Source organism: Microcoleus sp. w1-18aA5 (genome assembly GCF_036701705.1).
In the GTDB taxonomy this organism is placed as follows: Bacteria; Cyanobacteriota; Cyanobacteriia; order Cyanobacteriales; family Microcoleaceae; genus Microcoleus.
Window position 1 is genome coordinate 1 of record NZ_JAUPTE010000020.1, and the last position, 57,671, is coordinate 57,671.

The 57,671-nt window shown below is 44.6% G+C and carries 45 protein-coding genes (1 of these 45 running past the window's edge); 25 read left to right on the top strand and 20 right to left on the bottom strand.

The annotated features are described in order from the left end of the window. Nucleotides 1-227: 227 nt before the first annotated feature. A complete protein-coding gene (locus tag Q5691_RS09995) occupies nt 228-428 on the bottom strand; it encodes a hypothetical protein (RefSeq protein ID WP_041622289.1) in 201 nt (66 codons plus the stop codon). A 718-nt stretch (nt 429-1,146) separates the two neighbouring features. Beyond that, the gene (locus Q5691_RS10000; protein WP_333056488.1) at nt 1,147-1,344 is read right to left on the bottom strand and encodes a hypothetical protein; all 198 of its coding nucleotides are present in this window, start codon (nt 1,342-1,344) and stop codon (nt 1,147-1,149) included. Between the two features lie 3,273 nt (nt 1,345-4,617). Here Q5691_RS10000 and Q5691_RS10005 point away from each other — a divergent pair. The 12 genes from Q5691_RS10005 (at nt 4,618) to Q5691_RS10060 (ending at nt 20,773) form a co-directional block, all read left to right on the top strand. Then, nucleotides 4,618-5,478 carry a calcium-binding protein gene (locus Q5691_RS10005; protein WP_333311957.1) on the top strand — a complete coding sequence of 287 codons (861 nt, stop codon included), beginning with the start codon at nt 4,618-4,620 and terminating at the stop codon, nt 5,476-5,478. A gap of 118 nt (nt 5,479-5,596) precedes the next feature. Further along, nucleotides 5,597-5,761 (top strand): hypothetical protein, encoded by a 165-nt coding sequence (locus tag Q5691_RS10010; protein ID WP_333213506.1) that lies wholly within the window; start codon nt 5,597-5,599, stop codon nt 5,759-5,761. Continuing rightward, nucleotides 5,758-8,541 carry a tetratricopeptide repeat protein gene (locus Q5691_RS10015; RefSeq protein ID WP_333213505.1) on the top strand — a complete coding sequence of 928 codons (2,784 nt, stop codon included), beginning with the start codon at nt 5,758-5,760 and terminating at the stop codon, nt 8,539-8,541. Before Q5691_RS10010 ends, Q5691_RS10015 begins: the two co-directional genes overlap by 4 nt. Before the next feature lie 24 nt (nt 8,542-8,565). Then, nucleotides 8,566-12,657 (top strand): tetratricopeptide repeat protein, encoded by a 4,092-nt coding sequence (locus Q5691_RS10020; protein ID WP_333344689.1) that lies wholly within the window; start codon nt 8,566-8,568, stop codon nt 12,655-12,657. Then, nucleotides 12,650-14,521, top strand: coding sequence for a tetratricopeptide repeat protein (locus Q5691_RS10025; protein ID WP_333344691.1), 1,872 nt, complete (start codon nt 12,650-12,652; stop codon nt 14,519-14,521). The genes Q5691_RS10020 and Q5691_RS10025 overlap by 8 nt, the downstream gene beginning before the upstream one ends. A gap of 42 nt (nt 14,522-14,563) precedes the next feature. Beyond that, entirely contained in the window at nt 14,564-15,205 is a 642-nt protein-coding gene (locus Q5691_RS10030; protein WP_333344693.1) for a Uma2 family endonuclease, read from the top strand. A 229-nt stretch (nt 15,206-15,434) separates the two neighbouring features. Continuing rightward, nucleotides 15,435-16,169: a glutathione peroxidase gene (locus Q5691_RS10035; protein ID WP_333213501.1), complete on the top strand. Its 735-nt coding sequence runs from the start codon at nt 15,435-15,437 to the stop codon at nt 16,167-16,169. Between the two features lie 201 nt (nt 16,170-16,370). Continuing rightward, nucleotides 16,371-17,342, top strand: coding sequence for a sodium-dependent bicarbonate transport family permease (locus tag Q5691_RS10040; protein WP_333213500.1), 972 nt, complete (start codon nt 16,371-16,373; stop codon nt 17,340-17,342). A 1-nt stretch (nt 17,343) separates the two neighbouring features. After that, nucleotides 17,344-17,655 carry a P-II family nitrogen regulator gene (locus Q5691_RS10045; protein WP_223300725.1) on the top strand — a complete coding sequence of 104 codons (312 nt, stop codon included), beginning with the start codon at nt 17,344-17,346 and terminating at the stop codon, nt 17,653-17,655. 582 nt (nt 17,656-18,237) lie between these two features. Continuing rightward, nucleotides 18,238-19,269: a type I glyceraldehyde-3-phosphate dehydrogenase gene (gap, locus tag Q5691_RS10050; RefSeq protein WP_333213499.1), complete on the top strand. Its 1,032-nt coding sequence runs from the start codon at nt 18,238-18,240 to the stop codon at nt 19,267-19,269. Nucleotides 19,270-19,418: 149 nt separating this feature from the next. Continuing rightward, on the top strand, nt 19,419-19,784 hold the full coding sequence (locus tag Q5691_RS10055) for a DUF1823 family protein (RefSeq protein ID WP_333213498.1): 366 nt from the start codon (nt 19,419-19,421) through the stop codon (nt 19,782-19,784). 293 nt (nt 19,785-20,077) lie between these two features. Next, entirely contained in the window at nt 20,078-20,773 is a 696-nt protein-coding gene (locus Q5691_RS10060) for an LPS assembly lipoprotein LptE (RefSeq protein ID WP_333213497.1), read from the top strand. 311 nt (nt 20,774-21,084) lie between these two features. Here the strand turns inward: Q5691_RS10060 and Q5691_RS10065 are convergent, their stop codons facing one another. Further along, nucleotides 21,085-23,394, bottom strand: coding sequence for a protein phosphatase 2C domain-containing protein (locus Q5691_RS10065; protein ID WP_333308295.1), 2,310 nt, complete (start codon nt 23,392-23,394; stop codon nt 21,085-21,087). A gap of 884 nt (nt 23,395-24,278) precedes the next feature. Between Q5691_RS10065 and Q5691_RS10070 the strand changes: the two genes are divergently transcribed. Beyond that, complete coding sequence (locus tag Q5691_RS10070; protein ID WP_333213495.1) at nt 24,279-25,550, top strand: transposase; 1,272 nt, start codon at nt 24,279-24,281, stop codon at nt 25,548-25,550. 29 nt (nt 25,551-25,579) lie between these two features. Further along, nucleotides 25,580-25,936: a hypothetical protein gene (locus tag Q5691_RS10075; protein ID WP_333213494.1), complete on the top strand. Its 357-nt coding sequence runs from the start codon at nt 25,580-25,582 to the stop codon at nt 25,934-25,936. A gap of 215 nt (nt 25,937-26,151) precedes the next feature. Here Q5691_RS10075 and Q5691_RS10080 read toward each other — a convergent pair whose 3' ends face one another. Beyond that, nucleotides 26,152-26,496 carry an NAD(P)H-quinone oxidoreductase subunit M gene (locus tag Q5691_RS10080; RefSeq protein ID WP_333213493.1) on the bottom strand — a complete coding sequence of 115 codons (345 nt, stop codon included), beginning with the start codon at nt 26,494-26,496 and terminating at the stop codon, nt 26,152-26,154. A 223-nt stretch (nt 26,497-26,719) separates the two neighbouring features. Here Q5691_RS10080 and Q5691_RS10085 point away from each other — a divergent pair, with 223 nt between their 5' ends. Continuing rightward, entirely contained in the window at nt 26,720-27,919 is a 1,200-nt protein-coding gene (locus tag Q5691_RS10085) for an AAA family ATPase (protein WP_333344695.1), read from the top strand. Between the two features lie 51 nt (nt 27,920-27,970). Next, entirely contained in the window at nt 27,971-28,537 is a 567-nt protein-coding gene (locus Q5691_RS10090) for a DUF4276 family protein (RefSeq protein WP_333344697.1), read from the top strand. Nucleotides 28,538-28,597: 60 nt separating this feature from the next. Here the strand turns inward: Q5691_RS10090 and Q5691_RS10095 are convergent, their stop codons facing one another. Beyond that, the gene (locus tag Q5691_RS10095; RefSeq protein WP_333308300.1) at nt 28,598-29,119 is read right to left on the bottom strand and encodes a hypothetical protein; all 522 of its coding nucleotides are present in this window, start codon (nt 29,117-29,119) and stop codon (nt 28,598-28,600) included. Nucleotides 29,120-29,387: 268 nt separating this feature from the next. Beyond that, nucleotides 29,388-31,004, bottom strand: coding sequence for a pentapeptide repeat-containing protein (locus Q5691_RS10100; RefSeq protein ID WP_333344699.1), 1,617 nt, complete (start codon nt 31,002-31,004; stop codon nt 29,388-29,390). A 46-nt stretch (nt 31,005-31,050) separates the two neighbouring features. Here Q5691_RS10100 and Q5691_RS10105 point away from each other — a divergent pair, with 46 nt between their 5' ends. Beyond that, entirely contained in the window at nt 31,051-31,830 is a 780-nt protein-coding gene (locus Q5691_RS10105; protein ID WP_333344701.1) for an ion transporter, read from the top strand. 124 nt (nt 31,831-31,954) lie between these two features. Here the strand turns inward: Q5691_RS10105 and Q5691_RS10110 are convergent, their stop codons facing one another. The 8 genes from Q5691_RS10110 to Q5691_RS10145 form a co-directional block, all read right to left on the bottom strand. Beyond that, complete coding sequence (locus Q5691_RS10110; protein WP_333308306.1) at nt 31,955-33,331, bottom strand: ATP-binding protein; 1,377 nt, start codon at nt 33,329-33,331, stop codon at nt 31,955-31,957. A gap of 108 nt (nt 33,332-33,439) precedes the next feature. After that, nucleotides 33,440-34,795: an ATP-binding protein gene (locus Q5691_RS10115; protein ID WP_333213486.1), complete on the bottom strand. Its 1,356-nt coding sequence runs from the start codon at nt 34,793-34,795 to the stop codon at nt 33,440-33,442. A gap of 691 nt (nt 34,796-35,486) precedes the next feature. Beyond that, nucleotides 35,487-36,053 carry a hypothetical protein gene (locus Q5691_RS10120; RefSeq protein ID WP_333308308.1) on the bottom strand — a complete coding sequence of 189 codons (567 nt, stop codon included), beginning with the start codon at nt 36,051-36,053 and terminating at the stop codon, nt 35,487-35,489. A gap of 82 nt (nt 36,054-36,135) precedes the next feature. Continuing rightward, nucleotides 36,136-37,701 carry a hypothetical protein gene (locus Q5691_RS10125; RefSeq protein ID WP_333213484.1) on the bottom strand — a complete coding sequence of 522 codons (1,566 nt, stop codon included), beginning with the start codon at nt 37,699-37,701 and terminating at the stop codon, nt 36,136-36,138. Nucleotides 37,702-38,178: 477 nt separating this feature from the next. Beyond that, nucleotides 38,179-39,180 carry a hypothetical protein gene (locus tag Q5691_RS10130; protein ID WP_333213483.1) on the bottom strand — a complete coding sequence of 334 codons (1,002 nt, stop codon included), beginning with the start codon at nt 39,178-39,180 and terminating at the stop codon, nt 38,179-38,181. 18 nt (nt 39,181-39,198) lie between these two features. Beyond that, nucleotides 39,199-40,575, bottom strand: coding sequence for an oligosaccharide flippase family protein (locus Q5691_RS10135; protein ID WP_333213482.1), 1,377 nt, complete (start codon nt 40,573-40,575; stop codon nt 39,199-39,201). Between the two features lie 182 nt (nt 40,576-40,757). Beyond that, on the bottom strand, nt 40,758-41,546 hold the full coding sequence (locus tag Q5691_RS10140) for a TIGR03943 family putative permease subunit (protein ID WP_333344704.1): 789 nt from the start codon (nt 41,544-41,546) through the stop codon (nt 40,758-40,760). Nucleotides 41,547-41,696: 150 nt separating this feature from the next. Continuing rightward, the gene (locus Q5691_RS10145; protein WP_333213480.1) at nt 41,697-42,776 is read right to left on the bottom strand and encodes a permease; all 1,080 of its coding nucleotides are present in this window, start codon (nt 42,774-42,776) and stop codon (nt 41,697-41,699) included. A 983-nt stretch (nt 42,777-43,759) separates the two neighbouring features. Between Q5691_RS10145 and Q5691_RS10150 the strand changes: the two genes are divergently transcribed. Next, nucleotides 43,760-45,199: an ATP-binding protein gene (locus tag Q5691_RS10150; RefSeq protein WP_333213479.1), complete on the top strand. Its 1,440-nt coding sequence runs from the start codon at nt 43,760-43,762 to the stop codon at nt 45,197-45,199. Between the two features lie 198 nt (nt 45,200-45,397). Here Q5691_RS10150 and dnaN read toward each other — a convergent pair whose 3' ends face one another. From dnaN to Q5691_RS10170, 4 genes are all read right to left on the bottom strand, one after another. After that, nucleotides 45,398-46,537, bottom strand: a complete 1,140-nt coding sequence (gene dnaN / locus Q5691_RS10155) for a DNA polymerase III subunit beta (protein WP_333081191.1) — start codon at nt 46,535-46,537, stop codon at nt 45,398-45,400. Nucleotides 46,538-46,818: 281 nt separating this feature from the next. Continuing rightward, nucleotides 46,819-47,166, bottom strand: coding sequence for a hypothetical protein (locus Q5691_RS10160; protein WP_333344706.1), 348 nt, complete (start codon nt 47,164-47,166; stop codon nt 46,819-46,821). A gap of 11 nt (nt 47,167-47,177) precedes the next feature. Further along, complete coding sequence (gene dnaA, locus Q5691_RS10165; protein WP_333344708.1) at nt 47,178-48,548, bottom strand: chromosomal replication initiator protein DnaA; 1,371 nt, start codon at nt 48,546-48,548, stop codon at nt 47,178-47,180. A gap of 151 nt (nt 48,549-48,699) precedes the next feature. After that, nucleotides 48,700-48,879: a hypothetical protein gene (locus Q5691_RS10170; protein ID WP_333308317.1), complete on the bottom strand. Its 180-nt coding sequence runs from the start codon at nt 48,877-48,879 to the stop codon at nt 48,700-48,702. Between the two features lie 58 nt (nt 48,880-48,937). Between Q5691_RS10170 and Q5691_RS10175 the strand changes: the two genes are divergently transcribed. The 6 genes from Q5691_RS10175 to Q5691_RS10200 all read left to right on the top strand — a co-directional run bounded on the left by Q5691_RS10175 (nt 48,938) and on the right by Q5691_RS10200 (nt 55,083). Further along, nucleotides 48,938-50,167 (top strand): transposase, encoded by a 1,230-nt coding sequence (locus Q5691_RS10175; RefSeq protein ID WP_333308319.1) that lies wholly within the window; start codon nt 48,938-48,940, stop codon nt 50,165-50,167. Nucleotides 50,168-50,312: 145 nt separating this feature from the next. Next, nucleotides 50,313-51,554, top strand: coding sequence for an HhoA/HhoB/HtrA family serine endopeptidase (locus Q5691_RS10180; RefSeq protein ID WP_333308321.1), 1,242 nt, complete (start codon nt 50,313-50,315; stop codon nt 51,552-51,554). Nucleotides 51,555-51,687: 133 nt separating this feature from the next. Continuing rightward, entirely contained in the window at nt 51,688-52,221 is a 534-nt protein-coding gene (gene def / locus Q5691_RS10185; RefSeq protein ID WP_333344710.1) for a peptide deformylase, read from the top strand. 54 nt (nt 52,222-52,275) lie between these two features. Further along, entirely contained in the window at nt 52,276-52,848 is a 573-nt protein-coding gene (locus Q5691_RS10190; RefSeq protein ID WP_333208952.1) for a TerD family protein, read from the top strand. A 99-nt stretch (nt 52,849-52,947) separates the two neighbouring features. Next, on the top strand, nt 52,948-54,402 hold the full coding sequence (locus Q5691_RS10195; RefSeq protein ID WP_333208953.1) for a TerD family protein: 1,455 nt from the start codon (nt 52,948-52,950) through the stop codon (nt 54,400-54,402). 81 nt (nt 54,403-54,483) lie between these two features. Continuing rightward, complete coding sequence (locus Q5691_RS10200) at nt 54,484-55,083, top strand: TerD family protein (RefSeq protein ID WP_333208955.1); 600 nt, start codon at nt 54,484-54,486, stop codon at nt 55,081-55,083. A 144-nt stretch (nt 55,084-55,227) separates the two neighbouring features. On the opposite strand, the gene lysS is transcribed toward Q5691_RS10200, so the two are convergent. Next, complete coding sequence (gene lysS / locus Q5691_RS10205) at nt 55,228-56,781, bottom strand: lysine--tRNA ligase (protein WP_333344712.1); 1,554 nt, start codon at nt 56,779-56,781, stop codon at nt 55,228-55,230. 170 nt (nt 56,782-56,951) lie between these two features. Continuing rightward, nucleotides 56,952-57,230 (bottom strand): hypothetical protein, encoded by a 279-nt coding sequence (locus Q5691_RS10210; protein ID WP_333344714.1) that lies wholly within the window; start codon nt 57,228-57,230, stop codon nt 56,952-56,954. Between the two features lie 34 nt (nt 57,231-57,264). Between Q5691_RS10210 and tkt the strand changes: the two genes are divergently transcribed. Next, a protein-coding gene (gene tkt, locus Q5691_RS10215) for a transketolase (protein ID WP_333208959.1) crosses the window boundary here: on the top strand, nt 57,265-57,671 show its beginning. 1,609 nt of this gene lie beyond the right edge of the window; 407 of the gene's 2,016 nt are visible here — the first part of the coding sequence; its start codon is at nt 57,265-57,267; its stop codon lies beyond the right edge, outside the window.

Consider the following 57,671-nt stretch of genomic DNA (forward strand, 5'->3'; position numbering starts at 1 on the left):
AATCTTACACATGCTCAGCGCTGTCAGGAGCCAAAGTCTTTTGATGTAAGGGTTTTAGGCTTTTTCAGCAAGCCCTAAATAAGCTGAGAAAATAGAAGTTAAAACCGCAGGGTGCCTGTGGCGGCACCCTACATTTAGGCTAATGCCTGATTTTTTTAAGGGGATTTAATTCTGCCTTCAAGTGACAGTGCATTTAAAGAGTAGTGGCAAAAAAATTAGAACCGAGTTTAATCTACAACCTTCAGCCAGCCCCGGCGAACTGCGTGGAGCAAGCGGTTGATGGCTGTTTGATCTTCTTCGGTAAGACAGTCATTTAACAGCGCTGTCTTGAGCTGTTGTCGGTGAGTAGGAGTCAGCAGACCGGAGTGATATACCTGAAAGACTAGCTCTGCAATAGTAAATTGAGGTAACAGCGTTTGGGTTTTCATCATGTGTTTTTTCTTTGAACTCACTTTTGACAGTATTAACTAATTTTTCCAAAATTTATGTGATTCAACTACGGGAGTAAATGTGATCGATTGGCTCTTGATGAGTGATTTGTGTCAGCAGAACTTGGGAACCTGATATTTCCTCGATCGCCCTGCTACTTGAAACATAAACCCTGTCCCGATTCCTTGCTTCTGGCAACCCCCACGTCTCTAATTTTGGTTAAGAAACGGTGACAAATACATTAATATTTATCTATTAAGAGATTACTAATGACTGCTAGCGAAATCGCTCTGCTTAATTCAAGGTAAAACTTTTAGCCTGTTTATAAGCCCGCTTTTACCTACATTTACCTAGTTTCTTGCTGTGGTCTTTGTTCCGTGGATATACTTAATAACCCGCCCAAAGACAGATACAATTTTCCGATAAAAGCGGGCATCCGCCCCAAATTTTAACCTTTAGTTCAAGCTCCCAGATTCATATGTGAAGTCAATCTAAAATCTAAAATCTAAAATCTAAAATCTAAAATCTAAAATCGACTAACTGCTTAAAATCAAAAATCCCGGCTTCTTCAAGAAACCGGGTCGAGCTTTTCGAGCGCAGTAAATTTTTTTTTTTGAGAGGGTTAATGGAGCGACCTACTCACTTCAATCTTATTGTTGGCAAAGCTTGACAGGAGAGAAAGTAGAAATACTCATCTCAACTTTTTGTGTGAGGAGACTAATCGGAAATCCTGACCCATCCGCGGCGGATGGCGTGCAGCAGGCGGTTGACTGCATCTCTGGCGTCTTCGCTGAGAGCGCTTTGGCAGAGTTCGCGCAATCCGTGGCTTTGAGTGCGAGTCAGATTGCCTGAATTGGTGACTTGATAGAACAGTTCAGCGATCGCCCGATCAGATTTTAAAGTCAGAGCTTGCATGAAATCTCGTTGAACTCGACTATTATAATATCGAGCATTTGACAAAAGAGTAGGGTGATTGCAGTCGGGTAAGCTGTGTGATCGTTCTTGGCTCGATTTGTGACCGAAGTCTGCCAGTATACGTGATTTAAATCACAGCAAACCCAAGACCTCGATCGCATAAGCTATGATTGGGGTGGTAGCCTCAAGGTTTGACAAAACCTCGACAAGCCCTGAACGCAAGAAGACCTTTAGCGCCTCGCGCCGCCCAGCAGGAGTAAGTCAGCTCAACATCGCAGGCTCTGGACTTGGATAGCTGTGAAACTTTGGCTTTTAGACACTTGCAGCTTGCAGCTCAGGGCATAAAGTTGCGATCGGCGAGCCACGGCCTGAGATACAATAATTATAAATACTTCTATCCCATCTATAGACAGGGAGGTAAAAAAATGATAATGATTAGCTACTTTTCGATTGCCTTAATCGTTTTTCTTGTTTGGTTCAAAAGTTTTTGGAATGATACTGCGACATCTAAAAAAGACGTGATATCTTGGATAGCCTTAATAATCGGCCCTCTGGTTTGGCCTGTTGTTCTGCCCCTATCCCTTTTGCAAATTACCAGCAAAAAGTCTGTCGTACAAACAGCTCGATGCGAGCAAGAATTATAATAAATTGTGGAAGTAACTGGATTCAACACACTCGCTTATCTCTTCCTAAATTATTCTGCCTGCATCGCTCTTGGCAGCGAGTAATTTATCTGGTTTCATGGTAAAAAAAATGCAGCGAGAAGGTAGAATCCACTAAAAATTCTGAATCCTAAAACAGTATTTTTTTACCGCTATCAAATTCTGCCTTCTGCTTTTTTACCTCGCCCAAAAACGGCTACAAGTTTCCGACAGGAGTCGGCTGCTGCCCTAAAAATGAGGCTTTTCTTCAAGCTCTCCGATTCCTCTGTGGAATAAATCTCAAATCTCAAATCGTTCAACTGAGCGAGATTGACTCACCGCTCGCCGAAGGTCTCACGCCGAAGTATCCAATTGACTGATGCCTAATTTTCTGTCACATCGTGAATTAATGGTGCGGATCAGTCAAAATTGTTCAGGCAAAATTGTCAGACTCAAATTATCGGACAGCGACCACAACTTTTTTACCCAAAAATTATTTACCACCTCAACCAAGCTCAAAATTAATATGCAATCTAACATAGCCTGTTGCTTGCAAAAATATAACTTAAGACATATTTTCGCCTGCCGCTGACCAACTTAAGAATTTTCATGACTTCCGGCAACTGCGTACCATTAATCGAAGGTGGGAAAATCCTGGCTAGGCGTGGAAAAACAGCTAGGATATTTGCCATTTAAGCTTTTTTAGCTCCATTTTTTTAAATCGTAGTAGCTTTAAACAGGAAATTGTAGAGTTCGTTTCTGCCCAAAATCCCTAACTCTTACCGCAGTTAGATAGACAATTCAAGGCAGAGACCGCAATATGAAATAGGCAACAAAAACTGTGTCACATCTCAAGTAGGACTTATTTTTGGCGATCGGGCATCCGGAGTGTATAACGCGAGCCAGCTAAATTTTTAGAGGTACGAGATGTTTGGGAACTTCTAAAAAAAAGCGCCGTCACGGTATCCAAATTAGTTATTTGCATAAAAAGTAGGAGTCAAAATGAACAAAGTATCTGAGAAACCAATTTATAGAGTTCTTAATCTATTGTCGCTGTTAGGGCTGACCTACTATGCAGCTACTTCCATCAATTATATTTTCGAGAGTGACGCTCACATCTATAGGTACGATAGCCAGAGCAATTCCAACGCTTCACCAGCGCAACTTGCAGCACACCGCTATGAATAAATAGTAGAGATTTTACCTGAATGAATGCCGAACCCAATTTCGGGGAATTGGCTAATCAATCGTTAATGTTCAGCTCGAAGTTAACAACAATTAGTAAAAAAGTCTTTCCTGAAAACTGAAGATTTTCCCTCACAGGTATTAGCCCTCAAATGGGGAGCATCTCACTTTTGCAGACAAGCTAGAAATTGGAGTTGGGAGGCAGAAGGCAGGAGGCAGGAGGAAATAGGAAGAAAGAAGGAGCCAGAAGAAGTGTTTTTACAAATATGAGATGCTCCCGATCGAATTTACCACAAAAATTAACTGTTTAATGGGTTATCAAAAAAGACCAGAGTGATGAAAGGATGGCCAAGCATTTTCATCATTAAAAGCATTAATAGCTTTAGTAATCGCTTCATCAAGAACATTTGAAGGTGGATACGCTTCAGGACGGAAAATCGCTTTGATTTTTGCCCACTCTAACTAGATGGGAGATAAATCCGGCGAGTATCGAGGTAATAATTTTACTGGGGAGCCGATAGATAGCATCAAAAATTGACGGCTTCAGCATTATGAACAGGTAAATTATCCATAACTACAATTGTGCCAACCCATAACTGCGATTCATCTGTGGACTAAATCTAAAATCTAAAATTTAAAATCTAGTGACAGTACCGTCACAAATCTACCGACCCACCGTTCGTCCCAACTTCACCAAAAGACGATCGCTGCATTGTATGATGATCCGGATGGATGTGGATCATGGTTGAAATGACGGATTGTGGTTTAAAAACAGGGTTTTTTAGCCAAAATTCTGCGTTGATCGTGACTGATTTGGCTGGAAACATCCAGGTGATGAGGCTCAAAAGCCTCTCCAGGACAGTGTTGGGATGCACTTTTGATTAAATACGACCTCCAGCGTGCGTCGGCTTGCTGTGAAAGCCAGTTAAAAAATTTTGATTTGTGGGGAACTCTTGGGGAAAATCTAAAGTCTGGTCAACTACAGTGTACTTAAAAGAAATCGCAGCTTAGTTCCAGCCCCATTGCGGGCGATCGAACTCTCCGGCGATCGACAGTGCCCGCGGGCCCGGTGCAACTTCTCAATCTTGAGAGCATACTCCCATTAAAAATGGTCTCTGTGTATCTTCCGGGTATTGTTTGAATAATGACTAGCCATATCGATGGTCATTATGGTAAACTCGCAAACGTTTAACTGGAATATTTTCGTGTTAGAGGAGGCAGTGGTGGAGTCGAGAGTCAAAAGCAGGAAACAACAGAGATTTGCTGCTCAACGAATACAGGATTCAACTCGCGCTCCGAGGCTCGCTGCTGACAATTTAAATTACATGACAGCTTATAGCAGCCGGGTAAATTAGGGTCTCAACCGATGTCCGGTTTCATTTATTGAATCCCTTTGGAGGGAAAAGTGTATTGTAGAAAAATGATTGATCTTTTAGGAGGAGTGTAAATGACACAGGTAACAAATCCAACACAACCAGCAAGTTCATTACCAGGTGGTGGTGGCGGTGGCTCAACCGTTATCGGCATCACTGGCGCCAACAGGTTGAACGGCAGCGATGGTAGCGATATTATCCTGACTTTTGGGGGCGCAGATGTCGTCGCTGGTGGCGGTGGCAACGACCTGATTATTACCGGAGGCGGAAATGACAGTATCGGTGGCGGCGACGGCAACGATAATATCTTTTCAGGCAGCGGCGCCGATGTGGTCGCTGGGGGCAGCGGCGACGACCGGATCTTTGCTGGTAAAGGGGATGACCTCGTTGATGGCGGTGACGGCAATGACTTGGTTTCTGGCGACAGAGGCAACGACACCGTACTTGGCGGAAGTGGCAGCGATACAGTATTTGGCGGCCAAGGCAATGATATTGTCGACGGCGGCGACGGCAACGACACTGTATACGGCGGTAAAGACAACGATACTGTCAATGGTGGCGGTGGCAATGACTTTATCTCTGGCGACAGAGGCAGCGATGTCCTGATCGGCGGTGCTGGTAGCGATACGTTCTACTTCTTCTCCAGCGGTGGCGATTATGGCGTAGACACGATCACTGACTTTACCCCAGGCGAAGATAAGATCCGCTTGAAGCAGGGCGGTGTGTTCGCTGGTTTGGGTAGCAGCTTCGAGGCAAGCGAGTTTGTCGTCGTTTCTAATTTCAACGCAGCTACTCCAGGAGCAACCACGACCAACAAGTTGGTCTACGACCCAACAAGCGGTGCGTTGTACTTCAACGGCGCCAGCGGAGTGCTAACTATTGCTCAGTTGCAGCCTGGCCTGACAATTACCTCGAACAACTTCGAGTTGTTCTAAAACAACTGGCTGTTGTGGGGCAGCACCGGATAAGATTCGGGGCTGTTCTCACAAAGCCGGTAGTTTTAAAGGATTTCAACCTCACTCTGCCACCAGCGGAGTGAGGTTGAAATCTTAAATGCAGGAAATGAAGCAGGGGCAGTTACAAAAAAGTCGATCGACAGTTATTGATAAAATTAATCGATCGCCCGATCGGGCAAAATATAAATACAAAGTTTTTAAATTAGAATTTCTAGGTTTTACTGAAGCGGTAAAGAAACCGCAACTGCACCGCGAGCAATGAGCACTGAAGAATATATCCGGCAAGCCCAAATTTATTTGAACCGGGGGAAGTTAACTGAGGCGATCGAGTTTTGCAAAAAGGCGATCGAACTTCAACCGTTTTCGCCCTCGGCTTACACGACATTAGGCGAAATTCTCGACGCTCAAGGCGATCCGACGGCGGCAAGAGACGCTTTTGTGCAAGCTTTGGAGATTTCGCCACAGTTTTTTCTAGCTCATGCTTATTTGGGTCAACTTTACAGCGACTATGCGTGGCTGGATGAGGCGGTTTTTCACTACCGACAAGCTCTGGATTTGAAACCAGATTGGGCGCAAGTTCATTATAACTTGGGAAATGTTTTTCACAAGCAGGGTAATTTGTTGGCGGCGATCGACTGTTACCGAAATGCGATCGCCCAAAAACCGGATTATCTCGATGCTTTATACAATCTGGCTGTAGTTTTAGATGAAAATAGTCAGCTCAAAGCGGCAATGGATACCTACCGACAGGTGATTGCCGTGGCGCCGGATTACGTGAAAGCTTACAGCAATCTGGGTGTGATTTTGCTAAAGGACGATCGCGCTGCTGAGGCGATCGAAGTTTACCAGCGGGCGATGGAGATTAAGCCCGATTGGGCGACGCTGCACAATAATTTGGGTCAAGCCTTGCTGGATAAAAATCCCGATCGGGCGATCGCATCTTACCTCACCGCTATTGAGTTGGAGCCGGACATGGTTTTGGCTCATTACAATCTGGGGAAAGCGTGGCAATTACAGGGGGAACATTCGGCTGCGGTTGCTTGTTTCGATCGCGCGATCGAGATCAATTCTGACTATATTTCGGGCTATACAGACGCCGGGTTTTCTTTGATGGTTTTGGGCAAAATTGCTGAAGCCATGCCTTATTTTGAGCGGGCAATAGCTCTGAAGCCTGATTTTGTTGAAGCTTACTGCCGCTTAGGAGACAGGCGCAGAGTTGCGGCGGTAGAAGATGATGAATTGTCAAGGGCGATCGCTGCGTGCGATCGATTTCTCACAGCATTGATGGGAAGGAAGAAGGAAGAAGGAAGAGGGAAGAAGGAAGAAAAAGAAACTATTCCCAATGCCCAATGCCCAATGCCCAATGCCCAATTACCAATTGCTGAAATTTGCGATAATTTAGCCGAAATTTACTTGCATTTGGGAAATGCTTTAACAGAGTACGGCGGGCACGAATCTGCCACCACTTATTATCAAAAAGCTTTGCAAATTCAGCCCAAAAATGCAGAGCTTTACTGGCGGGTGGGAAATTCCTTAGCCCAGCAACAGCGCTTGGGCGCAGCAATTGCAGTTTACCGCATAGCTTTGACGATTCAACCTGCTTTACCGCAGGTTTATTTTGAGTTGGCAAAACTGCTGGAAAAACAGGGGCGCTGGGAACGGGCGATTGATTATTATCAAAAAGTTTTAGAACTGCAATTGCACGGGTATGGGGAGCAGAAAGAATGGAAAACAAAGAGTTTTATCTTGCCAGATAACACCTCTCTAAAACCTCCTCACGGTATTTATTTAGCGAGTTGGGATTGGCTAGTTAATGCTAAGCTGGATGCTGATAATTATGTGGAAATATTTTGGAAATCGGCACCAGAAGCAAGTGCAGAAAATATTCCGAATTCCCAATTTGCGATCGCTAATTCCAAATTGGCTAATTCCGATTGTGCGGGGTTAACTTGCGGGCTGTGTTTGCAGCGGCTTTCTAAGTGGTTCGATCCGGTGCATTTGGGTTGGGGAGTTTGCCGTTTGTCCAACTCGCAACCGATACCTGTGGAGGCGCCCAAGACTTTTGTGGCAGCAATTCCCAACGGGCGAGTTTGGATTGTGCCGCAGGAAAATTATTGGCTGATTTGCAAGGCGATCGCTGTAATTACTCCTGACAATTATTTGTTGGCTGATGTGTCGAGAGATTACCCGGGATTTTTGCCGGGATGCGAAAAGCATGATGTGAGAAAACACAGCGTTTTTCAGTTAGAATCCTTTCCAGGTTTAAAGCAAATTGATGGCAGCGTGGCGGTGCTTTCTGGTTTGTCGGGGAATGTCTATTTTCACTGGATGGTTGACGTTTTGCCGAGGATAGAATTGCTGCGGCACAGCGGTAGGGATTTGGCGGAGATTGATTGGTTTTTGGTGAATAGTTGTCAGCACCAATTTCAGCGGGAAAGTTTGAGAATTCTGGGCATTCCCGAAGAAAAAGTCTTGGAGAGCGATCGCTTGCCTCACATTCAAGCAACCGAGTTAATTGTGCCGTCTTTTGCGGGATATTTGGGCTGGCCTTCTGGGTGGGCGATGGATTTTTTGAGGCGGGAGTTTCTCAAGGGAATTCTACCTAGTTCGATATATCCCAAACGCATTTATATCAGCCGCAGCAAAGCCAGATATCGACGAGTTTTGAACGAGGAAGATGTGGTTGAGGTTTTGGAGAAATTTGGGTTTGTTTCTATTTTGCCGGAGTCGATGTCTTTGGCAGAGCAAATTGCTCATTTTTTCCACGCTGAGGTAATAGTTACAGCCCACGGCAGCGGATTGACAAATACGATTTTTTGTGGCAAGGGAACTAAAGTAATTGAGTTGGTGTCGCCTCACTATATCAGCCATTATTACTGGGGAATCAGTCAATATTTGCAGTTGGAACATTACTTTTTAACTGGCGAGGCTTTTGAATGCTATCCTATTAGACAGTTGATGTATCAGAATTCGCTGACTGAGGATATTTTAGTGAACTTGAGTTCGCTGAAAAGGATGGTTGAGGTGGTGGGTTTGAGTTAGTTGGTGTCTGGAGCAAGTTTAATTATGCCCTCGATTGAGAAGATGGAAAAGGCAGCGGTTGATTTGAGTCGGCAAGCAGAAGTTTATTTAGCTGATGGAAGGTTAAATGAGGCAGTTTCTGCTTGCGAGTCAGCGTTGAAAATTGAACCGAATTTGGCGGCAGCTTGTCAGACGCTGGCAAAGGTGATGCAGGTTCGAGGTGAAATCGAGCAAGCTAAGCAGTGGTATGAAGCGGCAATCGATCGCAATCCAAATTTGCCGGAAGTTTATGCTAATCTCGGCATTTTGTATTCTCAAGAAAAACAGTGGGAAAAGGCGATCGCCAATTGTGAAAAAGCAATTTCGCTAGCGCCGAATTTTGCTGCTGTTTATCGGCAGTTGGCGAGAATTTGGACGCAGTTAGAGAAGGGGGAAGAGGCGGCAGACTGTTGGTATCAAGCTTTTAATATCGAGCCGAATTGGGCCACGGCTGAGGAACACGTGACTCTGGGAAATAGTTTGGTTGAATTGGGAAAGTTCGATCGCGCTATTGAATGTTATTCGCGGGCAATTAAGTTAAACCCGAAGCTAGCAACAGCTTATCACAATTTGGGGGAAATGCTGATTGGCCAGAAGCGGTGGGATGAGGCGATCGCCAATTACCGACAAGCCATTGCCATCAATCCCAATTCGTTTGAATCTTATCACAGTTTGGGTAAAACTTGGGCGGAGCGAGGAGAAGTCGATCGGGCGATCGCCTGTTACCGCAAAAGCATCGAACTCAATCCAAATTATGCTCGTGCTTATGTGGGTTTAGGTAATGTTTTGGTGCAGAAGCGCGAGTTGGATGAAGCCATTAAATGCTACCGTCAGGCTCTTGAAATCAATGATAATTCCTACTGGGCATACAATTGCTTAGGGGATGCTTTAGCTCAAAAACAACTGTGGCCCGAAGCTATTAGTTGCTACCGCAAAGCTATTGCAATAAATCCCAATATTCCATGGTTTTATGTCAATTTGGGAGTTGCCTTAACCTGCGAAAAATCCTGGGATCAAGCTGTGGCTGCTTACCTGCACGCGGTTCAGATTGAGCCGAATTTGACGGGAATCAATCAGCGGTTGGGATATGTTTTGCGGAAGCGCAGCGAATCGGGTTTAGACAGCACAATTGAAACTTATTCCCAAGGTGTAGAGGTACTTGCAAGTGGGAAAGTTTACCATAGCTTGCTGGCAATTGAGTTAGATGGAGCAGAGTTTTATATAAATTTAGGCAATAGTTTAGCGAAACAGAAGCAGTTGGAAGGTGCGATCGTATTTTATAGCATGGCACTGCAAATTGAACCCAATGCTGCGGAAGTTGTTGCAAAACTACACGAGGTTCGGGCGAAACAACAGGAGTTATACGCACAAATTGCCACTTACCGTCACCAAATAGAAATCGAGCCGACAAATTCTAAGCCTTACAACGATTTAGGAAATATTTTACCGCAATTAGGGGAATTAGAAGAAGCAATTATTTGTCACCAAAAAGCGAGCGAATTGAGGGGTTGGCCTGAGTGTGGGGCGAAAGATTATCAATTTACCCAAGATTGGTTTACCCACAATATCCCTATTTGGAAACGGCATTTGCAGGAATTTACCGGAATTGCGGATTTTCAAGTGGTGGAAATTGGCAGTTTTCAGGGAATGTCGGCTTGCTGGCTGCTGGATAATATTTTAACTCATCCGACGGCAAAGATTACTTGTATTGATTTGTATTTTCAACAACATTTTAAGGGCAATATTGTTAAAACAGGAGCAGCAGATCGGGTAATTGAATTAGAAGGTTACTCTCAAGATTTGTTAGTGAATTTGGCCTCGGAATATTACGATGTTGCTTACATTGATGGCTGTCACAAACCTACCAGCGCTCTGCAAGATGCGATTTTATCTTGGAGGTTGGTGAAAGTTGGGGGATTGATGATTTTTGACGATTACGAGTTTACGTTTCCCGACAGCCCGGAGCAAGATACTAAAATTGGGATAGATGTTTTTTTGGAGATGTTTGGAAGTCAGTTAGAAGTAGTACACAAAGGCTATCAACTGATTGTCAAAAAAATCGGCAATCAAAGTTTGGGTGAAGAGCAAACTCTGGTGTCTCTAGGTTGGGAAAAGTTGGGAGATATTGCAGCAAATGCCGGTTATTTGGATGAGGCGACCGCCCGGTATCAAACAGCTATTAAAATTAAGTCTGGCAACTACTTAACTTACCACAAGTTGGGTAAATCTCTGCAAAAAAAAGAACTATTTGACGAAGCTCGGGCCGCTTACCAACGGGCGATCGCACTCAACCCTAATTTGAGTTGGGTTCACCACTTTTTGGGGGAAACTTTACAGGCAATTGAGGAATACGACGAAGCCGCTGCTGCTTACCGCAAAGCTATTGAGTTAAATCCAGATTTTTGTTGGACTTACAACAATTTAGGTGATGTACTGATGGAGCTTTCTGAGTGGGAGGAAGCTGCTGTTGCTTACCGCAAGTTAGTTGAACTAAATCCCGATTTTTGTTGGTCTTACGATAGATTAGGTAAGGCTTTGGTTGCTCTGGAAAATTGGGAGGAGGCGGCCGCGGCTTACCGCAAAGCTATTGAATTAAATTCCGATGATTGTTGGCTGTACAATTGTTTGGGAGAAGTTCTGGAATCACAAGAAAATTGGCCCGAAGCAGCAGTGGCTTTTGGTCGTGCTATTGAGCTAGAATCTGATCATAGTTGGCTGTACAAAAAGTTGGGTGATGCACTGCGGAAGCAAGGAGAATTGGAAAGGGCGATCGCCATTTACGAAAAAGGCATCAATCTCGATCCAAAATCGTGTTGGTGTTACGAAGGATTGGGTTTGAGTTTAATGGCTAAACAGCAGTGGGAACCTGCAATCACTAATTTAGTTCAAGCCCTGCAAATTAAACCCGATTTGTTTGAAGCTTACGATAATATAGGTTATGCTCTGGGACAACAAGGAGAAGGCGATGAGAGCGATCGGGCAAATTGCAGCAATCTAATCTTACCCTTAAGTATTCTCAAAAAATACTGTGGGTTTACAGAAGATTTGACCGTTGCAGCAGAATCCAATCCTAACCTCACCTGCATTGACATTCATCCTGCGAGTCAAATCAATTTATCAGATTCCAAAACAATCGACACCAGCCGCAGATTTTGGGAACATCAAAGTCATTCGAGAAAAGCTTTTGTTGCCGTCTTGCCAAACGGACGAGCTTGGGCAGATGTTGTGACTACCGCTGTGATTACTTCAGACAATAAACTTGTTGCTGATATTTCAATGGGCTGTTCTGAATTGGTAATCACTTCCGACAAATTGCCTCCCGCTGAACACTTGGAGGGAAATGTGGCTTTTTTATCTGCTCGCTGGGGTGGAGCCGCTTATTTTCATTGGATGTTTGATGTGATTACGCGCTTTGATCTTTTGCAGCGTAGCGGATTGATAGAAACTATAGATAAGTTTGTTGTCAATGCCAGGGATTATTCCTATCAAGCAGAAACTTTAGATACTTTAGGAATTCCTCAAAATAAACTTTTAGAAAGTCGCTGCAGTTTACACATTGCCACTGATAAATTAATAGTTCCATCAATATCTTATGACGGATCGGGGGCGGTTTCAAAATGGAAGTGTGAATATCTCAGAAAGACTTTTTTAAAGGAACAACAGCCACTAAGCACCGACTATTCGGAGCGGATTTATATCAGCCGCCAACAAGCTTCCTATCGGCGAATCGTCAACGATGAAGAGGTAATTAAATACTTAGAAAAATTTGGGTTCCGCAGTGTCAAGCTGGAAACGATGTCGATAGCGGAACAAGCATCGTGTTTGGCTGCTGCTAAAGTAGTTGTCGCACCCCACGGAGGGGGGTTAACAAATCTAGTTTTTTGCAGTCCGGGAACTAAGGTAATTGAGATTTTTTCTCCCCTTTACGTTCCCTATTGTTATTGGATGATTAGCAATTTGTGCGGTTTGGAACATTACTATTTAATTGGTGATTTGGTTGATGATGGAACTCCGACCAAACCTTTACATAAGGATATGCAGTTGGATTTGAACTCGCTGGAAAAATTACTGGCTATGGCAGGAGTTTTGCATGGATAATGACTACCACAATTTGGGGAATTCCCTGCAAGAAAGCGGTAGGTTTGATGAGGCTGTTGCTGCTTACAAAAAAGCTATTGAATTAAATCCCAAGTTTTCCTGGTCTTATCACAGTTTGGGCGATGTTTGGCTGAAACTTGCAAAATGGGAGGAAGCTGTCGCTGCTTACAAAAAAGCTGTTGAGTTAAATCCCGATTTTTCTTGGTCTTATCACAATCTGGGCGATGCTTTGCTGAAACTTCGGCGATGGGAAGAGGCTGCTGCTGCTTACCGCTGCGAGATTGCACTCAACTCGGATTTTGCTTGGTCTTTTTGCAATTTAGGCGACGCTTTAACTAAACTAAAACAGTGGGATGAAGCTATCGCCACGTATTTAAAAGCTGTTAAAATTGATGGAGATTTGCCGGAAATTTACGAGAAGTTGGGATATGCTCTCGGACAAACAGATTCTGATTTAAAGTTGGTGTTAGAACAATATCAATTGCAAATTACACCGGAAAATTGGGAGTTTTATTTGAAGTTAGGAGAGAATTTAGCCAAGTACGATCGCCCAAAAAGCGCAATTATTATTTACAAATTGCTATTGACAAGGATGCCGAGTTGTGCAGAAATATCAGCGAAATTAGAGGACTTGTTGCAGCAGCAAGAAAAGTGCGGTCGCGCATTAGCCTCATCTCGCGCAACGGTAGCCCAACAACCCGATGATTGCTGGTCTTATTATAATTTAGGTGCTGTTCTGAGCCACCAAAAATATTGGGAGGAAGCGGCGGCGACATTTTTCCAAGCAATAGAAATAAATCCCGATCTTCCTTGGTGGTTTTATTACAATTTGTGGGAAGTTTTTGTTAGGCAAAACAAGCTCGATGAAGTTGAGAACTTGTGCCGAGAAGTTGTTGCAGCTAAACCGGAGGCTTTTTGGCCTTATCTGAATTTGGGGGAAGCTTTGACAAGGCAAGGTAAAATTGCTGAGGCGATTGATTTTTATCGAACTGTCAGTTACAAACAAAGTTTTGCATCTCTTATCAGTAAGAGAACAGGCAAGATGCCTGTTCCACAAGAAGATACAGGCAAGATGCCTGTTCCACAAGAAGATACAGGCATCTTGCCTGTTCCACAAAATTGGGACTTAAAACCAGTCCAAGTTCCTAACTTTATAATTATTGGTTCTCAGCGGTGCGGGACGACTTCTCTGTATACTTATTTAGCTCAACACCCGCAAATTTTGACTCCGATTAAAAAGGAGATGGATTTTTTTTCGTGGCACTTTGACAGAGGGATTGATTGGTATTTGGCTCATTTTCCGCCCATGCCTCCGGGAGAGGAATTTGTAACTGGCGAAGCAAGTCCGAGCTATTTTGACTATCGGGAAGCACCGGAACGTCTCTACAGCGCATTTCCAGAGGCGAAACTGATTGTACTGTTACGAAATCCGGTCGATCGGGCGATTTCTCAATTTTATCGCTTGACTGACTTAAACTGGGAATCGCGAGCGCTCGATCGAGTAATTAGCGATGAAATTGAACGGTTGAATCAAAATCCAGAATACATCATCGGCGAGGAACCGGGCAATTATTTAGCTCGCGGTAGGTACATAGAATTTATTAAAAACTGGCGGACTTTCTTTCCTACAGAACAGTTGCTAATTTTGAAAAGCGAAGATTTTTATGCAGATGCAGCGACAACAGTCAAGCCAGTTTTAGAATTCTTAGATTTGCCGGGATATCAATTGTCTGAGTACCAAAATGCTAATCCCGGTTCTTACCAGCGAGTAAATGAATCGGTTCGCGACAGGTTAAGCGATTATTTCCGACCTTACAATCAGGAATTAGAGGAATATTTGGGGAGGCAGTTTGATTGGGAATAAAGTTGAGCTAAGATTAGAACAACTTGTAAGGAGGTAATACCGATGCTGACGAGCGAGCTAGATACGCTACTTAAGGAACAAGCATTCCAACGCCAAGATCCTGAAGATCGCTACATTACCGATAGCGCCAACTGGGAACAATACGAGACACTGCTGAATCGGATTGGAGATGCGGCAGGATATCGAGTTACTTATTTAGATGGAGTTTTGGAAATTATGTCGCCTTCTCGCCGCCATGAAAGTAGAAAAACTCGCATTGGAGATCTGCTGCTTATTTATTTTGTAGAAGCTGACATCGAATATTTCCCTTTTGGGTCTACAACTCTGCGACAAGAGGAAAAACGTGGCGGTACGGAACCAGATGAAGCTTACTGTATTGGCACAGATAAAGAATTTCCCGATTTGGTAATTGAAGTGATTGTTACCAGTGGCAGCATCAATAAACTAGAACTGTATAGAAGGTTGAATGTGCGAGAGGTTTGGTTCTGGCGAAATGACCGATTTTCTATCTACCATTTGCGAGAAGAAATCCCGGTTGAATTCGTGTCAAACTGCGGTTATGAATTAATCACACAAAGCGAATTGCTACCGGTAATTGATATCGATATATTGACAGAATGTGTAAAAAATCCTCACCCGTTAGCAGCAGCAAAGGAATGGAGACAGAATTGCCGACCTACTTAAACAGCAAGTTTTAAATCTGCTAGCTGTCGCAAAGACAATGAACTGAGCTCGCGCGCGCCACGAGATTGATTCGGACTATGATTCAAACTATCGTCGCAAAGACAATGGACTGAGCTCGCGCGCGCCCAAGTCCGAGAAAAAACCCGCCTAGCCTTGACAAGTCATACTCGTTATGAGTACGCTATAATAAGCAAAGGAATTGAACCCAAGTACCCAAAAATTTAAAATCATGCTGACGAACCAAGAAGGTCAAAGAGTACCCAAAGTCACCTTTCGCACTCGCAAAGACAACGAGTGGGTCGATGTCACCACCGATGATATATTTGCAGGCAAAACCGTAGCAGTGTTCTCGCTGCCTGGAGCTTTTACTCCCACTTGTTCGTCAACGCACCTCCCCGGTTACAACGAATTGGCGAAAGTTTTCAAAGAAAACGGCGTAGATGAAATCGTTTGCATTTCCGTCAATGACACCTTTGTGATGAACGAGTGGGCCAAAGACCAAGAAGCAGACAATGTGACATTAATTCCCGACGGTAACGGCGAATTTACCGAAGGCATGGGAATGCTGGTAGACAAAACAGATTTAGGCTTTGGCAAGCGGTCTTGGCGTTATTCGATGCTGGTAAAAGATGGCTTGGTTGAAAAAATGTTTATTGAGCCAGAGGAACCGGGCGACCCTTTCAAAGTGTCCGATGCCGAGACGATGCTCAACTACATCAACTCCGCAGCAACCAAGCCGAAGGTAGTTTCGCTGTTTACAAAAATGGGCTGTCCCTTCTGCGCTAAGGCTAAGGCAATGCTGAGTCAGAAGGGCTTGGATTATGAAGAAATCGTCTTGGGCCGGGATATCACAACTCGATCGCTCCGGGCTGTGACTGGGGCTACAACAGTGCCGCAAGTATTTATCGACGGCAAGTTGATCGGTGGTTCCGAAGCCCTAGAGTCTTATTTGTCTGTTGCTTAATTAAACAACAATAACTTAGCCTGCGGGTGCACAGTGCACACCTTCGTTGTAGGGTGCGTACTGTGCACCTTTGCCGTATTTGGGGGTATTTAGCCCGATCGAGCTTCTGAGTCAAAAGTTTGATCGGTCTATTGATCCATTCTCGTGCAACAATTACTGGGGAAGTAATATTAAAAACGCAACGAATGGGAGTGACCGATCGTGGATTTGAGTTTAGTATCGTCAAATATCTTAAATCCCCCAATATTAGCTTTTTTCATGGGAATGCTGGCCATTTTTCTCAAATCTGATTTAGAAATTCCAGCGCCCATCCCTAAACTGTTTTCGCTGTACCTGCTGTTTGCGATCGGATTTAAAGGTGGCGTCGAACTGTCCAAAAGCGGAATTGACCAGCAAATCGCCCTGACAATTTTGGCAGCGATGCTGATGTCAATGCTAGTACCAGTTTATACTTTTTTCATACTGAGAATCAAACTTGACTCCTACAATGCTGCCGCGATCGCAGCCACCTACGGTTCCATCAGCGCCGTCACATTTATCACCGCAACCTCCTTCCTCACAGCACAGGGGATCGACTTTGACGGTTACATGGTAGCCGCGCTAGCATTAATGGAATCCCCAGCAATTATAGTCGGTCTGATTCTAGTTAGTGTATTTGGTGGGGAAGAAGGAAAACGCGAAATAGTTTGGTCCGAAGTGTTGCAAGAAGCATTCCTAAACAGTTCAGTTTTTCTGCTGATTGGCAGCCTAATTATGGGCGTACTGACCGGAGAACATGGTTGGGAAGTTATGAGTCCGTTTACTCAAGACTTGTTTTACGGAGTTCTGACTTTTTTCTTGCTAGACATGGGGCTGGTTGCTGCTAGCAGAATTAAAGATTTGCAAGAAGCAGGAATTTTTCTGATTGGCTTTGCAATCCTAATTCCCATAGTCAACGCAGTAATTGCTTTGGTAATAGCCAAATTAATCGGAATGCCGCAGGGAGATACTTTGCTGTTTGCCGTATTGTGCGCGAGTGCTTCTTATATAGCAGTACCAGCAGCCATGCGCCTAACTGTTCCCGAAGCGAATCCAAGTCTTTACATTTCAACGGCCTTAGCAGTGACATTTCCATTTAATATCATTGTAGGCATTCCCCTGTATCTATACGGAATCAATATGTTTTGGAGGTGAGATGATGGAGTCAGTCAAAAGAGTAGAAATCATAGCCCACTCAGTAGAACTCGGCAAGATTTTAGACGGTTTAGACAAAGCTGGCGTACCCGGTTATTCGGTGATCCGTGATGTCGCTGGAAAAAGCACTAGGGATCACGTTTCCCGTGATTCATCAATGACGGCGCTGGATAACATTTATGTGCTTGCTTTTTGTTCACCAGCTCAAGTTTCAGCAGTTGCAGAAAACATTAGACCCGTACTCAATAAATTTGGTGGGTCGTGTTTTATTTCAGATGCGGTGGAATTGCTAATTACTAGGTGCGTCGGGTAGTCATTAGTTATTAGTGATTGGTGATTATACCAATTCGGAAAATTTGAGCTGCACCTATAACAATCCTCGCATCATTTGTAAATTTCTTACTCTCTCCCCGCCAGTTCGGGGAGAGTTGGGGTGGGGTAAAAAAATTACGACTCCTGCAAGGATTGCTATAGATTGTATGCCCTATGTCTAGGGACACGGCATTGCTGTGTCCTTGCGCGTATCTGCGACTTTAATCCTAGGCTTTGGTTCCGACAATCGCCACTGGTGAGAATGCCAATCCGTTTCGCCTTTTGAATAAGTTTTTTATTATTACTTTAGACTGATTTTGAAAAAGCGATTTTGAAAATAATTTCTGTCTATTATAGCACTTTTACAATTTGACTTAAATCAGCCATTAGCCATTAGTCAGCGGTTATTTCAGGATGAATTGCCCTTCCCAGCCGGGGGAGAATTCAGAATTCTTAAGAGATAGAAAAGAATCAGTTGCAAAAATCAGTGAGCGTGGTAAATTCTAAGCCACAACAGGCGATCCTCTGCGAGGACTTCGCTAACGCCCGATCGACTAACGATATTTTCAATAGGAGTTTAAACATGGCTGCATTAAAAGTCGGCATCAACGGATTTGGTCGCATCGGACGGCTAGTCATGCGTGCTGGCATCAAAAACCCCAACATCGAATTTGTCGGCATTAACGACTTAGTTTCGCCAGAAAACCTGGCTTATCTTTTCAAATACGACTCCACCCACGGCATTTACGACGGCGAAGTTGAAAGCAAACCAGACGGGATTGTCGTTGACGGAAAATTTATCCCCTGTACAGCGATTAGAAATCCTGCCGAATTGCCCTGGGGTAAATCCGGCGCAGATTATGTTGTAGAATCTACCGGATTGTTTACAGATTTTGAAGGCGCATCAAAACACTTGACGGCGGGAGCAAAACGAGTAATACTTTCAGCACCGACAAAAGACCCGGAAAAAGTGCCAACTTTTCTAGTAGGCGTCAACCACCACAAATTTGACCCGGCAAAAGATACGGTTGTTTCTAATGCTAGCTGTACGACGAATTGTTTAGCACCAATCGCCAAAGTGATCAACGATAACTTCGGATTGGAAGAAGGTTTAATGACTACAGTTCACGCAATGACAGCTACTCAACCAACTGTAGACGGCCCTAGCCAAAAAGATTGGCGGGGAGGACGCGGTGCAGCTCAAAATATTATTCCATCTTCGACCGGTGCAGCGAAAGCTGTTACTTTGGTGTTGCCAGAATTGAAAGGAAAATTGACTGGAATGGCTTTGCGCGTGCCAACTCCCGACGTGTCTGTAGTTGACCTTACTTTCAAAACGGCGAAGGAAACTAGCTATAAAGAAATTTGCGAGGCAATGAAAAAAGCTTCAGAGGGCGAACTCAAAAACATTCTTGGATATACTGAGGATGCAGTTGTTTCGACAGATTTTAAGGGCGACGCGCGATCGAGCATTTTCGATGCAGGTGCGGGAATTGAACTGAATTCTAAGTTTTTCAAAGTTGTTTCCTGGTACGACAACGAGTGGGGTTATTCTAGCCGCGTGATTGACTTAATGCTGTCTATGGCCGAGAAAGACGGAATTTTGAATAATTAATTTTTTTGGGGTGGCATTTTGGGCGGGCTCGCGTATCCACCCCACAAACAAATTCCTATGATTTTTTGTGGAACGGGCTGTCCGGCCCGTTCCTGATCATGTTATCTAATGTGAGTTAAACTTTTTTTATTTCCGATTCGATCGCGCTTATGTCTGAATTACCACCGCTGAATAACGAAACTATTTGGGCTATTCTCAACGAAGAAATCGACGATGCTGCTGTCAACCGATTAGTTTGGCAATATCTGGGCTACCGCTGGGATGCCGAGACTGACAAGTGGAACAGTGCAGGTGTTGCAGCCGAGTGGCGGCAAGAGTACCCGGAACCGCCGGATTTTATCGATTCTAGGCCGGCGACGGTAAAATTGACTCGATCGACTCCTCCAGAAAACAAGCAGTTGCTGAAGGAAAAATTGGGCTTTAAAGGCTATAAAATTGGGGAATTCGGGCCCAGACAGACTCGCAGGGCGACGATGGCTAATTGGTTGATGGGTTTTATGGAAGCTGGGGCGTAAGAGGAATTTTGGATGGCTGTGCGGTTGTGGCCACCGTTAAAGTACAGAGATATTAAATTTATTGGCAGGAAAACCCCTAAATCCCTATAAAGGATTGAAAGCTTGATTAAACTCTTCCTTTCTTTCTCAGTGTCCTCTGCGTCCTCTGCGGTTAATTAACCAAAATTAAGCCTGTTGAAAGTCCCAACACACTAAAGCCCGCCAATTCCAACCTCCTCACCCCCCAACCCTGACATCGGACTGTTCCGTAAAGTATCCTAGAGTCGGCACAAAACAACTGTGAGGTAAGCTTTATGAAAACAACCACCATATCTCGCTTAACCAGCATTTCCCTCGCTACTCTAATGCTAGCAGGCGTCTCAGTAAATGCGATCGCCACACCAGCCACCACCGAACCCGCAACCCAACTCGCCCAAGCAACGGCCAAAAAACGCCTCGTCGTCATGGACTTCGACTACGGCCCCACCAACAGCTATTACACTTCCTACAGGGGAGTCGGCGCCGCCAAAGGCATCAGCGAACTGTTAATCAACGAACTCGTCAACAACGGCACTTATACAGTAGTCGATCGCAGCAAACTCGAACAAGTGCTCAAACAGCAAAATCGCAGCGGCGCGATGGATGCTGGCACAGCAGCCGAAATTGGCAAACAATTAGGAGTTGACGCCGTGCTCATCGGCACCATTACCAAGTTTAATATCGACAAACAATCCGGCGGCGGCAGTTTCATGGGAATCGGCGCGGGTTCACAAAAAACCAAAGCTACCGTTCAAATAGATGTGCGGTTAATCGGTACAGCTTCGGGAGATATTCTTGCCACAGCCAAAGCAGTAGGAGAAGCAGATCAAAGCGATTCTAATATTTCTGTCAGAGGTATCAGCAGCAATTCTGGCAGCAGCAATGAAGACTCACTTTTGAGCGCGGCAGTTGACAAAGCCGTATCCCAAATGGTGACTAAACTGGCAGAAGTATCTAATAAATTAGGTTAGCAATTTTGAAACCTTGTTAGATTTGAGATTGGTAATTTAATAATTTCCCATCTCAAATCTAAAATTATGCCAGCTACTTGACCACCGATGGTATCAGTTATATCATGTCCGATCGATTAACCATAATATCCCGGTCGGGGCGGGTTTTTGAGATTGTTAATTATTGCCAGGTACTGTTGGGTCACGGGCCCCTGCAAAAAACGCGATCGCTCGGCCGGACATGATATTAATCTTAGTTTTGTTGAGAAATCTGCATTTTTGTTTCTACTAAACTCTATCAATTTAGATAAATATACTCAAGCATTAACAGTTTAATTTGCATTGGGATTTGAGTCAGAATCAACACATTTCCCCTTTTGAATTTGGTTTAAAGATAGGTTAGAGACTACTTTAGAAATGGCATCTTGTTCTTGAATCCATCCGATTTCCCCCGGTTGCAGCTTGGCGCTTTCTACTTCAACTGTTGCCTTAACTGGCGGGGAAGGCGAGGGATTTGCCACAGCGCGAGATGGATTCAGTGTCGGTTTTGAAACTGTAGAAAAATCTTTATTTGACTCGGGTTTGGGAGAGTTCGATCGCACTATTTCAGGAATCGAACAAACTTTCAATTCCAGCCAATTGCCTTGAGGCGTAAGCTGTTTGTTTGTCACCTGCAAAACGCTGCCGGCTGGGACTGTTCCTTTGACAGTCAACTCACCGATTGCGCCTTGCAAATCCAAGCCATCGCCCTCTTTTCCTAATTCCCCAGTCGCAGAACTTTTAATCTCTATAAACGAGCCTGTTTCTAAAGATTTGACCGGAGAAGCTACAGATTCAACTGTTTTCTCCGGCGTCTTTCCAGCTTTAATTAAACCGCGTTTCCCGAAAATCGACTCCCCGGCAGTATCAATCGCGCGACCCACCGGAGGGATGAAAAAATAAGCAAATACACCCCCCAAGCCTAATAAAAATAAAATTTTCAGCAGCAGCGAAAATGGGCTTTTGCTTTTTTCCGGCTGTAACAACTGCGTTTTTCCTTCAGAATTCGCACCGCCAAGGCTTGTGGGCCCATTCAAATCCGTTGGCATATCCTCGCTATCGGAAATTAGTTCGATCGGCGTATCTAAAGGTGCGACAGACAGTTCTGTAAAAGTATTGCCGTCTTCCCTCAAATGTGCTTGACAGTGAATTAAAGCAACAGTGACGTTATCGTGACCGTTTCTAGTATTAGCAATCTCAATCAGTCGATCGCGCGCCTTACCCAAACTAATGCTACCGTCGAGAATTGGCAAAATCTCCGCTTCCCAACATTCCTCAACCCGGTCTTTATCACTCAAACCGTCGGAACACAGCAGCAAAACGCAGTCTTCATCCACCGGAAAACGCTGTATAGTCGGGTGCAGAGTGTTGGACGAAGTAATCCCCAAAGCTTGAATCAGAGCTCCGGCGGCCACTTGTTCCAAAGCATCCCGGTAGAGAGAGTAGCCCAAACGCACCTCGCGGCAAGCCACATTATCATCGAGAGTAACTTGATAGCAGCCGGTACGAGTAATCCAGTAAGCCCGACTGTCTCCGACGTGGGCGACATAGAGCTCGTGAATATGGGCTAAACCCATAACTAGCGTAGTTCCCATCCGCTGGCGGCCTTGGCGGTGTTCGCTGTCGTTGCGACTGGCTATCTTGTCGTTAGCAGCACAAGCCGCCCGTTCCAGCTTGGAAGTCAGGCTCAATGGGTCCCAATTAGCCTGATGCAGGGGCATTTGCTGCAACTTGTCGCACAGCACACCAATTGCTTCTTCCGAAGCGACTTCGCCGCCGTCTTGTCCACCGATACCGTCGCAGACGATCGCGCAAGCTTCTGCGCCCGGGTTTCCTGCGAACAGCGTACCGCTGGGCGGATAGCAAGCATCTTCATTGTGAGCGCGGGATCTGCCTACATCCGTGCCCGTGGCAATTTCAACGTGACGATCGTAAAATCGGCCGCACTTTGCCAAAGCTTTATCCAACTGGCCCATCAGTTGTTCGCCGTGGCGCACTTGACCGGCAACCATTTGCTGGCAAAGTTGCCTTAAAAAATTGGCAATAGTTGGGTGAGCATCTTCGAGCCACTGCTGCCACAATTTGCCCAACTGCGACAAATGAGGCGGTTTGCGATCGGGCTGCAATTCCAGAAACCGCACCAATTGCCCTTCCACCCGTAGCAGTTCGGGAGTCAGCAGCGTCGAAGCCACGCCCTGAGCGATACAAGGCTGCCACAACTGGGCCATTTGCCACAGCCAATTGAGCTGGCGCATCGCTGCGGCTCCTTTCCAGGAGTCCGCCAATTCCGGCATTAAAGATTCCGTCACCTTCAAAATAGGCACGTTTTCCAGTAGCCAGATATCTCCCGATAGCTTGCTCATCCTGGACGATACCAGGCCGTATACTTGAGGTACGTGCAACTGATAGGCAAACAGTCTCAGATAAGGAGTGACAACACTCGGAATCTCTTCGGGCAGTTCCGGCAAGTGTTCGGGTTGAGTATCGACAAGAAGTCGATCGCGCTTGACCAAGTAGCGACCAGCGATCAGATCGCCTGGCTTACACCCTTTGATCCCTTCACCTAAAGCCCATAAGTAGTGTTTTGCCACAGAGTTTTGCATAAGGGTTCCTGACGCCTTTGGGCAAGCGTGCTGATCTGAACTATTTTAGCGATTGAACCTCGACGGGTTGATACGTGGCGATTATTTGACACCCCCGCTTTCTCAACAGACGCAGATTCTTAAGACTTCGCAGTCCTAATATCCTGATTTTTCAGGTTCCCGGGCTCACCACGTTTCCACTGTTGTGTGCGTAGTGATATCTGACTTTCCCCCAGTCTAGGGGTAGGTTTTAATGTCTTGTACTGACACGAACAGTTTACCATTTTGTTGACTGCCGGATGAATTTTACTATGAGCTTTCAGGGTTAGACGATCGCGCGACACCCCAGTCATCGGTTGGAAATCACGCTGTTTTCAGCATATTCCTGATAGCGGCAATTTCCGAAGAAATCGCAGCACTCAAGGGAATTGAGATTTTATACTAACTCTAATGGTATGATGCTGCTAGGTAGAAATCACCTGAGCCGACAGGTATAAATAAATATCACTTCTCGGTTTTCTCGCCAAGGGTGTTCATTGCCTCTTGACCGAGTTTCGCAAGTTAAGTTAAATTTAACCTGGTCCAAAGACGGATAAAAGCCCCCAGATTCATCTCTGGAGTCCATCTAAAGTATAAAATCTACAATCTCACATCTCACATCTCACATCTACTGCCGGATGCCAGCCCCCGACAGGAGTCGGGGAGAGAAAAAAAAATTAGATATTAGTTCAAGCCCCCAGATTCATCTGTGGAGTCAATCTAAAATCTAAAATCGACTGACCGGCCTCTGCAAGCTGTTGAGAATTGTAAAAGTTCATTAAACTTTTAAGCATTAATAAACAATAGTAGTATCATCTACTCATAGAAATCAAGAATGTTGCGAGCGTTAAGAATGGAAAATCCAAATGCAGCTAACAGAGCGACACATCATTAAATCTACGGAACACCGTTTTGCTGAAATTGATGAATTAGCTTTTAAATCCAAAAATCTCTACAAGGCCGCCAATTACATCATTCGTCAGAGTTTTGTTTATGGATGGGGCCACATCAATTACAACGAGATGAACCGTTTGATGAAATCTCATCAAGCATACAAGGCAATGCCCGCCAAGGTTAGTCAACAAATCTTGATGGTATTGGACAAGAATTGGAAATCCTTTTTTGAAGCAGTCAAAGCTTACAAAATTGATTCCTCTAAATTCACTGGTCGTCCGAAGCTACCGAAATATAAGGATAAGACCAAGGGTCGTAATATTCTTGTCTATACGATTCAGGCGATTAGCAGCAAGCAATTGAAGAAAGGAATTATCAAGCTTTCGGGTACGGAAATATTGATAAAGACCCAAGTAAATTCCGCTCAAATTTGCCAAGTTAGGCTGGTTCCCAAATGTGATTCCTATGTGATTGAGGTGGTTTATGATGAACCGGCGTCCACCGCCCGTGACGACACATTCGTAGCTAGTATTGATTTAGGTCTGAATAACTTAGCGGCGTTAACTTCAAATCAGCCGGGTTTTATACCTCTGTTGATTAACGGGCGTCCGTTGAAATCAATCAACCAGTTCTACAACAAACGTAAAGCACGGTTACAATATCAGTTAAAAGGAAGTCGCAAGAGTTCACCCCGCATTCAACGCTTAACTCGCTGTCGCCACCAAAAAGTCGATAATTACTTGCATCATACCAGTCGCCTAATTGTTGACCTTTTGGTCGCTAATCAAATTGGGACGCTAGTTGTCGGCAAAAATGCACAATGGAAAACCGAGATTGATTTAGGAAAGCAAACCAACCAAAACTTCGTCGGCATTCCTCATGCTCGACTGATTGAAATGATAGAATATAAAGCTCGATTGGTTGGGATGAAGGTAATCGTGCAAGAAGAATCTTACACATCTAGGTCGAATTTCCTGAATCTAGACCCGATTCCTGTGTACGGGAATACTGGCGCTGATGGTGTCACATTTAGCGGTAAGCGAATCAAGAGAGGTTTGTACAAGACATCGGTCGGTCAATTAATTAACTCCGATGTCAACGCCTCATACAACATCCTAAGAAAAGCAATCCCAAATGCGTTTAGCGATGGGATAGAGAGCTGTGTAGTTCAGCCAAGGCGAGTCAATCCGCTCAAAGTACGAGCGAAAGGGGAGGGACTCAATGCCTCCTATGTCATGTCATAAATGACTATACTTTTACTAGCTATTTAACCATGCCCCCACATGATCCCAGCGCCTTTCCCAAGAATTTGTCCGATCCGAAGCTGCCGCCTGCTGTTGAAATAGACGAAATACTCACTAGCATTCAACATTCTCACAGTTTCTATTACAAAGTGATGAATCTTGAGGTTTGGGCGCTGGTGGAAACCTTGGATGGGCTGTTTCCCGGCGCTTGGGGTCAGTTTATGACCAACCGTCAACTTGCAGTTAAACAGTTTTTGGAACGCGATCGCGTTCCAAATTCTCCAGTTGATGCTGGGGAGGCGGGGGAGAAGTCCGATCGAAGTCGGAAGAAGGAAGAAGCCGGGAGTCAGGAGTCAGGAGTCAGAAACAAGCAGGAAGAAGAATAAAAGCACATTTTCCCAATTCTCCCCATCTCCACCTTTCCTCTGTATCCAAGTCTAAATCTCCCTCCATCCCCAAAGCCAGAGACGAAACATAACCCTCTTTTTCCCCCGTACTCCCCTGATTAAGAGGAGTAGGAGGGATCGAAACTCAGCTACAAGCGACATTTATTATGGGTTTCAATCTTAACTTGACATAAATGCCGATCGCCCGATCGCCCTTACAGGTGAACTTTGGCATCAACTTGAGGCAATCCCATGCTGTAGTTGACAGCGCGGCTGTTGAGGTTGTAGCTGATTTGGCCTTTTTGTAAGAACGATCGTACCAAGTGTTCCAACTCCGAACCGATACGGCGGAGGTTGTACTCGGTCAAGTCTTCGCCCTCGTAAGCGTCTACGAGTTGGTCGAATTTGGCCTGTACCTGTTTGACTGACTCGTCATCCCAGTTAAGTTCGTTATCTGGGTCAATGTCGAGGGTCAAAAGGTCGTTGCTGGGTACGAGTTCGTTATCTTCGAGGATGGCGGTGTATATGCGAATATGGCGGGTTGTTGACTTAAGCTGCATGACTTCTTATGTGTAAAGATTTTTTGCTGAACTAATTGTAATGGGTCACAGACCTTTGCAGGAGAGTAGGTCGCCTGTTGTGCGATCGATCGGCATATCTCACTCCCCCTCCGACTTCAAGGCAAAGACTTGGAATCGGTAGTTTTGAAACCTACTTAATTCAAGACTAAAAACGAAAGCTTTCGTAAAGTATAATAATGCAGAATTGGCATAGGAGGACAAGGTGGAAGGCAAAAGATTTATTCACTCCCTGCAACTGCAAAACTTCCTTTCCTATGGAAGTGAAGGGGAAAAAATTGAACTGCAACCCCTGAATGTATTGATCGGTACTAACGCATCCGGCAAGTCTAACTTAATTGAAGCGATGGGAGTGTTGAAGGCAACACCTACCGACTTACTTACTCCGATTCGTCAAGGAGGTGGTATCAGCGATTTTCTGTGGAAAGGTGGAAAAGGTACTCCCACAGCAAAAATTGAGGCTATTTTAGATTACCCAGAACGAACGATGCCACTGCGCTATCAGATTAGTTTTACCGCAGTCGGTCAGAGACTTGAAGTAGTGGACGAAGCTATAGAAGATATGGCACCGCGCAATAGTTCTGAAAGCCAGCCATTTTTCTATTACCGTTATAGCGATCGGGGTCGCCCTGTTATCAATGTTATACAGGACAACGAGCAGCAACCAAGAACGCTGCGGAATCTGCGGCGAGAAGATATCATTCCCGATCAATCTATCTTATCTCAAAGAAAAGATCCCGAACTATATCCAGAACTATCATATCTGGGAAATAAATTTGCCGACATTGGTTTATATCGTAACTGGCAAACAGGGAGAGATTCAGTATCTAGAAAGGCTCAGCAAACTGACTGGCCAGAACATCCCCTCCTAGAAGATGGTGGCAACTTAGGACTGGTTTTAAATAACTTACAGTATCAATTAGGAAGTAGGCTGATTATTGAAAAATTACAACTGTTCTACGATGCAGCCGAAGAACTGAGTATCAAGATTTATGGCGGTACTGTCCAGATATTCATCCGCGAAACAGGATTAACTCAGCCAATTCCCGCAACTCGTTTATCAGACGGTACGCTGCGTTATTTATTCTTAATAGCTTTACTCCTCGATCCAACTCCCCCGCCACTTATATGTATTGAAGAACCGGAGATTGGCTTGCATCCCGACATTCTGCCTGTTGTTGCTGAAATGTTGATCGAAGCCTCACAGCGCACACAATTGATTGTGACAACTCATTCCGATGCTTTAGTGTCGGCTCTGAGTCCTGAGTCAGTGTTAATATGCGATCGGGATGATAGAGGAAGTCACCTGAACCGTCTCGATCCCGAACGACTGAAAAAATGGCTTGAGAATTACACTTTGGGAGACCTTTGGCGGATGGGAGAAATCGGGGGCAACCCATGGTAAAAGAAATTCGCATTTATCGAAGGCGGCGGCGAGGGCAAGAATACAAAGGCATTGCTCCGACAAGGAGTTAGCAGTTTTTTCAAAGAAATTGTGCAGGTTGTCCAAAGCAAGAAAATCAAGTGGACTATCACTCTTTGCGGTTCCCGGAATAATGCTTTGAGGGATTTCAAAAATGCTTTTGCCGCTCACCCAGATGCGTTTGTCATCCTTCTGGTTGAATCAGAAGCACCTGTTGTAAAGCAGTCGCCTTGGGAGCATTTGAAGTCCAGAGATAACTGGGATGCGCCTGCTGGGGTTGATGAGACTCATTGCTATCTCATGGTGCAAACGATGGAAGCTTGGTTCATGGCGGATATTGAGACTTTAAAAAGATTTTACGGGCAGGGATTTAAAGAAAATGCGATTCCTAAAAATATTAATAATGTAGAGACGATTGGCAAGAATTCGTTAGAACGAAGTCTGAAAGCAGCTAGCCGCGGCACAAAATCGAAAGGCGAATATCAAAAGATACAGCACGCTTCCGAGCTGTTAGGAATGCTGGATGTTGACAAGGTTCGCAAGGCTTCTTCAGAGTGCGATCGTATTTTTACAACTCTCATCAAACTCATGGAGGATTGAAGCGATGAAAGTAGCCAAGGGCGCGAAGCAAGACAGGGAGAAAGGGAGGGTGGGCGATCGTCAATTTCTCGGAATCCCGAAATTTTTTAGTTGTTCGGCAGTCCAATTTTTGTAATATTCAGTTTTCTCTAAAGAATCGGAAGCTGGCTTCAGCTTAGAATTTACTTGAACAGTGAAGCCCGGATAGGGCATCCTCCTAGTATGAAGCCCGTCAATATTAAAATCTTCTTCGGGATGGACGTGAAAAGCCAGCAAGCCCAATTCTGAAATCTGATTATTCAATTTGTCTATCAATTCTTTAGTTTCTGGCGCACTAATTGCAGTTTTTTCAGGATTAATTACTACCATGATTTCAAATTCCGAATTGTAAAATTCATAAATTGATTTCATTATGGCAGAATCGCGATCGAACTCAGTCAGCGCTGAAAACCGCTCGATTTTGAATAAAATTTGATTTGCCAAGCGTGCCTTTTTAGTGAAGGGACAAATCGGTAAATCGCTGAAAACTGGATGCGGCAACTCGACAAACTCAGTCATCCATCTCAGGGTAGATTCTATAATTTCCGCGTCAGATTCATTCATCGACAATCTATGTATTTGATCTTTAATACTAATCATAATCTATTTCTAGGGCGATGCACACCATTGGTGTCAATTTAAGACTGAAACCTATAATAAATGTCACTTGTATCAAAGTCTCGATCCCCCTAAATCCCCCTTAAGAAGGGGGACTTTGAGTGCTTCCGGTTCCCCCCTTTTTTAAGGGGGGCTAGGGGGGATCTCCGGGTTAATAAAACACGCCCTACTCCTGCCATTTCTAAGGACTCAATTCGTTACTACAAACATTAATTTATTTGTGAGTTGTGCCGTCTGGCATAATTGTGCTTGTGAGTGTTGCTCCAGCCAGATTTGCTCCAACCAGTTTAGCTTCCTTCAGGTTAGTTTTTTCTAAATTTGCCTTGCTCAAATTTGCTCCGCGCAAGTCTGCTGAAGATAGATTGGCTTTACTTAAGTTGGCTCCATATAGGTTAGCCCCAGAGAGATTAAACCCACTCATGTTTTGCCCGCTCAGATTAACGCCCTGTAAGTTTACTCCAACCAAACTTACCCCTGTTAGGTTAACACCATACAAGTTTGCTGCACTCAAATTTGCTCCACTTAAGTTAACGCCACTGAAGTTAACGCCACTGAGGTTTGCATAACTTAGGTTCACTTTACTTACCTTCGCTTGACTTAAATCGGCTCCTGTCAGGTTAGCACTACTTAGACTTGCCTGCGCTAGGTTGGCTTTACTCAGGTTTGCTGTAGTCAGGTTTGCGTGATCCAACTTTGCTTCGCTTAAGTTGGCTTGACTAAAATTTGCCTGAATTAGTCTTGCGGAATACAATATTACCTTGGTTAAGTTAGCGCCACTTAAATTAACTTCAATCAAATCAGCGTTTTGCAAGTTTGTTGATTTCAAGCTGGCGCCTTGCAAGTTAGCTCCAATCAAATTTACCCCAGTCAATTTGGCGTTGGCTAGATTGGCACTGCTCAAGTTTGCTTGACTTAGACTGACATTAGAGTCGAGAGTTTTGCCACTTAGATCCACTCCCGTTAGGTTAATTCCTGTAAAGTCGCGTTCTCCGTCTTCATACCGTTTCCAAAATTCCTCCGCACTAATAGCGGGTTCCAGATTTTCTAGTGCAGAATCATCAATTTTTGCCTCTTCCTGAGATTCCACAGTATCCACATTCACAGGAGTAGCAGCCGGCTGTTCTACCGCTTCGCTAGATACTGGAATTGGTGTCTCCCCGATCGCCTCTTCCCGCAATAGCTTGTCCACCCGATCGCTAAACCGCCTCACAACCTCAGCATCATCAACCTTCTCACCAACATTCGAGCTTTTCTCAACCGCATTCTCAACATAATACTTGTCTACAAAACTTTGCAACCCAGCATTATATCCCTGTCCTACCGCCTGAAACCTCCATTCGCCATTCTTCTTATACAAGCGTCCAAATTCTAAAGCCGTTTCTTGGGAAAATATCTGATTTAAATTGTACCGAACCAATTCGCTAAGAGTTTCTCGGTTGTAAAGCCTGATAAAAGCATTTGTAACTTGACTAAAACTTTGATTTTTTTCCTGTCCCTCGTGAATAGTCACCACAAACACAATTTCCTGAATCGCCGAATTGATTTTACTCAAATCCACATAAACCGTCTCATCATCTCCGTCTATTTGCCCAGTCGCGCTGTCTCCCGAATGTCGCACCGCACCGTCGGGGGAGGTCAGGTTGTTGTAAAATACAAAATACTTTTCATCAGGAATCCGACCGTCCGCCGCTAACATAAAAACAGATGCGTCAATGTCGCAGTTTTGTGATGTCTGGCTGACTTGCCAACCCAGGGCGATCGCAATTTTACTGAAATTAGGAGTTTCTTTAGAAAGATTGAACCTTTCACCCTTAGTTAATTCGATACTCATATGCGATAATTCCCTTACCTCATAAATGGTATTAATTATCTCATCTATGTTAACCCGATCGCAAATTGGATTTTATCTCGAAGACATCGAAACCCCAATTGGCAGAACCGTCAATTTAACTCTTACCGGACTCATTCTCCTATCTTCGACCAGCTTCATCGCCGAAACTTATCCGATTTCCGAAACTGTTAGAATTAATTTGCAAACTCTCGATACAGCACTTTTAGTTGTTTTTTTGTTTGAGTATTTATTGCGACTATGGTGTGCCGAAAATCGAGTTAAATTTATTTTTAGTTTTTTTTCTATTATTGATTTGCTGGCAATATTACCATTTTTGCTGGGATTTGTCAACGTTAGTTTTATCCGAATTTTCCGCTGGTTTAGAATTCTCCGACTCATCCGCTTTCTAGAATTAAAAATTTCTATTTTCCGCATCAGCAGCGAAGATGGGGTGATTTTTGCTCGGATTTTGTTTACTTTGCTGGCCATAATTTTTGTTTATTCGGGTTTAATTTATCAAGTCGAACATCCGGCAAATCCCGAAAGTTTTGGAACTTTTTTAGATGCTGTTTATTTCTCGGTTGTCACGATGACCACGGTGGGATTTGGCGATGTTACTCCGATTTCGGAATCCGGCCGTTTTCTGACTATTTTGATGATTTTGACGGGAATTGCTCTGATTCCTTGGCAATTGGGGGATTTGATTAAACAATTAGTTAAAAGTGCTAATCACGGAGAAGCTGTTTGTACAGGTTGCGGTTGGTCTGTACACGATGCTAATGCTAGATTTTGTAAAATGTGCGGCAGTCACTTAGATAATAGTTGACTGTTGACTGTTGACTGTTGACTGTTAACTGTTGACTGTTGACTGATAACTGATGACTACTGCCAACTGCCAACTGCCAACTGACTACTGCCAACTGCCAACTGCCAACTGACAACTGACTTCTTCAAGCCAAGGGTAACAAAATTTCAAATTCAGTGCCTCTGCCTAACTCCGATCGCATTCTGAATGCACCGCCGTGTTTGCCCGTCACTATTTGATAGCTAACTGCTAAACTGGTTTCTTTGAGGGCGCGTTTTTCCGTAGAGAAGGATTCTATGATTTTTTTGTACTTGCTAGGTGACATTCCTGGCCCGTTATCTGATATGCAAATCGAAACCCAGCGAACATGAAGTTTGTCTAAATCCGACGCAGGTTCGGGACAGCAGACTTGAGTTGTGATTTCAATTTTAGGCTGGCGATCGGCGTCTCTGAGTCCTCCACCTTTGAACTCTTTTGCCAATTCTTGACCGACTGCTTCGTTAATTAATGTATGAATAGCATTCGTCAATATATTCATAAATACTTGGTTTAGCTGTCCTGCATAGCACGGCACTGGTGGCAGGTAGCCGTAGTTTTTCACTACTTGGATTTCCCTAGTCAAACGACTTTTGAGCAGCAAAAGTATGCTGTCTATGTTGGCGTGCAAGTCGGTGGGTTTGGGATAAATATCGTCGATGTGGCAGAAGTTTTGCAAACTGGTTGCCAACTTGCTCAAACGTTCTGCTCCTGATTTGATGCTGGCAACAGTTCGGAGGAAGTCGTTTTGCAAAAAGTCATAGTCGATCTCTTCTTTGAGCCGTGCTATTTCCGGCGGGGGATCGGTACAGTATGCGTCGTAAACTGAGAGCAATTCCATCAAGTTTTTGCTGTAGTCGCTGACGTAGGTTAAATTCCCCCAGATAAAGCCTACCGGATCTAAAATTTCGTGGGCTACTCCGTTGACTAAACGCCCTAAACTAGCCATTTTTTCGCTTTGAATCATTTGAGTTTGGGCTCTTTCGTAGCGGACTTGAGTTTCTATGCCACGAATTTGCCAGTACGCGATGTTGAGTGCGTTAGGGTCTAAGAGTCGGTAAGATTGGGAGTCTATTTGGACGACGATCGGTTCTGACTGCAATTCGGGCGATCGACGCAGAGCTTGTGGGGCTGCTGCCAAAATGGTTGTACTCTCTGCCACCAATAATATTTCGACGCGAGCGTAACTGTAGAGAACTTTTAGTGGCAGGTGCAAAAATAGCTCTGGGCCTTGGGGTTTGAGCAAATATTCCAGCAGTTGCCTGCGGGATATCATGCCAGCAAACTCTCCTGCTTCCATCAAGACGACCCCCGGCACGAGGGGATGCTGTTCAAACATTTCGGCAACTGCCACGGCCAAGCAGCTCGATTTAACCTGAAAGTCATACAGGGGCAAATCCCAGAGGGTAGACTCTAGCGAAAGGTCTTGATGGCTGCCTTCGGAGACTGAAGGGCCAAGGAGTTTGGAACTGAATTTATTTGCCACTGGAACTTTTAGTTGCCGAAACGCTGGGAAAGTGAAATGAGCACCTACTACTAAGCTACCCTATCATTTCACCGCAGGAGCGAACAACCGAGAATATTCTTAAGCTAATCATGTTGTGCCAACTATAGGCAGGAGAATTTCAAATTCAGTGTTCTTACCTGGTTGCGATCGCAATTTGAGTTGGCCGCCGTGCTTTTCTGTGACGATTTGATGGCAGATAGCCAGCCCCATACCGCTGCCTTTGCCTGCTGGTTTAGTGGTAAAAAAGGTGTCAAATATCTGCTGCTGATTTTCTGGGGGAATGCCTGGCCCGTTATCGGCAATGCAAATTGCGGCTCGCTTGCCGTGTTCGGTTTCTATCACTTTAGTGGTAATTTCGATTTGGGGCTGCCAGTTGTCCCCGCACTGGGTGTGTATTTCTCGATCGGCTGCGTACTCGGTCAGGGCGTCTAGAGCATTAACTAACAAGTTCAAAAACACCTGACTCAACTGACCGGAGTAGCCTCTAACTAGGGGCAGTTCGCCGTAATTTTTAACCACCTCTATGCTGTTTTTAAAGCGATTTTTCAAAATTAACAGCGTCATCTCCACGCATTCGTGAATATCTGTCTCGGCTGGTTTTGTCTCGTCCATGTGAGAGAAGTGGTGCAGCCCGTTAACTATTTTTAGCAATTGTGAGGCTCCCAACTCCATCCCTTCTAAGGTGATCGGCAAATCTTCTTGTAAAAAATCAAATTCAATTTCTTTTTTAAGGGCATCAATTCGGGGACAGGGTGCCGAATATTCTTCTTCATAAACCGACATGAGCTGAAGCAAGTGTTCAAAATAGGACAGCAGAAAAGTTAAATTTCCCCAAATACAATTCAGCGGATTTCTGATTTCGTGGGCTACTTCTGCTACAATCCTCCCCAAACTCGCCATTTTTTCGGTTTGGATGAGTTTGGCTTGGGTTTGTTTGTGGAGTAACTTATTTGTTAATTCGTGAATTCTTGATTGAGCGACCATTAATTGGTGTACGTCTAACAGCTTGTAGGCTTGGGGGGCTATTTCCACTACTACGGGTTCGTAAATTAATTCTGCTGATCTGTAAAGACATTCCTGGGCGGCTTCTACTATTAATTTACTGGCGGGAAGTATGAGTTCCTCTGGCTTGGCAAACTTGTACAGCACCTCTATTGGTCGCTTGAAAAACATTTCTACTCCGTAGCGGCAGTTAACTTTTTCAAAAAATAGACGCCTGGATATCATGCCGACAAAATTACCACTATCTGTCAAAATGACGCCGGGAAGCATTGAATTTTCTTCAAAAGCCTTGGCTACTTCTTTTGCCTGTTGAGTTAATTCAATTTGGCAGTTGGAGAGTGGCAGGTCTAGGAGAGTTGATTCTAAGGAGATGTTCCAAGTACAAAATTCAGGTATATGCAACACTGATAACTCCGAGCTAGTCTCACGCACAGCAAACATAGATGAAACCCCTGTTAAAAATTGTATTCATGAACAACTTAAGTTGCTATTAATTCGTAACTGGTAATTGGTAGCGGGTAGTTGCTAATTTGTGAAATTACAACAGCACCCGATGGGAAAACCCGATCGCAGTAGCATTGTCTCCTAAAGATTTTGTTTCTAAGTCAATATTAAACGATCGAAGCTTTTGTGGAACTTACTGATCTCTGCTGTAAACTTTTTACCATGATATACCTGCGATCGGGTGTTTTCCGAAAATTTTTAATATTTATAACTAATTATTGTGATAAATTATACCATTTTTCCCGTGATAGAAGGGAATTGGAGAACCGCGAGCGGGTTATCAGTGAATATACTGGCATCCTGTGAGGGTTCGAGGGCCCGGATTAGCCATTGTCCAAGGGGCTTGCAGGCTCCAATTGTCAAGACTAGGGCCCTAGCCAAAGGAAGTTCGGCAACGAATTCGCTTTCTTCGGATGTAACCGAATGTAACGGATGGAAGGCTTTAGTTATCGTCGCGAGAGAAGGAAGAAGCAATGTTCCCCAAGGGTTTGTGGAATTAAGAACATCCTAAGCGTCGGCCGCGGTTGCTATACCACTCAAAAGAAATGCAACTTTAGGCAACTTCCGAACCTCGATAGTCATCAGTTTTTTGCAATCTGCAATCTCCAATCAGCAATCTCCAATTCTTTTAGGGTTCCACCTCCGGCCAGAGGCGTTCTAGCTGATACCGCCAAGCGGCGAGAGTTTTTTCGCTAGACTCTCGCCCTAGTTCCATTTCACCCATCAATCCCTCTGCGTAGAAACGGTCTAAAGTTTGAAGGGTGGTTTCGACAGACTGTCCCTGCGTCTTCGCAGCTTTGATGATTTGACGGATGCGGCTTTCTATCAAACCGCCGAAAAAGTCAGACAAACCTCTCTCTTGCAAAGCCAGCACTCGGGCGACGGCGGCTGAGAAATCGGCGGCCGCGAGTGTGGCACAACTGTGCTGAAATACTCCCCACAAAACGTTTTGATGTAAGGCGTAGCGAGTTTCGAGGGTGGTGTCAAAGTTAGCTTCTAGGAGTTTATCAAGAAATGGTTGAGCTTCTTGGGCATCGGCGATCGGCAACAAAATCCGCAGCCAACTCCCGTCTTCTGAAAGGAGGACTAACAGGCGAAAATTGGGGGTTTCTACTTGCCAAGAAGTGGCAGCAGGCATCTCAACAGTGTCACCAAATAAGTCTTTAAGGGTATTGCTAATTTCTTCGGGAGTCATAAGGATTTTAGATTTTAGATTTTAGATTTTAGATTAGTCACCAGTCATTAGTCAGCAGTGCGTTCTCAAATCTCAAATTGGTTTATGGTAGCCAGCGGGGGTGATAGCCGGCAAAGGGAAGTTCTTCTGGCTGTAGTTTGGCGGGAGAACCATCTGCGGGTATTTCTACTAAGGGTAGCAGCCAGAGGCGGCTGGTGGCGATCGACTGTCCACTATCGTTGCGGGGACTGTCTGCTACGGAGGGAGTTGCTGCTGTGACTGATTGGTCGAAAATTAATGCCAGCCCGTCGGGAGATAAACTGATTTGGGTATCTAATTGGTTGGGCAAAATCAGCAGCGGTTTGATGGTTCCTACCAAACGAGTACCCTCTTTTTTGAGGTCGATGGTGGCGATGAAAGGCTGTTCTTTGTAGCTTTCTGTTTTGAGGCGTTGGGCTAACAAACAGTATAGACGCTGAACTTGGTTGTCTTCGTTTTTGCGGGGATCGAAATAAACAGCCATAATGCTGCCGGGAATACGCAATATTTCTTGTTCTACACCTTGGTTATCTAAGATGAAAAGCGATCGAGTAAAGTCGCTGTTGTATTTAACATAGGCGGCGGCGGAGTTGTCGCGGGCCATGCCCAATACTTGTTCGTATTTTGGCAAAAATTCTACTGGATCTGCTTCGGGTTTGAGGGGGACGATCGCTAATCCTTGTTTTTGAGATATTACCATCGATTTGCTGTCGGGGCGAATCATAAAATCTCCGCCTTGTTCATTTTCCAAGGGTCTGGGCGCCACTTTTTCTTCCAAAATCCAAGGACTGAAATCGCCGGGATTGCGACGGTTGACGCGCTGGACAACTATGATTTTTCCGTCGGCTGAGAGGTCGAATTTGAGGTTTTGGTAATCTTTGGAGTCTAAGATTTTGTCGATTCTACCGGCTGGGTATTTTTGTTGATTTCCTAAGTCGGATTGGGGGTTGAGGCCGGTGGTGACTGTGAAGAGTTCTTGATTTAGGGTGCCGCGAGTACGGGCGATTGATCGATCTGTGGCGGAGAATAAAATGCGATCGCTGTCGGGATAAGGTTTAAAATCGGTGACAACTAAATCTTTGGGAGTCAGCGGTATCGGTTTTGAGTCGCTGCTGGTGAGATTGACTAGCATTAATCTGCTTTCTGTTTCGCCTTGGACACCGATGTAAGCAAAAGCTCGATCGCGGCTGCGAAAGGAACTGCTAAACGGTTGCATTAGCGTTCCTTTTTTTTGGTTTTTTTCTCCGAAATACTTGTCGGTTGCTCCAGCGAGTTTTAATGTGTAGGTAACGCCGTAGGGTGCTGGATCTTTGAGGGTGTAAGCCATGCGCCTTCCCGCCCAACTAAATTTACCGGGGAGGGGGGGTTCTAGCTTTAAGTTTTCTTCGACCGTGGACTGGTTCATCGGCCGAAAGAATGTGAGGATAAAGCCGGTATCTTCGGCGCCGATTTGTTTATTTTCCCAGGTAAATTCTCGCACTCTGGGTGCTGTGCGATCGCCGCTCAGCAGCAGCAGCCCTATTAAGAAGCTCAGCACTAGCATGAGGACGATCGCCGTGCGGTCGATCGGCTGTTGGAATGGCAGAATAGCGAAGGGTGAAGGATTAATTTTTTTCTTAAAAATACTCACAAATCTTTCTCTCCTACTTTCTGCTGAAAAGTAACTGCCAAATTTTCCCTCTTAAATTTTACTGTCTTGGGCGTACTCCCGGCCCTCTGAAACGGTTTTTTTTACCAGGCTAAAGGGCTGCAACGAAATATAACGAAATATGTTGGTAAAAAACTCGGTTTTTGAAAGTGTGTGTGCCTCCAGGACTGAACTAAACTCACGAGCTTAAATCCGTGGAGTCTGCGGCAATTCCAACAGTATCAACCGAGTGGAGATGTGAAATTTGAGATTTTACCTTTTAGGCTGCCTCAGTGCTAAAAATTGCTCGATAGAGAGAGGCTTTGAGGACAGTAGAGCACCCTACAATTATACCACTTGCGTCCAACACTGTTTGAGATTTTAGATTTTTAATTTAATCTCACATCTCAAATCGCTAATTATTTAATAGGTTTAGGGGTAACGCTTGCGATCTACCCATCCTACTAATAATCATGACGACTACTTAGATCCCTTTGACGAAGCCTTGCCGATGGGTGTGTGGGAACTATTATTAACTGCTGACAGTGTATACGGCGATTCCGGTTCGGGATATAGCTTAGAGTATTTGCTATCGTAATGCCTGATCTCAAAATAGTTTAAGTTTGACGGGTGGGGCTTATATATCGAGAAACATTCCAAAAGACAAAAAGTGGCTGCACTCTCTAAAGGCCCGACCTTCACTACTTGATTTTTGAAGATGCGACCTGATTTTATCCACTCTTTCATCTGCTTTCTTGACAAACAGTAAAATCCTGAATGAGGATTGGTACACTCAGCAAATTTTACAGTTTCTATCTCTACACTAGATAGTTTATTCCACGATAGTTCATCATCTATTGTCAAATCAATGTATCTCTTGGTTCCTTGATACATTTCAAAACGGTGTGGGTAAAGAATAGCATTCTCATACCCGCTTTGTCGGTTAAAACTTTCTAATTTTTCTAGAATGAAAGCATCGTATAAAACAATGTCATCTTCTATAAATAAAAACCAGTCAAATTTTTCTACTTTTTCGACAAATTCTTCCTGAAGTCTAAACTCTACAAACATGGGGTCGCATTCAGGACCTTCTTGGATCTGAATGCACTTAATTTGATATTCAGGTAAGTAGGCTGTAACGTGCCTGTTCGGTAGAGTTTGGATAGTAATTGTCAGGTCGCAATGAGCAAAAGTCGTTAACAGTCCATCTATTGTGTGCCTGAGTCTCTCTATTTTTGCTGTGGCTTTTTCGGGATTGTTAGATTCTTCAACTGATGTAATGTGTGGGACAGCCACAAAGACTTTGGGGCGTTTTTTTTCGGGCTGTTCGTTTTCTTTGAACAAATTTATAACCCGATTTTTTTGATAAAAAAACATCAGTTTACTATACCTTGTTGCCACTCGCGATATTTCTTGTAAAAGAGCCATTTGTAAGAACATAAAGTGCATTACTTTGCTTCTTGTATTTTGTTCGGCTGACATAGAAACAATCTCCTTTTTTTACTGAAATAGTTGATTGATTGGAACTAAATCCATCGGTGATATTTTATCGATTGGCAGACCCCAATCCAAAGCGACTCTACACCAAAGTAGAGTGGCCAGCACCACTACAAACAGCCCTGTTAATTGAATATCCTGCCAAAAACAAGTTAGTCCTTCTTTCCACAAACCGTAGTTAGTTACTGCATAGGTAGGAAGGTCACCGAGAGCTACAGCAATCACGGCACCTAAATTACCTTTTAAGTAGTATCCCAGCGGTATACTTATACATAGATTCAGAAAAGTCAGCAGATTGCCTATAGCTGGGTACTGAGACTTTCCTACGGCTAACAGACAAGAACCCATGATATTGTGGAGGGTGGTGTGCCAGATACCTAACGCCAAAATTGGCATCATCCAAGATGCAGCCTCATACTCTTTCCGATACAGTGTTAAAATTAACTGATCTCCAAAGATTACAAAAATTGCTAAACCTACGGCTAATGGTATTAGAATTAGATTGCGGTTCTTGAGTATCTTCGCGCGCAACTCCTCCCGCGGCAACTCTGCCAGCATAGAAATCGATGGAAAAATTACCCGACCGCTAATGGCGATGATGACTTGGCGCGGCATATCCCCCAGGGTAAAAGCGATGCCGTAAATGCCCAACATTGTTAAAGTAAATATTTTCCCTAGGATCAGTCGATCGGCTTGAGAACACAAGAAAAACAAAGCCGTAGACAAAAATATCCATTTTCCATAAGAAAATATTTCTTTAGCTGCTTCTTTATCCCAAGCAAAGCGGTTTGACTTGCCTGGAATCAAAAAATGGCTCCATACTAACTCCATGAAAGCTCCAGTAAAGCCACCGACGATAATCGCCCAGATGCTGCGATCGAACCATGCCCAGACAATCATCACTGTTGTAGAAACAATCTGTATGCCCAACTCAAAAATTACTACTTTCTTCACTGCCATTTTGCGTTCTAGGCTGGCTGTTGAAGTAGATTTAAACCCTCCGAGTAAGGAATTTATACCTATGATTGGAATCAACCACAGAAGACGGGGCTCTTCATAAAAACTCGCAACGGGCTGGGTAATTATAAGCAAACCAATCCAAATGAACAAGCTGCGAATAACTTGCAGTGTCCAAGCGGTGTTGAGAAATTGAGGATCTTCCCCCCGTTTGTTCTGGATGATACTTGGGCCCAAGCCTATGTCTGTAAATAAGTTGATCCCTGTTATAAAAACGTAGGTTAGACCTACTAGACCAAATAATTCGGGTAAAAGCAGGCGCGTCAGGATTAAGTTACTGCCAAATCGGATAATTTGACTGCTTGCATAACTGGCGATCGTCCAGGCAGCACCTTTGATAGCTAATTTTTTTTCTGATGACATATACTCAGAATTTATTTTCTAATTACGAGTGTAGTTGCTGAATTTGTTATTTGCAACTCCTAAAGGAGGATGCTGCCACTTTTTTAGCTGACTTTACCGTATCTTGATCTGTATACGGAGATTGGGTCTGGACTTTCCATTTCGCAATCAAGGTAAAATTTCATCTGATACTTACTCAACATCTAATAATCATAAGGGTTTTTGGGTGCGGTAATTGGTTTGAGGGAGGATGCTTGAATGATTAATTTGCGCTTGCCTTGGAGTTCTTCTACGATCGTTTCTCCTTCTATTTCTAGCCAAGTGTCTGGGGCAAAGGTGGTGCGGCTTTGACCAATCAGTAATTTTACTGGCAAGCCGATCGGATAGGCGTCTGCCGCGCAGCAGGTAATGATAAAACGCCCAATCCACATATATTGTTCTGTTAGGTTAGGGGGGTGAATTACAAATCCTTGAACTTTGACTTTTTGACCTCTGTATGTATCCGGTTCGGGGTTGAAATTTAACAGCCGCACCCATTCGACGAGCGATCGCTGTTCGGGTTTTGTAGTATTGCGAAATTCTTGGGGTTGCAGTCTGGTGATGGGCAGGGATTCGGTGAGGCCTCGTTCTAATGCTGTCTGGCTGGTAAAGGTGCGTGGCGTTGTTAGTAAACCTATTAATGCGATGCCCAACATTAAGGTGCTGCCGATACTGGGGGGAAACAAAGTAACGTGTTCAACTTCTGTGATTCTGAGAGAGTTATTTGCTGTTGATGTCCGCGATTGCTGGGTAGTGCGAGCGAGTTTTAAGAGTTCCCAAGTTTTTAAACCGCCAATAACCAATAAGCCGATTCCTCCTGCTAGAGTCAAGCCAAAGTAATTGGGGTGAATGAGAATGCTTAATTGGCCGGTGATCCAATATTTGAGTAGCAATATTCCCCAGCCTAAGATAGCTAGGGCGTCCAGCCAGGGGCTAATTTTTTTAAGATTCATTTTTTAAAAGTGATGGGGAAGGAAGAAGGAATAGGGAAGATGGCAAATGAAAAACACCTATCCGTATATTCGTGACTTCCGTGTCTGCGAGCAAGGTAATTGAAAATCGCCAAGCGAAAATGGTATTAGTTGTCTGTTTGAGCTAACTTATTAACCTAAATGCAAGTTGACAGCGAGGGTCATTAAAAAGGTTAACTGAGCTGCCAAGACAATTAAGTAAACTACGGCTCTACCTTTAAAAATTGACAGCATTAAACCGATACCTTTGAGGTCAATCATCGGGCCGAAAACGAGAAAGGCTAACAGCGAACCGCTGGTAAATGTGGAAGCAAAAGACAGGGCAAAAAAGGCATCCACTGTAGAACAAATCGATACGACTGCCGCTAATAGCAGCATGGCTATAATCGAGGAAACGGGGCCTTGGCCGAGGTTGAGAATTAGTTCGCGGGGGGCGCCAACTTGAATGATGGCTGCGATCGCACTTCCGATTACCAACACTCCTCCCAATTCGCGCAACTCCTGTACCATAGTCTCTAAAAGCAGGCGCAGACGCTGTTTAGAAACCCGGTGAAACATTGAGGAACGTTTCGAGGTTTTTTCTGTTTTGCCTGTTTTTAATGGCTTCCAGTCGTCTTGTAGCAAAGATTCGATCGGCACCACCCCCCCCGGCTGACCGAGCATAAAAGTTCCCGACTGCAACAGCAGCGGAGTGTTAGCTTGGACAACTTCTTTTTCGGAAAACTCTGGTTTTGGCAAGGGGATTGCGCGGGCTACAGAGGGTTGCAGCAGAGGCCGCAAGTCTTTTTGGCCGCTGAACACCCAGCCGATAATTGTGGCTATAGACAGAGAAAATACCACCCGGAAAACTACAATTTCTGGCTGATCGCGAAATGCCGTCCAAGTAGCCCAAATTACCACGGGGTTGATGGTGGGGGCCGCCAGCAAAAAGCCGATCGCCGCTGGTGCGGGTACTCCCTGCATCAGTAACCTGCGGGCTACGGGCACGTTACCGCACTCGCACACGGGAAACAAAAAGCCGATTAAACTGCCCATCAAAGCCGCCAGCAGCGGGTTTTGTGGGATGCGCGATACGAGTTTGCGTTCGTCTACAAATCCCAGCAGCAAACCTGAAAATAAAACTCCCAGCAGCAGAAAAGGTATTGCTTCTACTAACAAGCTGAGAAACAGGGTGAAAGCATTATTTAACTGATTTGTCAGGGCGGGTTGCATCGATCACCTACTGGTAGATTGCTATTTAGCTATACGTCTTTGGTAGAACTCCTTGTATATCATACCAAAGCATAGCACTAAGTTAAGATCGAGTTAATTGTTTTTGGTCTTTTTTTTGCTATAATTTGTAGACCTGCTAATTTGATCAATGCTAAGATATGGAATGATTCCGACTGCTTAAAGCCGTTTAAATTTGACTGGATTTTTATTCATATCCGCCTCGTACAGCCAATCAATAATTAACTAAGCCAACCGTCGTGGATTTGATGGATATTTCGGTTAACAATAATTGATTTTAGAACAAATGCCAAGGCAGATTTTGCAGATTCCGGGCAAGGCTAACTGTTTTATATAACGATCGCTAAAAAATATGTTTGTAGCGATGACTTTAGTTTTCACTACAAACCTATAAGGGACGCACTGGCAGGTGTGCCGCTAGCTGGTCGTTACGGGGGGTTTCGAGTACCGGATCGGGGAGATGGGAGGACATAGCCTCAGATGCCCTAGCTTGCAAGGCGTCCCGCCATCGCGATTGCAAGCTAAAACTCAGGGACGCGATCGCCCTAGCTTTGTGCTTTTAACTTGTTTCAGGCCGTTGTATCGCCGGGGCGATCGGGCAATTCCCATTTTCTTCTATTATCAATCAATTATATTTCTTAGCCTAATAATTTATTAACAAAAGGTTAAGACGATTAATTAAGATTAATGAATAGTTAAATAGTCCAAACAAGCGTTAATACTGCTCAAGCCAGTATAAAATAAAGTCAGGTATAATTACCAGGGCGCATTTATCTCGGTGATCCTCAATCTTGCCTAATACTTTAAGTGGTAAAATTTTCCTTGCTACAGTCAGTTTTTTGTGTAATTTAAAATGCAGTTTGCCAGGGCGATGCCGGTCAAAGCACTCAGCAACTCACCTGTTGACCTTTGGTAGCTGAATGTCTACTGGCAAATAGAACCCAAAAAAGCGTGCTGATAAATTTATGTTGAATACCTCCTGCGTAGAAAGACCCGTCCAACCCATCTCTCAGGCTGACCTAGGAGAACTTTGTTTAGACTCTACTCTCCACCAATTGTCGCTTTACGATTTTCAGGTAGAAGCTACGGATTGGGGAATGCGAATTTCTCAGATGCTAGAAGCTAATCCGCTGTTACCGGGAGTCATTGTCACCCATCAAGGTGAATTTGCAGGTATGATTTCCCGGCGGAGATTTTTAGAATTTATCAGCCGTCCTTTTGGGCGAGAATTATTTTTAAAGCGACCTGTGAGGGCTTTGTACCGCTTTGCCGAAACTGAGAGTTTAATTTTTCCCAGCAATACTTTAATCGTGGATGCAGCCAGGAAGTCGCTGTTGCGATCGAAAGAATTGCTTTACGAACCGATTGTGGTTCAATTGTCACCTCAAACTTATAGTTTGCTAGACGTGCACGAACTCTTAGTAGCGCAATCCAATATTCACGAACTAGCGACAAAATTGCTGAGGCAGCAAACTGAATCTCAATTAATTCAAACCGAAAAACTAGCGAGTTTGGGACAGATGGTAGCTGGAGTCGCCCACGAAATTAGAAATCCCGTCACCTGCATCAGCGGAAATCTCGGCTTTTTGTCCAACTACTCGAAAGACATCATGGATTTGCTGTCTGCTTACGAAGACATTGTGGGTGAAAGCGAAAAAATTAGCGAACTCAAAAAACACATAGAATTTGATTTTTTACAAGAAGATTGGGTGGAAATTCTCAAAAGTATGAAAGTTTCATCGCAGAGGCTGACCGAACTCGTCACCAGCCTGCACACCTTTTCTCACATGGACGAAACCCACTTGAAGCAAGCTAACATCCACGAATGTATTGACAGTACCCTGCTAATTATGAAAAACCGTCTGAAGTACGGATTTAAGGTAGTTAAAAACTATGGTGATTTGCCTTTGGTCAAGTGTTACTCTGGCCAGTTGAGCCAGGTATTTATGAATATCATCAGCAATGCGATCGACGCTTTGGAAGAGGTAAAAGCAGAAAAAGATTTTATGCCTGTGATTACTATTGAAACCGAGGTAATAGACAGTTCTGACGGAGACTGCGTGAATTCGGAATTAATTCAAAATTATGTTATGGGCGATCGGCAAAATGTCAAACAGCTATCATCCGCCAGCCAAAACGGCGATTTCTGCCCAGAAACAGCGGAAAAAAATCAAAATAACGCTTGGATAGCCATCCGAATTGCCGATAACGGGCCGGGAATTCCGCCAGAAATTCAGCGGCGGATTTTTGAGACATTTTTCACCACTAAACCCGCCGGGAAAGGTACTGGTTTGGGGTTGGCAATCACCCATCAAATTGTTACGGAAAAGCATAAAGGCAAGTTAAATTTGCATTCTACGCCCGGTACAGGTACTGAATTTGAAATTTTGTTACCATGGATTTGAAGCACTAACTCATATCAAATCTCTCTTCTCTTTATCTGCGTGAATCAGCGTCCATCCCTTGTCATCTGCGGTTCAAAAGTTCTCTTTTTTTTACCGCAGATGAGGGCAGATTAACACAGATTAACGCAGATGAATTAGATCAATTCCGGTTGCAGCATCCGTGATTATTGACTAATGACTGCTGACTACTGACTCTTTTTAAGCTCTTAGCTGCACAGGCATCACCAAGAATGTAGCATTGACTCCGCCTAATGGCTGAAAAATTACGGGGGCTAAGGCACCGTTTAATTGCAGTTGAATTTCGGGGGATTGAGCAGTTTTCAAAATGTCAATTAAGTATTTCACGTTGAAAGCAATATCTATGCTATCTCCCGAAATCTGTGCGGGCATTGACTCTTTGCCACAGCCGACATCTTTAGCATCTACAGACAAAGTAATTTCCTGATTCTCCTCGTCGATGCTGCATTTGAGAATATTGTTTTTTTGGTCGGCAAAAACGGCTATTCTTTCTACTGCTGCTAAGAACGATCGCCTTTCTAAGGTAATTTGCCGCTCAAAAGACGGCGGAATCAACTGCCGGTATGCGGGATATTGCCCTTCCAAGGTGCGGGTGGTCAGCCGCTGATCTGCCCATTCAAACACTACTTGACCGTGTTCAAAATGCAGGGTGACAGGTTCAGTCCACTGCCGCATCACCAGCATTCTTTCTACTTCGCGCAATGCTTTAGCGGGGACTGTCACCTCAAATTCTTCTTGGGTTTCTTCGCCTTCAGGTTTTTCATTGGCAGTTTGAACTACTGCCAATCTGTGACCGTCTGTAGCTGCAAATTCCAGGCAATCTTGCAATACCTTTAAATGCACGCCTGCAAGTACCTGTTTTGCCTCGTCGGGGCTAGTAGCAAATAAAGTTCCTTTGAGTCCTTCTATCAAGGCTTCCGGTGGCAATTTGAGGATTGTTCCGCCTTCTATTGCAGGCAATTCTGGGAATTCTTCCGGGCCCATGCCTCTAACTTGGTAGCTGCCAGAACTGCAAGTGAGATATGCTACGGTGTCCCCTGCTTCGTCTTCTAAAGTAATCTCTCCATCTGGGAGTCTCGAAACAATATCGTTGAGTAATTTAGCGGGTATGGTAAAACTGCCGCCGCCTGTTACTTCTGCTGCGAAGCTGGTGCGAATGCCCAAACTGAGATCGAAAGCTGTCAAGCTAACCCGCTGATTTTCCTCATCCGCTACTAAGAGCACGTTGGCTAGTACCGGATGTGTCGGGCGGGAGGGAACGGCCCGACTTACCAACGAGAGGTTGGCGTTGAGGTCACTTTGGGTGCAAACCAATTTCATTGTAGGAAGGTTAATTAACCGGATTTGAAACAGAAACAAATGGTATCACAGAAAGCCGGCGGGTCGGTTTTTCTGTGTGTAGGGCTTAAGCATGGAGCTAGAAACCGGGTTTCTAGGCAAAATTTTGCCTGTAAAAACGAGAAATCTTCGTAGAAACCGGGTTTCTGAAGTCAGCGCGCGTCGCGAACTATGTGTATAGGGTGTGTAGGGATCGCTAGTATTTTTTAATTTATTGAATTATTTTTGTGTCAATCGCCCTGTGGAAACTGTGGAAAAAAAAGCTAACTGCTTGCTGGGAAAGACTTGTAGGTAATAAATACTTGTGGAAAACTTGTGGAAAAGCTGTTGCGGTCGATCGCCCGCCCATTTTTGTGCAAAAACTGTTTTGGGCGATCAAGTAAAGTTTTCCACAAACGGAGGGCAACTTTTCCACAGGTTTTTCCACAGGCAAGATTGTCTATTATGGGGCATTGGGATTTGGGAATGGGAATTGTTGACTGTTGACTGTTGACTGTTGACGGCGTTGAGTGTTGACGGCGTTGAGTGATAACAACTGACAACTGACAACTGACAACTGAGTCATTGATGTGACAACTGACAACTGTCAACCGACAACAGTCAACAGACAACTGACTTCAAATTAACTTTTGCGGCTGACAGCGTTAATTCGATCGCTCAACTGACGCAAAGTTTGAGCCAAATTCGGGTCAGTATTCCGCAACTGAGCAATTTTTTCGCAACTGTAAAGCACAGTCGTGTGATCTTTGCCGCCAAACACTTCGCCAACTTTCGGCAAACTCAAACCAGTATGCTGCCGAATTAAATACATCCCTATTTGACGGGCGAGACTAATTTCTCGCCTGCGGGAAATGCCTTTCAAATCTTCAACAGAAACATCAAACGCCTCGGCCACAACTGCAATTACTGCATCGGGAGTCGCCTCTACGCTTTCAGTTTGCGGGTTCAAAACCGGGGTGATATTCTCCACGGTCATCGGCAAACCGGTAATTGAAAGATATGCTACCGCCCGAATCAAAGCTCCTTCCAATTCCCGAACGTTGGAATTGTAACTAGAAGCAATGTATTCAATCACATCTCGCGGCAGCCGCATATTTTCATACTCAGATTTTTTCTGCAAAATTGCCATCCGAGTTTCCAAGTCTGGCAATTGAATGTCGGCAATTAATCCCATAGAAAATCGGGAACATAAACGCTCTTGCAGGCGGGGGATTTGCTGTGGCGGACGGTCGGAAGCTAAAACTACTTGGTTTCCCGATTCGTGCAAAGTATTAAAAGTGTGAAAAAATTCTTCTTGAGTGTATTCTTTTCCTTCAATAAATTGGATATCATCTATTAATAAAACATCGGCTGCCCGATAATGGTCGCGGAAAGTTTGCATACTGTCTTTGCGAATGGCGGCGATTAAATCGTTAGTAAATTTCTCAGTAGAAACGTAAAAAATCTTGGCGTTGGGGTCAATTTCCAAGCGATAATGACCGATCGCCTGCATCAAATGAGTTTTGCCCAAACCGACGCCACCGCACAAAAATAGGGGATTGAATTCTCGGCCCGGAGACTCGGCTACCGCGAGGGAAGCCGCGTGAGCCATGCGGTTGTTGGAACCGACGACAAAGCGGGAAAATAGGTATTTCGGGTTTAAATTGGCGGGTTTGGGGGGGTGAAGCGAGTGGGTTTCCGGGATATCGGCGATGGGGGATGGCCAAATTATGGCCGAGTCGCTGCTGCCGCCTGTTTCGTTTCCCCCGGCAATTGTCAAGTAAATGTCTACGGGATAGCCGAGAATTTCTGCGACTGCATCGGCAAGGATTTCTCTGTAATATTTTTGCAACCAATTGCGAGCAAAGGGGTTGGGGGCGCTGACAATCAAACAGTTATTTTCGAGTTGTTCGGCCCTAGCAGTTTTGATCCACGTCTCAAAGCTAGGTCTGCTAAGTTGTACCTGGAGACGTTCAAGTATCTGATTCCACAGACTTTCGAGGGGAATGTCCACTGCTCACCTCTGCCGATCGGCATTCAAGATATTTAATTCTACAGTCTAGAGAGTTTAGCTATGAAACCGCCGGAATCCCACGCGCGATACCTGTAATCAGATTGGTGTTGGGTTCGCTCCGGCGGGTCAACCTAGGTACGGAGTTGACCAATTAATTCTCGTAATCACTAATTAATTTATCAACAAACTCTCTCAAACGTTCTTGCCAGTCAGGAACAGCCTTAAGTTTTTCTTTTTGTCCTTCATAGCCTTTGAATCCGATTGTTTCCTTGTCTAAAGGACGGTTCAACCGTTTCCTTGCCCCTAGTTTGTGATTTTTTTGAAAAGGCATTGACAGCCCCCAGTATACAGGTTAACTTATATATAGCACTTAGTGTACAGTCAGATAGATGAGAACGGCATATCAGTATAAACTACGCCCTACAAAGTTACAAGCCATTGAGATCGACAGATGGTTGTCGATGCTATGCGCTCAGTATAACTATTTGTTGGCCGATCGATTTAACTGGTATGAGCAAAACCGTTCTCCTGTTAATGCTTGTCCTCTGATTTGTTACCTGCCTGAACTGAGAGATAATCCCGATTACTACTCACAGAAGAGAAATTTACCTCAGCTCAAAAAATCTCATCCCTGGTATGCCAAGATTTATTCTCAAGTTCTCCAAGATGTAGTGAAAAGAGTCAAGATAACTTTTGATAGTTTTCTGAAAGGTGATAGCAATGGAAAACGTAGCGGTAGACCTCGATTTAAATCACGCAGTCGTTACCGCACGTTTACTTATCCTCAGATCAAAGGCGAGTGCTTGCAAGACAACCTTATTAACTTACCGATGTTCGGGAAGGTTAAGGTTATTTTGCATCGCTCCATACCTGATGGCTTTAAGATCAAAACTGTTTCGATCACCAAAAAAGCTGATGGATACTACGTAACTCTCAGCTTGGAATATCTAACAGTTCCTACAATCAAACCAGATTTTGATCCAAACAAAATTACTGGCATTGATGTTGGTTTGAAGGAATTCTTGACGACATCAGAGGGGGAAACGGTTACTATTCCTCAACCTTATCGCAAAGCCCAAAAACGCCTACGGGTTATTCAAAAGCGAGTTGCACGACGTAAAAAGGGAAGTAACCGTAGACAGAAAGCAATTAAACAACTGGGGTGTCAACACAAGAAAGTTGCAGATAAACGTAAAGATTTTCATTTCAAAACTGCTAAGAATTTATTGAATAAATATGATGTTATTGCAGTTGAAGACTTGAATGTTAAAGGACTTGCTCGTACAAGATTAGCTAAATCCGTGCTGGATGCTGGGTGGTCAAGCTTTCTGTCGATACTAACAAATAAAGCCGTAAATGCTGGTTTGTTGGTAGTCCCAGTAAGTGCCCATAACACTTCACAAGATTGCTCTAATTGCGGCGAGAAAGTACCTAAAAAGGTGCATAAAAGATGGCACGATTGCCCTCATTGCGGGTGTAGTCTAGATCGCGATCAAAATGCAGCTATCAATATAAAAAACAGAGCGGTAGGGCATTCCGTTCTTAAAGCTCAGTTAACGTCCGAAGCAATAGCTGGAGTCGCTGAGAAGCCGACATCAATGGTGACAGCTTGTGATTGATGTGGGAGTATGTCACTCCTCAGATGCTAAAGTTTAAGGGAGTCTGCCGATCGCCAAAATTTTTGCCGCTCTGCAGCCCAAACCAGGTATCGGGGAGCGGCTCAGCAAATATTTAGATTTGGCAGGAAAGCCTTAAAACATGGCCATGAAGAGTTCTACTGGCAAATTTTGGAAGCAACCGGCAATTTACATATTGCTGCTGGTAACGGGAGCCGGGGCCGCCATGTTGGGCGATCGTCTGACGGTTTCTCAATTTCGTGGAAATTCTGGCGATTCGGGACAAAGGGCGCTGGAACCGAAATTGCAACTGCCTCCTAATACAAAGAATCAAGCTAGCAAAGTCTTGCCGCCGGCTTCCTTGTCCGGCGACGGGACTAATGTGAATTTTATTGTGGCTGCGGTGGCAAAAGTTGGCCCGGCAGTGGTTCGGATCGATGCTTCGCGCCGGGTGAAACCGGGAAATAGAGGGCTGTCGCCGGAAGATTTTTTGGGTATAGAACCGAATTCGGGCGGCCGGGGCGGGATCGAACGGGGCACTGGTTCGGGTTTTGTCATCGGTGCCGACGGCTTGATTCTCACTAACGCTCACGTTGTAGAGGGAGCCGATACCGTAAATGTAACTCTCAAGGACGGCCGCAGCTTTCAGGGGCGGGTGTTGGGGGCGGATAAGGTGACGGATGTGGCTGTGGTGAAGATTGAAGCCAATAATGTGCCTGTGGTGGCGATCGGCAATTCGGATAAGCTGTTGCCTGGGGAATGGGCGATCGCGATCGGCAATCCTTTGGGTTTGGACAATTCCGTAACTGCGGGAATTATTAGCGCTACGGGGCGATCGAGCTCAGAGGTGGGCGTACCCGACAAGCGGATCGGTTTTATTCAAACAGACGCTGCAATTAATCCGGGGAATTCCGGCGGCCCGCTGCTGAATGCTTCGGGCCAAGTTATTGGCATGAATACGGCGATTATTCAAGGTGCTCAAGGATTGGGGTTTGCGATTCCCATTCAGGCGGCGCAACAGGTGGCGAAGGAACTGATTTCGACGGGTAAAGTCGAACACGCTTATTTGGGTATTGAAATGGCGACGCTGACTCCCGATGTTAAGGAGCAAATTAACAGCAATGCTACCAGCAGTCTGCGAGTTGCAGTCGATCGGGGTGTGGCTATTGTTAGCGTTGTTCCTAATTCTCCCGCAGCAGCATCAGGCTTGCGGGCTGGAGATGTGATTCAAAAGATTAACAATCAGCCGATTATTCAGTCGGAAGCTGTTCAGGAGTTCGTGCAAAATGCTAAGGTTGGCGGGCTGTTGCAAATGGAAATCAACCGCAACGGGCAAATAGTTAATTTGAGTGTTAAACCGGGGAGTTTGCCGGTTCAAAAAGTTGGATAAGAAGGAAGTTCGGCAACGAGCAATGTACGGGATGTAACGGATGTAACGGAGGTCAAGAAGAACATCAGAAGGAAGAAGAAAATAATAATTTGTCAGTAGTTAACGACTAACCAATAACGACTAACCAATAGCTATGGCAGAAATATTACAAATTTCTCAATTAGGAAATCCCGTACTGCGCCGCCAGTCTCAAGTTGTCGAGAATATTAAGGACGATCGCATTCAACAATTGATTGACAGCTTAATCTGTACAGTACAGCAGGCAAACGGAGTTGGGATTGCCGCCCCTCAAGCCGCTCAGTCCGATCGCCTGTTCATCGTCGCATCCCGTCCCAATTTACGGTATCCCCAAGCACCCCACATGGAACCCACAGCGATGATTAATCCCCGGATTGTGGCTGCATCAACAGAGACAGTCAAAGACTGGGAAGGCTGTTTGAGCATTCCGGGGATTCGAGGGTTGGTGCCGAGAAGTAGGGCGATCGAGATAGAATACACCAGTAGAGACGGCAAACTCCACCGACAAGAATTGACAGACTTTGTGGCCCGAATTTTTCAACACGAACACGACCATTTAGATGGAATCGTGTTTTTAGACAGAGTGGAAAATACCCACGAACTAATCACAGAGGAGGAGTACCAAAAGCAAATTGTCAACTTACTATAACACTTGATATAATTGCTAGTAGTAACACCAGTGATGTTGTGAATAGGAGGGCGAATGTCTATCAATTTGGAAAAAGGCGGGAGAATCAATCTCTCTAAAGAAGCACCGGGGCTAAAAAATGCCGGGATTGGTTTGGGATGGGATACCAATGCTACAGATACCGGCACAGCGTTTGACTTAGATGCTTCCGTGTTTATGTTGGGGGCTACGGGCAAAATTCCCGGCGAAAAATACTTTGTTTTCTACAACAACAAGGAGTCGCCGGACACTTCTGTAATACATCTGGGAGATAGCAGAACTGGAGAAGGATTTGGCGATGATGAAACCGTTACAGTCGATTTAAGCAAAGTCGATCCGGCGGTGCAAGAAATTGTGTTTGTGGTAACTATCCACGAAGCAGAATCGAGAAGGCAAAACTTCGGTCAAGTGCGGAATGCTTTTATCAGGATTTACGACACTACTACTAACACAGAGGTAATGAAGTACGATTTAGACGAGGATTTTTCTCGGGAGACAGCGGTAGAGTTTGGCAGACTTTACAAGAAAGACGGCGAGTGGAGGTTTCAAGCTGTAGGAGAAGGCTACAATTCCGGCTTGCAAAGCTTTGTAGATAAGTATGCCGCATAAAAAGGCGATCGCTCCCAGCTAAATAAATCGAGGGGAAATTCGGAAGCAGGAATGTTTCCCTCGATTTTAAGCAATCAGACTCATGAGGTGATAAACCAGATGGGAATTCAATTAAAGAAGGGCGAAAGATTTAATCTTTCTAAAACATCTCCAAGTTTAACAAAAGTTGCGATCGCCCTGGGGTGGGAAATAGCAACTGAACTAAACTTACCGAACTCAAACCCGCAAAGCTGCGATATCGATGCCTCTGTTTTTGCATTAGGTGCGGACGGCAAGATTCCCGATGAAAGATACTTTGTATTTTACAATAACTCGCAGTCGCCGGACGGAGCGATCGCCCATTCGGGAGATAATCAAACTGGTCAAACTCAAGGGGATGACGAGACAATTGATGTAGACTTGGAAAAAGTAACGGCTGCTGTTGAAGAAATGGTTTTTGTGGTCACGATTCACGACGCACAAGCTAAACATCAAAATTTCAGCCAAATCAGAAATGCTTTTATCCGATTGTACGATCGCCAAACAGGCAGCGAACTAGCGCGGTATGATTTAACCGAAGCTTTTTCTGAAGAAACAGCAGTCGAGTTTGGACGGTTGTATAAAAAAGATGCAGCTTGGAGATTTCAGGCCGTAGGGCAAGGATATAAAGCAGGGTTGCAGAGTTTTGTTGATAAGTATCATTCTGAGATTCAACAGCAAGAAAAACCAGCACAACGTACAGTAGAATTGCCTAAATTACCAGTTATTGAAGATAGCCACAAAAGTCAGAAAGCTATAGCGTTAGACAAAAAGCTTGAGGAGAAAGCGCCGCACATTTTTAATCTCGCGAAGAAAGCCGATATCTCGCTCAAGAAAGCAAATCTCACAAATCACAATGCTCAAGTAGCGCTTTGCCTCGATATTTCTGCTTCTATGTCTTCCCTATACCGTTCAGGAAAAATTCAGCGTTTGGCAGAGAAGATTTTGGCTTTGGGGTGTCGGTTGGATGACAACGGATCAATCGACATATTTCTGTTTGGAGTCAACCCCCACAATCCCGGTGAAATGTCGATCGACAATTTCTCAAACTTCATCCACAATATACTGCAACCGTATCCTTTAGAAGGAGGTACTTACTACGGTAAAGTAATGAAAGAAATTAGAAATTTCTATTTTCCTGACGCTCGCGGTAGCAGGCGCTACGCAGCTATTAAAGCCGATCGACCTGTATACGTGATGTTTGTCACGGATGGAGCCACTGCTGACGAATCGGAAACCAAGCAGCAGCTACAATGGTCGTCTTACGAGCCGATATTTTGGCAGTTTATGGCGATCGGCAAGTCGCAGAAAGATGTCAAAAGTAAGGGAGCTCGCGGGTGGTTAGCAAGAGCCGTAGCGAGCGATTTTAGCTTTTTAGAACAGCTTGACGAAATGGGCGATCGCTACCTAGACAACGCCGATTTCTTCAGTTTAGAAGACCCAGAACATATTGCCGATGAGGAATTATACGATTTGTTGACAGCCGAATATCCACATTGGGTAAAATCAGCACGAATCAAAAATCTCTTACCCTAGAAACAGCTTTTGCAGCCAAACAAAATGCTAGCTTAGGGCAATCATTCAACTTCACCATAAACCTTACAAAATCTCAAAACTATGGCTATCAACTTGACAAAAGGGCAATCGATCGTTCTCAGCAAAAGCGAATACGACTTATCCAGATTGACAATGGGTTTGGGCTGGGATGTTGCCCAAGCTAAAAAAGGTCTTTTCGGTCGAAGCAGCGGTGCCAATTTTGATTTAGATTCCTACGCTATGCTGCTGGGAGAAAATGGCAAAATAAAGAACTACAAAGAGGATGTAATTTATTACTCTCATTTGGAGTCAAAGGACAAAACAGTTGTTCACTCAGGCGACAATCTCACGGGGGCTGGAGACGGAGACGACGAACAAATAGTGGTGAAACTGAGTTCTTTGCCAGCCGAATATAACAAAATTATTTTGGGCGTAAATATTTACGATGGAAAAGAGAGAAAACAGCATTTCGGCCTGGTACAAAATGCTTTCGTGAGGGCTGTAGATGCCGCCGGGAAAGAAATAGCTCGCTATCGCTTGTCAAATGACCCATCTTATGAAGGAAAATTAAATATGTTGATGGGAGAAGTTTATCGAGAAGGCGGCGAGTGGAAGTTTAAGGCTTTGGGAAATCCTTTGGCTGAAGATATGAACGGTGTTGTCGGTTCGTTTATGCGGTGATCTTAAAAATGTTGTTTTAACCGCAGGTAAACGCAGATAAACGCAGATGAAATTCCATCTGCGTTTATCTGTGTTAATCCGCTGATATCTGCGGTTAAAAAATCCCCATGTACTTATTAGACATCTGCAAAAAACCTACTCCAATCAATCTTTGATCGGCCGCATTGTGGGAAACATGACGGCATCTCGGATGCTTTGAGTATTAGTTAAAAGCATCACCAATCTGTCTACGCCGATACCCATTCCCGCACAATTAGGCATTCCCAAAGATAGCGCTTGGATAAAATCTTCATCCATTGGATGCGCTTCGTCATCGCCGGCATTTTTCTGCGCCAACTGTTCCTCAAACCGCTTTCTTTGCTCTTTCGGATCGTTCAATTCTGAAAATCCGTTCGAGTATTCTGTACCGTTGATAAACAGCTCGAAACGTTCTACAAATCCCGGCTTGCTGCGATGTCCTTTTGCTAAGGGACTGACTTCAACAGGGTAGTCGATGATGAATGTAGGTTGAATGAGTTTGGGAACAACTAATTTGTCAAAAACTGCATAGAGCACGTAGCCTAAACTCTGTTGTTCTAACTTAGACAGGTGCAATTCTAACTTGGTTGCAGAGTCGATCGCACTTTCCAAGTCCAAACTGTCAAAATCCAGCCCAAACTCGTCTCTGACAGCTTCTACCATCGTTTTCACTTGCCAGTGTTTCCCGCTGAAACCGGGATATTTTTCGCTGTAGTCGAACTTGCGTTCTAAACTAATCGTTTCCCCCTGATTTTCAATTTCTTTGACATCCCCAAATACCGCCGCCGCTGCGAAACACATCACGTCTTCGACTACTCCTAAAATGTCAAAAACATCAGCATAAGCTTGGTAAACTTCTAAAGAGGTAAACTCAGGATTGTGGGTGCTGTCAATGCCCTCATTTCTAAATGCTTTCCCTAGTTCAAATACTCGCTCGAAACCGCCGCAAATTGCTCTTTTTAAGAACAATTCGGGAGCAACTCGCAAAAACAAATCCACCTCCAAAGCATTATGATGAGTGATGAAAGGCTTAGCAGCAGCACCGCCATAAATAGCTTGCAGTGTTGGCGTTTCTATTTCGTAAAAATCCGCTTTCCAGAGATAGGAACGGATGCTTTGAACGATGCGGCTGCGAAGCATAAAACGGTTGAGCGCATCTTGGTTGCTTGCCAAATCCATTTCGCGGTGACGGCGGCAAACTTCGGGGTCGTTAATTCCATAATAAGAATCGGGAAATTGAATAGTAGCTTTTGATAAAAGCTTTAATTCCCTCACTAAAATAGAAAGTTCTCCCCTGGGGGTGCGGCAGCCGATACCTTCGACGCCGACAAAATCGCCGACATCGAGCAATTTTTTAATTTGTTCAAAGCTCAAACCGACTTCGCCGGTGACAATTGCTTTCTCGATTTTGAGTTGAATTTTGTCTGTGGCGTCTTTTAAATCGATGAAACCAATTTTGCCGCTGTCTCGCTTGGAAGTGATGCGGCCGGCTAATCGCAGGGAAATTTCTTCGGGGTCACTTTCTCCGTTTTGGAGTTCTTTTCCCGGCTGACTAAATATTTCGCGAACTTGTTGGGCTGTGTGCGATCGCGCGTAGGATTCACTGGGATACGGTTCTATGCCTTGCGATCGCAGTTCGTCTACTTTTTGACTGCGGACTTCGGCTTCACTGAGAGTCATTAGTTATTGCCTGATTAAAATTACAAATATCTGACATCTTGCACTATTCTGGCGATCGTGCGATCGGGCGTTGCTCAAAGCAACGCCCTACAAGAAAATTCACTCTTTGTGGAACAGGCATCTTGCCTGTTCGTGACAAAGCTGCAAGATGTCAGAAACACCAAACTCTATCATAACTGGGCGGCTTTGAGAGGCAATTTGCCAAATAAATAAGTTACATCCTCTCGTAGCCCGATCGCACATAGCCACACTCGCCCCAGAAATATCTCCGATAAAAATTTACAATCAACTGCACAAAGCGACCGAAACATTAAAAAATTAAGTTGTCTGTCGATCGCAACAGGTGAGATGATATGTAGTGCAGCCTCACGGCAGTTCCATCGAAACTGAACAGCAAAGACGATCGTCGATCGAACTCGGCTCATCGCACCTCTGTCAGAATCGACCACACACTCTCTCTCTTAACATATAAAAACCAGAATTATGGCTGTTGCAACGCAATCACTCGAAGAACTCTGCATCAACTCTATCCGCTTTTTGGCCATCGATGCGGTAGAAAAAGCAAAATCAGGACACCCGGGACTGCCGATGGGCGCTGCCCCTATGGCTTTTGTGCTGTGGGATCGGTTCATGCGGTTCAACCCCAAAAACCCCAAGTGGTTTAATCGCGATCGCTTCGTCCTCTCCGCCGGCCACGGCTGTATGCTACAGTACGCCCTCATGTACTTGACCGGCTACGATAGCGTCACCCTCGACGACATCAAGCAATTTCGTCAGTGGGAATCCAAAACCCCCGGACACCCCGAAAACTTCGTCACCGAAGGCGTAGAAGTTACCACCGGCCCCCTCGGACAAGGAATTGCTAATGCCGTCGGTTTGGCAATGGCAGA

Bases quoted from the DNA above. Each gene is read 5' to 3' on its own strand.
- gap (WP_333213499.1), top strand. From the start codon at position 18,238: ATGGCTGCATTAAAAGTCGGCATCAACGGATTTGGTCGCATCGGACGG.
- lysS (WP_333344712.1), bottom strand. From the start codon at position 56,781: ATGACTCTCAGTGAAGCCGAAGTCCGCAGTCAAAAAGTAGACGAACTG.
- Q5691_RS10060 (WP_333213497.1), top strand. From the start codon at position 20,078: ATGAAAACAACCACCATATCTCGCTTAACCAGCATTTCCCTCGCTACT.
- Q5691_RS10145 (WP_333213480.1), bottom strand. From the start codon at position 42,776: ATGCAACCCGCCCTGACAAATCAGTTAAATAATGCTTTCACCCTGTTT.
- Q5691_RS10135 (WP_333213482.1), bottom strand. From the start codon at position 40,575: ATGTCATCAGAAAAAAAATTAGCTATCAAAGGTGCTGCCTGGACGATC.
- Q5691_RS10075 (WP_333213494.1), top strand. From the start codon at position 25,580: ATGCCCCCACATGATCCCAGCGCCTTTCCCAAGAATTTGTCCGATCCG.
- Q5691_RS10095 (WP_333308300.1), bottom strand. From the start codon at position 29,119: ATGAATGAATCTGACGCGGAAATTATAGAATCTACCCTGAGATGGATG.
- Q5691_RS10025 (WP_333344691.1), top strand. From the start codon at position 12,650: ATGGATAATGACTACCACAATTTGGGGAATTCCCTGCAAGAAAGCGGT.
- Q5691_RS10010 (WP_333213506.1), top strand. From the start codon at position 5,597: ATGCAGGAAATGAAGCAGGGGCAGTTACAAAAAAGTCGATCGACAGTT.
- Q5691_RS10005 (WP_333311957.1), top strand. From the start codon at position 4,618: ATGACACAGGTAACAAATCCAACACAACCAGCAAGTTCATTACCAGGT.
- Q5691_RS10150 (WP_333213479.1), top strand. From the start codon at position 43,760: ATGTTGAATACCTCCTGCGTAGAAAGACCCGTCCAACCCATCTCTCAG.
- Q5691_RS10065 (WP_333308295.1), bottom strand. From the start codon at position 23,394: ATGCAAAACTCTGTGGCAAAACACTACTTATGGGCTTTAGGTGAAGGG.
- Q5691_RS10080 (WP_333213493.1), bottom strand. From the start codon at position 26,496: ATGCAGCTTAAGTCAACAACCCGCCATATTCGCATATACACCGCCATC.
- Q5691_RS10020 (WP_333344689.1), top strand. From the start codon at position 8,566: ATGCCCTCGATTGAGAAGATGGAAAAGGCAGCGGTTGATTTGAGTCGG.
- Q5691_RS10130 (WP_333213483.1), bottom strand. From the start codon at position 39,180: ATGTCAGCCGAACAAAATACAAGAAGCAAAGTAATGCACTTTATGTTC.
- Q5691_RS10100 (WP_333344699.1), bottom strand. From the start codon at position 31,004: ATGAGTATCGAATTAACTAAGGGTGAAAGGTTCAATCTTTCTAAAGAA.
- def (WP_333344710.1), top strand. From the start codon at position 51,688: ATGGCAGAAATATTACAAATTTCTCAATTAGGAAATCCCGTACTGCGC.
- Q5691_RS10195 (WP_333208953.1), top strand. From the start codon at position 52,948: ATGGGAATTCAATTAAAGAAGGGCGAAAGATTTAATCTTTCTAAAACA.
- Q5691_RS10030 (WP_333344693.1), top strand. From the start codon at position 14,564: ATGCTGACGAGCGAGCTAGATACGCTACTTAAGGAACAAGCATTCCAA.
- Q5691_RS10045 (WP_223300725.1), top strand. From the start codon at position 17,344: ATGATGGAGTCAGTCAAAAGAGTAGAAATCATAGCCCACTCAGTAGAA.
- Q5691_RS10175 (WP_333308319.1), top strand. From the start codon at position 48,938: ATGAGAACGGCATATCAGTATAAACTACGCCCTACAAAGTTACAAGCC.
- Q5691_RS10070 (WP_333213495.1), top strand. From the start codon at position 24,279: ATGCAGCTAACAGAGCGACACATCATTAAATCTACGGAACACCGTTTT.
- Q5691_RS10105 (WP_333344701.1), top strand. From the start codon at position 31,051: ATGTTAACCCGATCGCAAATTGGATTTTATCTCGAAGACATCGAAACC.
- Q5691_RS10170 (WP_333308317.1), bottom strand. From the start codon at position 48,879: ATGCCTTTTCAAAAAAATCACAAACTAGGGGCAAGGAAACGGTTGAAC.
- Q5691_RS10190 (WP_333208952.1), top strand. From the start codon at position 52,276: ATGTCTATCAATTTGGAAAAAGGCGGGAGAATCAATCTCTCTAAAGAA.
- Q5691_RS10000 (WP_333056488.1), bottom strand. From the start codon at position 1,344: ATGCAAGCTCTGACTTTAAAATCTGATCGGGCGATCGCTGAACTGTTC.
- Q5691_RS10015 (WP_333213505.1), top strand. From the start codon at position 5,758: ATGAGCACTGAAGAATATATCCGGCAAGCCCAAATTTATTTGAACCGG.
- Q5691_RS10200 (WP_333208955.1), top strand. From the start codon at position 54,484: ATGGCTATCAACTTGACAAAAGGGCAATCGATCGTTCTCAGCAAAAGC.
- Q5691_RS10120 (WP_333308308.1), bottom strand. From the start codon at position 36,053: ATGACTCCCGAAGAAATTAGCAATACCCTTAAAGACTTATTTGGTGAC.
- Q5691_RS10035 (WP_333213501.1), top strand. From the start codon at position 15,435: ATGCTGACGAACCAAGAAGGTCAAAGAGTACCCAAAGTCACCTTTCGC.
- dnaN (WP_333081191.1), bottom strand. From the start codon at position 46,537: ATGAAATTGGTTTGCACCCAAAGTGACCTCAACGCCAACCTCTCGTTG.
- Q5691_RS10055 (WP_333213498.1), top strand. From the start codon at position 19,419: ATGTCTGAATTACCACCGCTGAATAACGAAACTATTTGGGCTATTCTC.
- Q5691_RS10140 (WP_333344704.1), bottom strand. From the start codon at position 41,546: ATGAATCTTAAAAAAATTAGCCCCTGGCTGGACGCCCTAGCTATCTTA.
- Q5691_RS10180 (WP_333308321.1), top strand. From the start codon at position 50,313: ATGAAGAGTTCTACTGGCAAATTTTGGAAGCAACCGGCAATTTACATA.
- Q5691_RS10115 (WP_333213486.1), bottom strand. From the start codon at position 34,795: ATGTTTGCTGTGCGTGAGACTAGCTCGGAGTTATCAGTGTTGCATATA.
- Q5691_RS09995 (WP_041622289.1), bottom strand. From the start codon at position 428: ATGAAAACCCAAACGCTGTTACCTCAATTTACTATTGCAGAGCTAGTC.